General features: G+C 41.9%; 53 protein-coding genes (2 of these 53 running past the window's edge). 38 read left to right on the forward strand and 15 right to left on the reverse strand.

The genetic code is table 11. The features are described from left to right. Positions 1 to 1,484: the 3' portion of a PAS domain-containing protein gene (locus J2X69_RS08430; RefSeq protein ID WP_310101453.1), read on the forward strand. 4 nt of this gene lie to the left of the window's left edge; only the last 1,484 of its 1,488 coding nucleotides appear in the window; the start codon falls outside the window, past its left edge; its stop codon occupies positions 1,482 to 1,484. Between the two features lie 355 nt (positions 1,485 to 1,839). Here J2X69_RS08430 and J2X69_RS08435 read toward each other — a convergent pair whose 3' ends face one another. The 4 genes from J2X69_RS08435 to J2X69_RS08450 all read right to left on the reverse strand — a co-directional run bounded on the left by J2X69_RS08435 (position 1,840) and on the right by J2X69_RS08450 (position 5,506). Then, on the reverse strand, positions 1,840 to 2,580 hold the full coding sequence (locus J2X69_RS08435) for a DUF1080 domain-containing protein (protein ID WP_310101457.1): 741 nt from the start codon (positions 2,578 to 2,580) through the stop codon (positions 1,840 to 1,842). A gap of 214 nt (positions 2,581 to 2,794) precedes the next feature. Further along, positions 2,795 to 3,223 (reverse strand): c-type cytochrome, encoded by a 429-nt coding sequence (locus J2X69_RS08440; RefSeq protein ID WP_310101460.1) that lies wholly within the window; start codon positions 3,221 to 3,223, stop codon positions 2,795 to 2,797. 29 nt (positions 3,224 to 3,252) lie between these two features. Then, positions 3,253 to 4,305, reverse strand: coding sequence for a sugar phosphate isomerase/epimerase (locus J2X69_RS08445; protein WP_310101463.1), 1,053 nt, complete (start codon positions 4,303 to 4,305; stop codon positions 3,253 to 3,255). 31 nt (positions 4,306 to 4,336) lie between these two features. Then, entirely contained in the window at positions 4,337 to 5,506 is a 1,170-nt protein-coding gene (locus J2X69_RS08450; RefSeq protein WP_310101466.1) for a Gfo/Idh/MocA family oxidoreductase, read from the reverse strand. 374 nt (positions 5,507 to 5,880) lie between these two features. Between J2X69_RS08450 and J2X69_RS08455 the strand changes: the two genes are divergently transcribed. Genes J2X69_RS08455 through J2X69_RS08475 form a run of 5 tightly spaced genes read left to right on the forward strand, consistent with a single transcriptional unit; the run spans position 5,881 to position 11,218 of the window. Next, the gene (locus J2X69_RS08455) at positions 5,881 to 7,107 is read left to right on the forward strand and encodes a nucleoside permease (protein ID WP_310101468.1); all 1,227 of its coding nucleotides are present in this window, start codon (positions 5,881 to 5,883) and stop codon (positions 7,105 to 7,107) included. Between the two features lie 9 nt (positions 7,108 to 7,116). Then, positions 7,117 to 7,995, forward strand: a complete 879-nt coding sequence (locus J2X69_RS08460; protein ID WP_310101471.1) for a TIM barrel protein — start codon at positions 7,117 to 7,119, stop codon at positions 7,993 to 7,995. 29 nt (positions 7,996 to 8,024) lie between these two features. Next, positions 8,025 to 9,704, forward strand: a complete 1,680-nt coding sequence (locus J2X69_RS08465) for a GMC family oxidoreductase (protein WP_310101474.1) — start codon at positions 8,025 to 8,027, stop codon at positions 9,702 to 9,704. A 17-nt stretch (positions 9,705 to 9,721) separates the two neighbouring features. Beyond that, positions 9,722 to 10,282 carry a gluconate 2-dehydrogenase subunit 3 family protein gene (locus tag J2X69_RS08470; protein ID WP_310101477.1) on the forward strand — a complete coding sequence of 187 codons (561 nt, stop codon included), beginning with the start codon at positions 9,722 to 9,724 and terminating at the stop codon, positions 10,280 to 10,282. A 54-nt stretch (positions 10,283 to 10,336) separates the two neighbouring features. Then, complete coding sequence (locus J2X69_RS08475; RefSeq protein WP_310101480.1) at positions 10,337 to 11,218, forward strand: sugar phosphate isomerase/epimerase; 882 nt, start codon at positions 10,337 to 10,339, stop codon at positions 11,216 to 11,218. Between the two features lies 1 nt (position 11,219). On the opposite strand, the gene J2X69_RS08480 is transcribed toward J2X69_RS08475, so the two are convergent. Together J2X69_RS08480 and J2X69_RS08485 are read right to left on the reverse strand one after the other, a co-directional pair. Then, positions 11,220 to 11,861 carry an MCP four helix bundle domain-containing protein gene (locus J2X69_RS08480; RefSeq protein WP_310101483.1) on the reverse strand — a complete coding sequence of 214 codons (642 nt, stop codon included), beginning with the start codon at positions 11,859 to 11,861 and terminating at the stop codon, positions 11,220 to 11,222. Positions 11,862 to 11,999: 138 nt separating this feature from the next. After that, positions 12,000 to 12,143 (reverse strand): hypothetical protein, encoded by a 144-nt coding sequence (locus J2X69_RS08485; RefSeq protein ID WP_310101486.1) that lies wholly within the window; start codon positions 12,141 to 12,143, stop codon positions 12,000 to 12,002. Between the two features lie 156 nt (positions 12,144 to 12,299). On the opposite strand from J2X69_RS08485, the gene J2X69_RS08490 reads away from it, so the two are divergent. Further along, entirely contained in the window at positions 12,300 to 12,491 is a 192-nt protein-coding gene (locus J2X69_RS08490; RefSeq protein ID WP_310101489.1) for a CsbD family protein, read from the forward strand. Positions 12,492 to 12,632: 141 nt separating this feature from the next. Next, the gene (locus J2X69_RS08495; protein WP_310101492.1) at positions 12,633 to 13,796 is read left to right on the forward strand and encodes a homogentisate 1,2-dioxygenase; all 1,164 of its coding nucleotides are present in this window, start codon (positions 12,633 to 12,635) and stop codon (positions 13,794 to 13,796) included. A gap of 131 nt (positions 13,797 to 13,927) precedes the next feature. Here J2X69_RS08495 and pafA read toward each other — a convergent pair whose 3' ends face one another. Further along, entirely contained in the window at positions 13,928 to 15,562 is a 1,635-nt protein-coding gene (gene pafA / locus J2X69_RS08500; protein ID WP_310101495.1) for an alkaline phosphatase PafA, read from the reverse strand. 109 nt (positions 15,563 to 15,671) lie between these two features. On the opposite strand from pafA, the gene J2X69_RS08505 reads away from it, so the two are divergent. After that, a complete protein-coding gene (locus tag J2X69_RS08505) occupies positions 15,672 to 17,270 on the forward strand; it encodes an aminopeptidase P N-terminal domain-containing protein (protein WP_310101498.1) in 1,599 nt (532 codons plus the stop codon). A 113-nt stretch (positions 17,271 to 17,383) separates the two neighbouring features. Next, entirely contained in the window at positions 17,384 to 17,761 is a 378-nt protein-coding gene (locus J2X69_RS08510) for a GxxExxY protein (RefSeq protein ID WP_310101501.1), read from the forward strand. A gap of 272 nt (positions 17,762 to 18,033) precedes the next feature. On the opposite strand, the gene J2X69_RS08515 is transcribed toward J2X69_RS08510, so the two are convergent. Continuing rightward, on the reverse strand, positions 18,034 to 18,684 hold the full coding sequence (locus J2X69_RS08515) for a carboxypeptidase-like regulatory domain-containing protein (protein ID WP_409014402.1): 651 nt from the start codon (positions 18,682 to 18,684) through the stop codon (positions 18,034 to 18,036). A gap of 108 nt (positions 18,685 to 18,792) precedes the next feature. Here J2X69_RS08515 and J2X69_RS08520 point away from each other — a divergent pair, with 108 nt between their 5' ends. The 5 genes from J2X69_RS08520 to J2X69_RS08540 all read left to right on the forward strand — a co-directional run bounded on the left by J2X69_RS08520 (position 18,793) and on the right by J2X69_RS08540 (position 23,442). Beyond that, positions 18,793 to 19,176 (forward strand): metalloregulator ArsR/SmtB family transcription factor, encoded by a 384-nt coding sequence (locus J2X69_RS08520; protein WP_310101504.1) that lies wholly within the window; start codon positions 18,793 to 18,795, stop codon positions 19,174 to 19,176. Positions 19,177 to 19,182: 6 nt separating this feature from the next. Next, the gene (locus J2X69_RS08525; RefSeq protein ID WP_310101507.1) at positions 19,183 to 19,878 is read left to right on the forward strand and encodes a YjjG family noncanonical pyrimidine nucleotidase; all 696 of its coding nucleotides are present in this window, start codon (positions 19,183 to 19,185) and stop codon (positions 19,876 to 19,878) included. Positions 19,879 to 20,035: 157 nt separating this feature from the next. Then, entirely contained in the window at positions 20,036 to 21,670 is a 1,635-nt protein-coding gene (gene pruA / locus J2X69_RS08530; RefSeq protein WP_310101509.1) for an L-glutamate gamma-semialdehyde dehydrogenase, read from the forward strand. Between the two features lie 214 nt (positions 21,671 to 21,884). Next, on the forward strand, positions 21,885 to 23,066 hold the full coding sequence (locus J2X69_RS08535; RefSeq protein ID WP_310101512.1) for a hypothetical protein: 1,182 nt from the start codon (positions 21,885 to 21,887) through the stop codon (positions 23,064 to 23,066). 244 nt (positions 23,067 to 23,310) lie between these two features. Then, a complete protein-coding gene (locus J2X69_RS08540; protein ID WP_310101514.1) occupies positions 23,311 to 23,442 on the forward strand; it encodes a hypothetical protein in 132 nt (43 codons plus the stop codon). An 88-nt stretch (positions 23,443 to 23,530) separates the two neighbouring features. Here the strand turns inward: J2X69_RS08540 and fabG are convergent, their stop codons facing one another. Then, positions 23,531 to 24,277, reverse strand: a complete 747-nt coding sequence (gene fabG / locus J2X69_RS08545; protein ID WP_310101518.1) for a 3-oxoacyl-[acyl-carrier-protein] reductase — start codon at positions 24,275 to 24,277, stop codon at positions 23,531 to 23,533. Between the two features lie 297 nt (positions 24,278 to 24,574). Between fabG and lpdA the strand changes: the two genes are divergently transcribed. The 7 genes from lpdA to J2X69_RS08580 all read left to right on the forward strand — a co-directional run bounded on the left by lpdA (position 24,575) and on the right by J2X69_RS08580 (position 31,149). Beyond that, complete coding sequence (gene lpdA, locus J2X69_RS08550) at positions 24,575 to 25,972, forward strand: dihydrolipoyl dehydrogenase (protein WP_310101520.1); 1,398 nt, start codon at positions 24,575 to 24,577, stop codon at positions 25,970 to 25,972. 91 nt (positions 25,973 to 26,063) lie between these two features. Continuing rightward, entirely contained in the window at positions 26,064 to 26,597 is a 534-nt protein-coding gene (locus tag J2X69_RS08555; protein WP_310101523.1) for a sigma-70 family RNA polymerase sigma factor, read from the forward strand. Beyond that, positions 26,597 to 27,421: an anti-sigma factor gene (locus J2X69_RS08560; RefSeq protein WP_310101525.1), complete on the forward strand. Its 825-nt coding sequence runs from the start codon at positions 26,597 to 26,599 to the stop codon at positions 27,419 to 27,421. Before J2X69_RS08555 ends, J2X69_RS08560 begins: the two co-directional genes overlap by 1 nt. A 95-nt stretch (positions 27,422 to 27,516) precedes the next feature. Beyond that, positions 27,517 to 27,975: a DUF2721 domain-containing protein gene (locus J2X69_RS08565; RefSeq protein ID WP_310101528.1), complete on the forward strand. Its 459-nt coding sequence runs from the start codon at positions 27,517 to 27,519 to the stop codon at positions 27,973 to 27,975. Then, a complete protein-coding gene (locus J2X69_RS08570; protein WP_310101531.1) occupies positions 27,965 to 28,924 on the forward strand; it encodes a glycerophosphodiester phosphodiesterase family protein in 960 nt (319 codons plus the stop codon). Before J2X69_RS08565 ends, J2X69_RS08570 begins: the two co-directional genes overlap by 11 nt. After that, positions 28,921 to 29,934, forward strand: coding sequence for a GntG family PLP-dependent aldolase (locus tag J2X69_RS08575; protein WP_310101533.1), 1,014 nt, complete (start codon positions 28,921 to 28,923; stop codon positions 29,932 to 29,934). The genes J2X69_RS08570 and J2X69_RS08575 overlap by 4 nt, the downstream gene beginning before the upstream one ends. 513 nt (positions 29,935 to 30,447) lie before the next feature. Further along, on the forward strand, positions 30,448 to 31,149 hold the full coding sequence (locus J2X69_RS08580; RefSeq protein WP_310101536.1) for a hypothetical protein: 702 nt from the start codon (positions 30,448 to 30,450) through the stop codon (positions 31,147 to 31,149). A gap of 890 nt (positions 31,150 to 32,039) precedes the next feature. On the opposite strand, the gene J2X69_RS08585 is transcribed toward J2X69_RS08580, so the two are convergent. Then, positions 32,040 to 32,414, reverse strand: coding sequence for a VOC family protein (locus J2X69_RS08585; protein ID WP_310101539.1), 375 nt, complete (start codon positions 32,412 to 32,414; stop codon positions 32,040 to 32,042). A gap of 241 nt (positions 32,415 to 32,655) precedes the next feature. Here J2X69_RS08585 and J2X69_RS08590 point away from each other — a divergent pair, with 241 nt between their 5' ends. Continuing rightward, on the forward strand, positions 32,656 to 32,883 hold the full coding sequence (locus J2X69_RS08590; protein ID WP_310101542.1) for a zinc-binding dehydrogenase: 228 nt from the start codon (positions 32,656 to 32,658) through the stop codon (positions 32,881 to 32,883). Further along, positions 32,880 to 33,554: a hypothetical protein gene (locus J2X69_RS08595; protein ID WP_310101545.1), complete on the forward strand. Its 675-nt coding sequence runs from the start codon at positions 32,880 to 32,882 to the stop codon at positions 33,552 to 33,554. Before J2X69_RS08590 ends, J2X69_RS08595 begins: the two co-directional genes overlap by 4 nt. A gap of 96 nt (positions 33,555 to 33,650) precedes the next feature. Here the strand turns inward: J2X69_RS08595 and J2X69_RS08600 are convergent, their stop codons facing one another. Together J2X69_RS08600 and J2X69_RS08605 are read right to left on the reverse strand one after the other, a co-directional pair. Further along, complete coding sequence (locus tag J2X69_RS08600; protein ID WP_310101549.1) at positions 33,651 to 37,895, reverse strand: gliding motility-associated C-terminal domain-containing protein; 4,245 nt, start codon at positions 37,893 to 37,895, stop codon at positions 33,651 to 33,653. A gap of 250 nt (positions 37,896 to 38,145) precedes the next feature. After that, positions 38,146 to 38,721 carry an RNA polymerase sigma-70 factor gene (locus J2X69_RS08605; protein WP_310101552.1) on the reverse strand — a complete coding sequence of 192 codons (576 nt, stop codon included), beginning with the start codon at positions 38,719 to 38,721 and terminating at the stop codon, positions 38,146 to 38,148. 216 nt (positions 38,722 to 38,937) lie between these two features. Here J2X69_RS08605 and J2X69_RS08610 point away from each other — a divergent pair, with 216 nt between their 5' ends. From J2X69_RS08610 to J2X69_RS08665, 12 genes are all read left to right on the forward strand, one after another. Next, positions 38,938 to 39,978: a FecR domain-containing protein gene (locus tag J2X69_RS08610; RefSeq protein ID WP_310101555.1), complete on the forward strand. Its 1,041-nt coding sequence runs from the start codon at positions 38,938 to 38,940 to the stop codon at positions 39,976 to 39,978. 135 nt (positions 39,979 to 40,113) lie between these two features. Beyond that, the gene (locus J2X69_RS08615) at positions 40,114 to 43,626 is read left to right on the forward strand and encodes a SusC/RagA family TonB-linked outer membrane protein (RefSeq protein ID WP_310101559.1); all 3,513 of its coding nucleotides are present in this window, start codon (positions 40,114 to 40,116) and stop codon (positions 43,624 to 43,626) included. A gap of 10 nt (positions 43,627 to 43,636) precedes the next feature. Beyond that, a complete protein-coding gene (locus tag J2X69_RS08620) occupies positions 43,637 to 45,397 on the forward strand; it encodes a RagB/SusD family nutrient uptake outer membrane protein (RefSeq protein ID WP_310101561.1) in 1,761 nt (586 codons plus the stop codon). 380 nt (positions 45,398 to 45,777) lie between these two features. Continuing rightward, positions 45,778 to 47,040, forward strand: coding sequence for a replication-associated recombination protein A (locus J2X69_RS08625; protein ID WP_310101564.1), 1,263 nt, complete (start codon positions 45,778 to 45,780; stop codon positions 47,038 to 47,040). A gap of 213 nt (positions 47,041 to 47,253) precedes the next feature. Beyond that, on the forward strand, positions 47,254 to 47,703 hold the full coding sequence (locus tag J2X69_RS08630) for a MarR family transcriptional regulator (RefSeq protein ID WP_310101567.1): 450 nt from the start codon (positions 47,254 to 47,256) through the stop codon (positions 47,701 to 47,703). 59 nt (positions 47,704 to 47,762) lie between these two features. Further along, positions 47,763 to 48,767, forward strand: coding sequence for an NAD(P)/FAD-dependent oxidoreductase (locus tag J2X69_RS08635; RefSeq protein WP_310101570.1), 1,005 nt, complete (start codon positions 47,763 to 47,765; stop codon positions 48,765 to 48,767). A 15-nt stretch (positions 48,768 to 48,782) separates the two neighbouring features. Then, entirely contained in the window at positions 48,783 to 49,103 is a 321-nt protein-coding gene (locus J2X69_RS08640) for a 2Fe-2S iron-sulfur cluster-binding protein (protein ID WP_310101573.1), read from the forward strand. A gap of 252 nt (positions 49,104 to 49,355) precedes the next feature. Beyond that, entirely contained in the window at positions 49,356 to 50,105 is a 750-nt protein-coding gene (locus J2X69_RS08645; RefSeq protein WP_310101575.1) for a hypothetical protein, read from the forward strand. Between the two features lie 167 nt (positions 50,106 to 50,272). Further along, complete coding sequence (locus J2X69_RS08650) at positions 50,273 to 50,719, forward strand: SgcJ/EcaC family oxidoreductase (RefSeq protein ID WP_310101577.1); 447 nt, start codon at positions 50,273 to 50,275, stop codon at positions 50,717 to 50,719. A gap of 315 nt (positions 50,720 to 51,034) precedes the next feature. Beyond that, the gene (locus tag J2X69_RS08655; protein ID WP_310101580.1) at positions 51,035 to 52,564 is read left to right on the forward strand and encodes a M20/M25/M40 family metallo-hydrolase; all 1,530 of its coding nucleotides are present in this window, start codon (positions 51,035 to 51,037) and stop codon (positions 52,562 to 52,564) included. A 167-nt stretch (positions 52,565 to 52,731) separates the two neighbouring features. After that, positions 52,732 to 53,082: a hypothetical protein gene (locus J2X69_RS08660; protein ID WP_310101583.1), complete on the forward strand. Its 351-nt coding sequence runs from the start codon at positions 52,732 to 52,734 to the stop codon at positions 53,080 to 53,082. Positions 53,083 to 53,234: 152 nt separating this feature from the next. Beyond that, positions 53,235 to 53,981 (forward strand): diphthine--ammonia ligase, encoded by a 747-nt coding sequence (locus J2X69_RS08665; protein ID WP_310101588.1) that lies wholly within the window; start codon positions 53,235 to 53,237, stop codon positions 53,979 to 53,981. A 4-nt stretch (positions 53,982 to 53,985) separates the two neighbouring features. On the opposite strand, the gene J2X69_RS08670 is transcribed toward J2X69_RS08665, so the two are convergent. Together J2X69_RS08670 and J2X69_RS08675 are read right to left on the reverse strand one after the other, a co-directional pair. Further along, positions 53,986 to 54,126, reverse strand: a complete 141-nt coding sequence (locus J2X69_RS08670; RefSeq protein ID WP_310101591.1) for a hypothetical protein — start codon at positions 54,124 to 54,126, stop codon at positions 53,986 to 53,988. Between the two features lie 23 nt (positions 54,127 to 54,149). Continuing rightward, the gene (locus J2X69_RS08675) at positions 54,150 to 55,493 is read right to left on the reverse strand and encodes an AGE family epimerase/isomerase (protein WP_310101596.1); all 1,344 of its coding nucleotides are present in this window, start codon (positions 55,491 to 55,493) and stop codon (positions 54,150 to 54,152) included. 100 nt (positions 55,494 to 55,593) lie between these two features. On the opposite strand from J2X69_RS08675, the gene J2X69_RS08680 reads away from it, so the two are divergent. Together J2X69_RS08680 and J2X69_RS08685 are read left to right on the forward strand one after the other, a co-directional pair. Then, positions 55,594 to 56,022 (forward strand): antitoxin Xre/MbcA/ParS toxin-binding domain-containing protein, encoded by a 429-nt coding sequence (locus tag J2X69_RS08680; RefSeq protein ID WP_310101599.1) that lies wholly within the window; start codon positions 55,594 to 55,596, stop codon positions 56,020 to 56,022. After that, positions 56,019 to 56,483 carry an RES family NAD+ phosphorylase gene (locus tag J2X69_RS08685; RefSeq protein ID WP_310101605.1) on the forward strand — a complete coding sequence of 155 codons (465 nt, stop codon included), beginning with the start codon at positions 56,019 to 56,021 and terminating at the stop codon, positions 56,481 to 56,483. The genes J2X69_RS08680 and J2X69_RS08685 overlap by 4 nt, the downstream gene beginning before the upstream one ends. Positions 56,484 to 56,494: 11 nt before the next feature. Here the strand turns inward: J2X69_RS08685 and scpA are convergent, their stop codons facing one another. After that, a protein-coding gene (scpA, locus tag J2X69_RS08690) for a methylmalonyl-CoA mutase (RefSeq protein ID WP_310101610.1) crosses the window boundary here: on the reverse strand, positions 56,495 to 57,671 show its 3' portion. 944 nt of this gene lie beyond the right edge of the window; 1,177 of the gene's 2,121 nt are visible here — the last part of the coding sequence; the start codon falls outside the window, past its right edge — the gene reads right to left on this strand; the stop codon is at positions 56,495 to 56,497.

The following is a 57,671-nucleotide window of genomic DNA, read 5'->3' on the forward strand; positions in this document are numbered from 1 at the left end:
AAAATAACTCCGAACAATTGCTTTCTTTTCTGAAATCTATGGGAGGAATTGTATGGGAAGCTGATTCAATGATGCGACTATTTAATTTCATCGGAGATCCTAATCAGCATATTTTAGGTTTTCCGCAGGAAACGTGGACAGACACACCTGGTTTTTGGGAGAGTCGCATTCATCCCGATGATATTGGGGTGGTGTCTGAATACCGAAATTTGAATGACAGCCCTGGGAAAATCCATTCTTTTGAATATAGAATGATTAGTGCGGATGACAATATCAAATGGGTTAAGGACACAGTTTCTTTTATCACTGAAAGGGATGTTCAACCTTTTCTTTGTGGAATTAGGACTGAAACCACAGCCTTTAGAAGGCTAATCGCTCTGGAGCAGCTGGAAAAAAATGTGTTTCGGCTGAATATGAATAATTCCCTTCATGAATTGCTTTTATGCTATCTCGCAGGGCTCGAAGAATTGTTTCCTATGATGCAATGTTCAATTCTGAAAATCAAAAATGGTCGCTTGCATGATGGTATATCTCCCTCCTTGCCTGGTGCCTACATGGCTTCCCTTGAGAACGTACAGATCGGTGAGAATGTGGGATCCTGTGGCACTGCTGCAGCTTTAAAACGACAGATCATTGTTACTGATATTTCTACTGATTTTAAGTGGATAGGTTACCGCGAGCTTGCTCTTATGCATGGATTGATGGCATGCTGGTCAAATCCTGTAATCGGTACTGAAGGAGAGGTGATAGCTACGCTGGCAATGTATTACCGTCAACCCAAATCACCAACTGAAGATGAACTAAGAGTGATGGAACGTGCGACAGCATTGCTACAAGTCATACTAGAAAACAGACAAAACACAGAGATCATTATCGAGAAGAATTTGCTGATGCTACAGAGTCAGGAACTCGCACATTTTGGTAACTGGAACTGGGATATCGAGCATAATATTGTCACTTGGTCGCCTGCCTTGTATGCAATCTACGGATTGAATCCAAATGAATTCAAAGCGACCTTTGAAGGATATCTTGAATTGCTGCATCCGGATGATCGGACTAGGGTAAAAGAGATAATTGAAAATGTGTTGAGTACCGGAGAGGATACCGATTTCGAAGAAAGAATTGTCCGTCCAGATGGTGAAGTACGTTATTTAAGGTCTTGGGCTAAGCGCAAATCTGATCCGAACGGAGAAATACTTGGAATGATTGGCGCTTGTCTGGATAACACTGAGAAAGTCAGTAGGATTATGGCTATTGAAGAACAAAACCAGCAATTTCGGGAAATCGCATGGTTACAATCTCACATAATCCGAGCACCACTAGCTCGGATCATGGGACTTATCGATCTGATCAAAAATACATCTGTAGAAGAATTGTCACAAAGCAAACTGCTGGACTATTTATTGACCTCAGCCAACGAATTAGATGACCAGATCAGGATCATAACTCAAAAGACCGAGTTAAAAGATGGGACTGAAATATAAAATGTGCTTAGGCGAAAGTTTATCCAGCATATAGATAATGGGGCAAAAAAAATAGTGTTCCATTTACTTTTAACCCGCATTATGCATTAGCATTTCTATTGCGACCAATAATTGCTTCAAAATCAGTCACTGCGTTGCAGTTTTCGACTTCACCATATCCGCCGCGGCGGACTCAGTCTCCAAACAGCCTGATTTTATTGTAATTAATGGTCTCTTAACGAAACCTAATGCAAAATCCGGGTTTAAGGTTCTAAAACCCAATACCACGGAAGGATTCTTAGTTTTAGTTTCGGTTTAACAAAAAAAGAGTCCTGCATCAGTGCAGGACTCTTTTTTTATTTGTGAGATGAGTAGATTAAAGCTTCTTGATCATCACGTTTTTGAAATAAACAAGGTCACCGTGATCTTGTAGCGCAATTCTGCCTTTCTTGTAGGTGCCGAAGTTAGGCATGTCTTTGAATTTGCTGCCTGCAATCAATGCTTCCCACTCGGGAGTCCAAAGTGTAGTGCTTACCACTGTAGTGCCATTAAGGATGAGATCCAGCTTTCCATTGTCTGCAATGATCTCAGCTGAGTTCCACTCTCCATAAGGCTTCACCGTTTCTTCACTGCTTACGATGAGATCATACAGATCTCCGGCTCTGTGGCTGACGATTTTGGCGTCAGGATGTCCATCGTTATCCAGAACCTGCATTTCCATACCGGTATTCCAAGAATACTTATATTCGGGAGCTTCGTGAGAATAGAAGATTACGCCACTGTTTCCATTTTGGGCGATTTTCCAATCGTATTTTAGGTGGAAATTTTCGTATTCCTCATTTGTGACGATATCTCCACCGTCACCTGTCTGCCAGCCGTCTTTATTTTTAGCGTCAAGGTATGCTTCACCATTTTCGACTTTCCAGGCATTGCCTACCTCTCCTCCACCATACTTGTGCCAGTTGGAGAAATCGTTGTTGGCAAATAGATCTATCCATTCTTCTGCTGGAGCTTCTGCCACAATTACTTCTTCAGTTTCTGTTTCGATAGCTTTTTCCCCGGAACACGAAGCAAGTATACTTGCAAGTGCGGCGACGATGATATAGTGTTTTTTCATCTGTTTATATTTTGTTTTAAGAGGTCAGATAGCCTGTCCCGTCCGCCGCAGCGGATCGGGAGAATCTCGCCAGGCGAATAATCATCCTTCCGTGTGTCGTCTTCGACATGCTCGATTTCATGTGTTTATTTCTTGATTTTTCAAAGGGCAGCTGGAATCTCACATAGTTAACAATCATCCTCCTTGTGGTGCTTGCGCCATGCTCGATTTCATCTTATTTTCTCAAAAGGAGTACATAGCTAATCATGTCTTTGGCATCTTCCATACTCAAGGTAGGATGCGGAGGCATTGGGATCTCCCCCCATACACCTACACCACCATCGATTACTTTTTGTGCCAATAAGTTGACGTTTTCTTCAGTATTCTCATATTTAGCTGCTACATCAGCATAAGACGGGCCTACAATTTTCCTTTCTACCATGTGGCAGGAGGTACAGTCAGAGGTCTTTAGTTTAGCTAGCCCTTTGATGTAAATAGGGTTGTCTTGGTATTTTTCTTCTAGACTGATTTCCTTCTCAGGAGCGGCTGCCGGAGCATCGGCAGCAGGAACTGAAGTGGTTTCGGAGGTTTTATCACCGCCACAAGCAAAGGTAAGTCCTGCCAGAGCTACTATGGCAAGGTTTAAAGGTTTTGTGATTTTCATTAAATTGGATATTAAAATTGATTGAGTAATTAGATCCCTAGTATTTTTTTGTTGAAAGCTTCGTCCGCACCCATTCCGGCAAAATCATCAAATGCTTTTTCCGTAACTCTTATAATGTGCGAATCAATAAATGGTGCGCCTTCCGCAGCCCCTTGCTCAGGATGCTTAATGGCACACTCCCATTCTAAAACGGCCCATCCGTCGTAATCGTACTGCGAAAGTTTGCTAAAAATTCCGCTAAAATCAACTTGACCATCGCCCAGTGATCTGAATCGGCCTGCCCGCTCTACCCATCCTTGGTATCCACCATATACTCCCTGCTTGCCTGTAGGATTGAATTCTGCATCTTTCACATGGAACATTTTGATTCTTTCGTGGTAAAAATCAATGAATTGCAGATAGTCTAAGCATTGAAGCACGAAATGACTAGGGTCATAAAGTATGTTTGCACGTTTGTGGTTATTGACTTTATCTAGAAACATTTCAAATGTCACTCCATCATGTAAATCTTCTCCCGGGTGAAGTTCATAACAAACATCTACACCATATTTGTCAAATTCATCCAGAATAGGAGTCCATCTTTTTGCAAGTTCAGTGAAACCTGTGTCCACAAGTCCCGCCGGTCTCTGAGGCCAAGGATACACTGTCTGCCACATCAATGCTCCTGAAAAGGTAGCATGCGCAGTAAGTCCCATGTTTTGGGAAGCTTTTGCCGCATATTTCAACTGTTGCACTGCCCATTCGGTTTTGCCTTGCAGGTTGCCTTTCAGATTGGCAGGAGCAAAGCCGTCAAATAATTCGTTGTATGCCGGATGAACAGCTACTAATTGTCCCTGCAGGTGCGTGGAAAGTTCGGTGATCTGTAAACCCGCCTCTTTCACTGTGCCGAGGATTTCATCTGCGTACGTTTTGCTCTCGGCAGCCTTTTGCAGATCTATCATTCTGGCATCCCAACTCGGGATTTGTACACCTTTGTAGCCTAGATCGGCCATGTAGTTACAAATGTTCTTCAGGTTGTTGAAGGGTTCTTTGTCGTCAATAAATTGGGCGAGAAAGATCGCCGGGCCTTTGATTGTCTTCATTTTACTGAGGTTAAATTATTAGGTTTAAGAATTATTTTTCTACTTCAAAAGGTGTCCATTTAATGTCAGACTCATTGCTTTTCAATACATGCTCTATGAAAGCCATGCCTCTGATTCCGTCTTCTATTCCGGGGTAATCTTCCCATTCCTGCTTGGGAGTTTCTCCGGCTCGCTCAGCATAGATGCATCTTGCGAAATTTCTGTACAGATTGGCAAACGCTTCCACATATCCTTCGGGGTGACCGGCGGGAGTTCGGATGTTTTCATTAGCCAGTGAGCCCAGATATCCTGTTCCGGCTCTCAAAATCTGATCCGGTGCATCCGGCCAGCGTGCGATTAGGGTGTTGTTCAGTTCCTGTTCCCACTCTAGTCCGCCTTTCTCTCCATAGACACGAACTTTGAGATTGTTTTCCGAACCGGTGTCCGTTTGAGATGCCATAAGTACTCCTGACGCCCCATTTTCGAATCTCATAAGTACCACACCGTCATCATCAATAGGTCTACCCTCAACTTTTATATAAAGATCAGCACAGATATGGGATACTTTCTCCCCGCTAACATATTCAGCCATATGAAATGCATGCGTACCAATATCCCCCATACATCCTGCCAAACCGTTTCTTTTTGGGTCAGTACGCCATTCTGCTTGCTTGTTGTTTTCAGATTCCAGTAGCTTCCAAAGCCATCCCTGAGGATACTCTACGTAGACTTTCCGCACTTTACCTATGTGCCCTTCAGCGATCATTTGCTTGGCTTGCTTGATCATCGGATAGCCGGAGTAGGTATGGGTTAGGAGAAATCTTTTCTTTGAAGCATTGACTATATGATACAGTTCTTTTGCTTCTGCATAATTGAGAGTTAGCGGTTTGTCCAGTGCCACATGAAAGCCATACTTGAGTGCTTTAACAGTGGGGTCAAAATGCACATTGTTTGGGGTCACAATTACGACTACATCCATTCGCTCGGATTCGGGAAGTTCCAGTTCTTTGGCAAACATCTCATCATAATTGGCATAAACTCTTGCCGGATCTAGCATGAGTTCTTCACCCCGTTGTTTTGATTTTTCGGGATTTGAGCTGAATGCTCCGGATACCAGCTCGAACATTCCGTCCATCAGGGCTCCATTTAAATGGATAGCTCCAATGAAAGAACCCGGACCGCCGCCTATGAGTCCTATTTTTAATTTCTGTGAGGATGACATTTGGAAAAAGACGTTATATTCAGGATTAAATGCTTGAAATAATTGATTCCTAATGGAAAAACCTTCGCTCTTCAAGTGAATTGATAGAATAATTGATCGATAGCTCCATCATGGTATGAGTGGCTTTGTCAGTTGCTGAGAAGCCCTTGTTTTGGGAAGTTGTTTGAACGGCCTAAAATACTTCAAATTGGCTAAACTTTAAACTTTGGACCATCCTTTCAAGCAAACACTACCTAATTCTGAGTTTAAATTTATGAAATCGAGCAGTCGAAGACGACACACAGAGGGATGATTATTCGCCGTGCGAGATTCTCCCGATCCGCCGCGGCGGACGGGACAGGCTATCTGACCATTAAAAATCAAAATATAAACAGATGAAAAGCACTACCAAGCTACGATTGTCCATTATGATGTTTCTGGAGTTTTTTATCTGGAGCTCTTGGTTCGTGACGATGGGGACTTTTTTGGGATCAAATCTTCTTGCAAATGATAAGGATATTTCTCTTGCATTTTCCACTCAATCATTCGGAGCGATTATCGCCCCATTTGTGGTTGGATTGATTGCCGACCGTTACTTTCATGCACAGAGGATCCTGGGAGTCATTCATCTACTGGGAGCCGGGTTGATGTACCTGCTTTACAATTCCACGGAATTCTCAGGATTCTTCCCACTACTCCTTATATATATGATTTTATTCATGCCTACCCTCGCATTGGTAAATTCAATTTCTTTTAATCAGATGAAGGATCCCGCAAAAGAATTCTCTAGGATCCGTGTGTGGGGAACGATAGGCTGGATCACAGCCGGTTTATTGATCAGTTTTTTGTCTTGGGATAGTCAGGAAGGATTGAAGGAAGGCTTGTTGAGAAATACATGGCTCATGGCAGCTGCCAGCTCTTTGGCTTTGGGGTTGTTTAGCTTCACGCTTCCGAAGACTCCACCCCAGGCCGGGAATGCCGGGGATTTCAGACTTTCTGAAGTGCTTGGGTTGGATGCATTGGGATTGTTAAAGCATAAGAATTATGCGGTTTTCTTTATTTCTTCGATCCTGATCTGCATCCCTCTGGCATTTTATTATCAAAATACCAGCCCTTTTCTTACAGAGATAGGCTTGGAGAATTCCACAGGAAAAATGGCAATGGGACAAGTGTCAGAAGTGGTGTTTATGCTTGCTCTGCCTATTTTCTTTTTGAGATTTGGGATCAAAAAAACCTTGATGGTAGCCATGATTGCCTGGGCAGTTCGCTATGTTTTTTTTGCTTTTGGAGATGCAGAGGAAGGGGTTTGGATGTTGCTGATAGGCATTGGGTTACACGGGGTTTGTTATGACTTTTTCTTTGTAAGTGGTCAGATCTATACCGATTCGCATGCCGGCTCTAAATACAAGTCTTCAGCGCAGGGGTTAATCACTCTGGCTACCTACGGTGTTGGAATGCTGGTGGGGTTTTGGGCGGCAGGATTAATCTCGGAATTTTATACAAATAAAGACGGAATACATCTTTGGCAATCAATTTGGTTAATTCCTGCTGGTATTTCTGTGTTGGTTTTGCTACTTTTCATGGCTCTTTTCAAGAAAGAACAAATAAATTCACATCAATAAAACCCCCTCATGACCAAACCTATTGACACAGGAAGAAGAGAATCTTTCAAAAAAGTCTTGCTTGGCGGCGCTGCATTCAGCACCCTTTCTTCATTCAAAATGAAAGAAGAAAAACCCTACGAATTGAAAGGGAATATTAACCATGGTGTTTGCCACTGGTGTTTCCGCGATTATAGTCTGGAAGATTTCTGCGTGGAGGCGAAGAAAATAGGCATCAAAGGCATAGATCTGATAGGCCCAAACAATTGGCATATCCTGAAGAAGCACGGGTTGGATTCGTCTATGTGCAACGGCGCTGAAATTGGTCTTGAAGACGGTTTTGGTGAGGTGAAATATCACGAGCAATTAATTAAAAATTATACTGAAATGATTCCTAAAGTAGCCGAGGCAGGTTACAAAAACCTTATTTGTTTCTCTGGAAATAGGAGAGGAATGGATGATGAGACTGGCTTGAAAAACTGCCAGATAGGTTTGGAAAAATTGATTCCTTTGGCTGAAAAGCATGGAGTGATCCTTCAAATGGAGCTTCTTAACAGTCGAATAAATCACAAAGATTACTTGTGTAGCAAGTCTGCTTTTGGCGTTGAGCTATGCAAGCGGTTGGGAAGTGAAAACTTCAAATTGCTTTACGATATTTACCACATGCAGATAGATGAAGGAGATCTTGTCAGAAGTATACAGGACAATCATCAGTATTTTGGGCATTACCACACTGCTGGAAATCCGGGTAGAAACGAACTGGATGATACCCAGGAGATTTACTACCCTGCTGTTATGAAAGCGATAGTGGCTACGGGATTCCAAGGCTATGTCTCTCATGAATTTATTCCAAAGTCTGAGGATAAAATGGCGGCATTGGCTCAGGGAGTTCAGATCTGTGATGTCTAAACAAAAAACGAAAAATAAAATCCATAGGTATGGCAAATGAATCATATGACGCAATCGTAGTTGGGTCTGGAATAAGCGGCGGATGGGCTGCAAAAGAATTAACAGAGCGAGGCTTAAAAGTTTTGCTCCTCGAAAGAGGGCCGAATGTTGAGCATATCAAGGATTATAAGAGTGCAACTCTCCCGCCTTGGGAGATACCGCACAGAGGAAGAGATACGCAAGAACTTATAGAAAAGCATCCAAACCTCAGAAGAGATTATGTGCTGGATGAGTTGAACCTTGATTGGTGGGCACATGAGGATGAATCTCCTTATGTAGAAGAAAAGCCCTTTACTTGGTTTAGAGGGTATCAAGTAGGTGGACGGTCCTTACTCTGGGGTAGGCAATCCTATAGATTTTCTGACTTGGATTTCGAAGGAAATGTAAAAGAAGGAGTGGCGGTAGATTGGCCTATTCGATACAAGGATATTGCTCCCTGGTATTCTTATGTAGAGAAATTCATTGGGGTGTCAGGCTCTAAAGATGGTTTGGACGTACTTCCTGACGGTGAATTTATGCCGCCTATGCCGATGAACTGTGTGGAAAAAGATGGTGCTGCAAAAATTAAAGAGCACTATAAAGGAGCGAGAACATGGACTATTGGCCGTCCGGCTAATATTACTGAGCCGCTACCGGGTAGACCTGGTTGCCAGTACAGAAGTAAGTGTTCATTAGGGTGTCCGTTTGGCGGGTATTTCAGTACTCAAGCTTCCACCTTGCCTGCGGCACAGGCTACAGGAAACCTGACATTGAGGCCTTGGTCGATCGTGAGAAGACTGATTTACGATAAGGACACCAAGAAGGCTACGGGTGTAGAAGTAGTGGACGGGCAGACGAATGAAACTATTGAGTACGATGCGAAAATCGTATTCCTTTGTGCTTCTGCTTTCAACTCTACCGCTATTCTGATGCGTACCGCGACAGATGTTTGGCCGGGTGGCCTGGGAAGTAGCTCAGGAGAACTTGGACATAACGTCATGGATCACCACTTCCGTTTGGGAGCGAGTGGTACTATGGAAGGATACGATGACAAATATTACTTTGGACGACGACCAACCGGGCTTTATATTCCAAGATTTCGAAATGTCAATGGTGATAAGAGGGATTATCTTCGGGGGTTTGGGTATCAGGGTGGAGCTAGCCGTAGTGGGTGGAGCCGTGATGTAGCCGAATTGAATTTTGGTGCACCGATGAAGGAAGCGCTTACGCAACCCGGACCGTGGTCTATGGGAATTACAGCTTTTGGTGAAATTCTTCCTTATCATGAGAACACGATCAAGCTAAGCGATACTGTGAAAGATAAGTGGGGAATGGAAGCATTGGTGATGGATGCTGAGATCAAAGAGAATGAAATAAAAATGCGTAAGGATATGATGGCTGATGCAGCAGAGATGCTGGAAGTGGCCGGATTCAAAAACATCAATCAGTACGATGCAGGATATACCTTCGGGCAGGGGATCCACGAAATGGGCACAGCAAGAATGGGACGTGATCCGAAAACTTCTGTTTTGAATGGGAATAACCAGGTATGGGAAGCTAAAAACGTATTTGTGACTGATGGTGCCTGCATGACATCGGCAGCAGCGGTGAACCCATCACTTACCTACATGGCTTTGACGGCAAGAGCGGCAGCTTTCGCTGTGGATGAACTGAAAAAGCAAAACCTCTAAGCGTAAAAGACAAGACTATGACTATGAATAGAAGAGACGCTTTGAAAAGCGTCATGGTAATGATGGGAGGAACGATGATCGGCGCTACGGCGATCATGACAGGCTGTGCCCCGGAAAACCAAATTGAAGGGCTGGACTTTGATCCCGATGATATTGCTTTCTTGGACGAGTTGGGAGATACCATTATCCCGGAGACCGATACGCCCGGTGCTAAAGCCGTGGGAATTGGATCGTTTATGGTGATGATGGTCAAAGATACCTATGACGGAGATAGCCAAAAAACATTTGTTGACGGGCTGAATAAATTGAGAAAAGACTTCAAATCTGCTAACGGAAAGGACTTTGTAGGCGCGCCGGCAGAGGAAAGACTTACTTATTTGAACGGAATGTATGATGAATTCAAATCCAGCGGAAAGGATAGAAGCCCGCAGGTGATTAATATGCTTCGTGATTTGACTGTTCTCGGCTATTTTACCTCAGAAATTGGGGCTAGTCAAGCACTGAACTTTGTGGAAACACCGGGAAGATTCGATCCATGCATTCCTTATAATAAAGGAGACAAAGCTTTCGCTATTTAATCAATCTAACCTTATATAAATAGCCTGCCCTTACCAAGGGTAGGCCAGCTTATTATGAATAAACCTAGAAGAAAATTCCTCCAGATGGGGGCAATGCTTGGTGCAGGGGCCGTACTTTTCCCCTTTGAATTTGCCTCAGCCAAGAATGGTGTTTTGAATCCTGCAAAAGCCAAACTTTCAAAGTTTGGCCTTCAACTGTACTCAGTGAAGGAAGAGATGGCAAAAGATGCTTCAGGAACCATGCGCCAACTGGCTGGATATGGATACAAGCAATTTGAAGGATTTGATGGTGGCAAAGGGATCCTTTGGGGTATGCAGCCTTCAGAGTGCAAAAGTTTGTTGAATGAGATCGGGGTTGATTTTATTTCCTCTCATGCCAATGTCTTCAAGGATCTGGATGTACAGGCTGAGCAGGCGGCGGAAGTCGGGATGAAATACCTGATTTGCCCATATATCGGAGCACAAAAGACTGTGGACGATTGGAAAAAAATAGCAGATAGATTCAATGATGCCGGTGAAACATTGAAGTCTCACGGAGTGAAATTTGCCTACCATAATCACGATTATACCTTCAAAATGCTTGAGGGTCAGTTGCCACAGGATGTGTTAATTGAAAATACAGACCCTGATTTGGTGGATTTTGAATTGGATATGTACTGGGCATACGTAGCGGGCTATGATCCGTTAGAGTACGTGGCCAAATTCCCCGGCAGATTCAAACTTTGTCATGTGAAGGATGCTGAAGCTGAAGGAGGAAATGCACACGACCGCGGCGTGCTACTAGGCGCCGGAGAGATTCCTTATGCAGAAATAATCAAGAAGTCCAAGAAATACGGAATGGAGTATTTCGTAGTTGAGCAAGAAAGATTTGTAGGGACTACCCCTATGGAGGCAGCAGCCAAGAACGCAGCTTATTTAAGCAAGTTGAAAGTGTAAATTAATTGTTAGCCCGTTTCTTTCTAAACAGTAGAAAATACACTGCGAGTGCTAAAATGATCAACAAAGCCACTTCAAATTGAGACCAGATTTGGGATCGATTGATGATGATGCTGGCTTTGTTGATTAATTTTTCTCCTTCTTCGAGCTGGATTTTACTCAAATTATCAAGGTCTTGTTGGGCTTTGCTTATTTTTTGATCGTAGAGTTGTACCTGTTCCATATTGACACCGGAGGAGTCTGAATAAAGCAGGCTATAATTTTTTATCTGCAGGTCATTTTCTATGATACTTCTGAAATCGGTCAAGTATTGGTTTTCTCTTTCTGTAAGGTTCGTTTTCTCAAAAGCCTCCACTATTGCCATGATATCCTTCTCTCTTTCGGCTATTTCATTTACTACTTTCGAATAATCATAGTTGATGTCACAATGATCGACTAGTTTTTGGATTCGGAATAAATTTTCAGAAATCCTAAATATATATCCTTCCACCACCAGACGGTCATTATAGACTTCCTTGAAGGTACTGCTTATGTCTTTGAAGGCTTGGCGTTCTGTGAGATTTTTACCATAAATCAAAAGCATCAATAAACCAATGACCACAAGGGCCGTGATTTTTCTTTTTTTAAAAGCAGGTTTTTGCATGATTGAATAGTTAGGGTCTGTCGTTTTTTACTGGTTTTAGGAGGCTGTTCGGTTTTTCTATTTTAAACTAAGCATAAAATTATTGAATATAATTTTGTTTACTATTACCATCTAAAATATCATGGATGGGGTCTTTTGTCATAAACCCGCACATATTTCAATTCGGGCATTTTTAAGGTCGTTTTGTGAATAATATTCCAATTCTTCATTTCCCCAGCCATGATCTCCCACATCGTAAGTCCAGTTTTTTTTGATCAGGAAGGCCTTCTTCTGAGAACTCATCTGACCATATTAATCGTGCTTCCTGAGCCTGTGAGGGTAGATTTAAGCAAAATACTAGGAGCAGGGAAGAGAGGAGGGACTTCATTTTGGGCTTTGTTTGGTATGCGCTTTGCAAAATACTAGTTAGTCAAAATAAAAACTTAAACCACTAGTATTATGGCAACCAACTTGAAATTAAAAGGCAATTGGAATATCTTGAAAGGTAAGCTCAAAGAAAAGTACGGGGAATTGACCGACGATGATTTGACTTATGTGGAAGGTAAAGAAGATCAGTTGCTGGGGAAAATCCAAAAGCGGACAGGAGAAGCTGAAGATATAATCAAACGAGAGTTCTTCGAGGAAAATTAACCCAAGAATAGTTAAAAGCGGCGCAAGCCGTTTTTTTTTATGTCCGTTTTTTCAGGTTGCCCGTGAAATCATTTTTCCGTGATAGGCTAAGTCCTTTTGATAGTTTGTTTAAATTTAAGAAAAGAAATAAACCCAAAAGAAATGGCATACTATCATAGATTGGGAACTATCCCACCTAAAAGGCATACTCAATTCCGTCAGCCCGACGGCACTCTTTACAAAGAAGAAGTAGTGAGTTCCAAAGGCTTTTCAGGTATTTACTCTACGCTATACCATATTCATAATCCCAACGAAGTTAAGTCCATTGGCACGCCTGAACCATATTCTTGGAAGCCTGCTACAGCGCATGGGTTGAATCAAACTCACTTGAAGACTTCCGATGTGGACACTACCGGTGAAGATTACTTATCTGCGCGAAGAAATCTCATGATGAATTCTGATGTGATGATGGGGATTTGCTCACCTAGAAATCGGAAAATGGACTATTACTTCAAAAATGCCGATGGAGATGAATTGGTCTATGTGCATGATGGAGAAGGAATCTTATATTCTCAGTTTGGAAAGCTTGAAGTTCACAAAGGAGATTATATCGTAATCCCGCGTACGACGATTTATCGCTTTGAATTTGAAGAAAAGGGGCCTTTGAGATTGCTTATTATAGAATCATCCGGAGCTATAGAAACGGTGAAGCGCTATAGAAACGATGTGGGGCAGCTGCTGGAGCATTCCCCGTATTGTGAGCGGGATATTCGTCCACCACATGAGCTTCATATAGAAAAAGAGAAAGGAGATTACCTCGTACAGATCAAGAAGCAAGGCATGCTTCATCAGTATTCATACGCACGTAGCCCGTTGGATATTGTGGGGTGGGACGGGTATTTGTATCCTTATGCACTTTCAATCTATGATTTCGAACCGATCACGGGAAGAATTCATCAGCCACCGCCTGTTCATCAGACTTTTCAAGCATCGGGATTTGTGATTTGCTCGTTTGTGCCTAGACTTTTTGACTATCATCCTTTATCCATTCCTGCTCCATACAATCATTCCAATATTGATTCTGATGAAGTGTTGTATTATGCTGAGGGGGAATTTATGAGCAGAAAGGGAATAGACAGAGGTTCATTTACACTGCATATGGGAGGTTTGCCACATGGTCCGCATCCCGGCACAGTCGAGAAATCCATAGGAGCAAAAGCCACAGATGAATACGCCGTGATGCTGGATACCTTCAAATCACTTCAGATTACTACCGATGCGCTTGAATTTGTAGATGAAAGTTATCCAATGAGCTGGACCGAGTAACTCAACTTATAATTTTTGATCCTGGGTAAGCGAAAACGAAAAAGCCCCGATCTCCACAGATCGAGGCTTTTGTACTTAGATACGCTGTATATTTAGTTGTTTTTACAGCTGTATAAAGAAAAACTAATCGATTATTTATTGTCTGTGATTTCCAAGATAGGGTAACCTGTAGACCCGTTTGGAAGCTTGATGTTCAGCATCATACACAAGGTAGGTGTGATATCGGTGATCGAGACGTGACGGGAACTTTCCCCTGCGGGCACGTTCCATCCGTAGAACAACATTGGGATATTTGTGTCATAAGTATAACCTGTACCATGTGAGGTGCCTCTGTCTCCACCGGCGAGCCATGCAGGTTCCAGAACCATCAGAATATCACCTGATGCTTTATGGTTATATCCCATTTGCAGACGCATCGCATTACCTGTAGTGAATTCTCTCGTTCTCATGGCAGCACCGGTATACACTTCTTTGATGCCTTCGAATTTCAAAAGGAACTGGGCAATTTCATTTTCGAAATCTTCTTGGTTCAGTTTTTTCTCTCCAATTAATTCATGATTTAGAAAAAGTTGCCCGTTCGAGCTGTTTTTGATCCAGTCGCCTTCTCCGTATTTCGAAGAGATGTAGCTCAGAAGTTCTGCCACCACCTCATTTGTACGAAGATTTCCTGCCGGCACATTTTCACTGATCATGTGCGTGGCTACCTCTGCTACCGCATGGTCAGCAGTTAGGAATACTACATACTGGTCTTTTCCATAGGTTTTGTCCAGATAATTAAGAAGTTTCTCTATTTCTTGATCCAAACGAAGATATGTGTCTTCGATCTCTTTGGATTGGGGGCCGAATCTATGTCCTATGTAATCAGGAGAGGAGAAACTCAATGCCAAGAAATCTGTATCTTCTCCCATGCCCAATTGCTCGCCTTCGAGTGCAGCCAAGGCAAAATCCAAGGTTAGTGTATTGCCGAAAGGCGTGGAAGAAACCAATCCAAATTCTCCGTTGGTCTTTCTTAATTCCTTTAAGTCATACGGAAAAGTAGGAGAGTCTTTCCCTGAGAAAATTCCTTCAAACTTATTATCGTCAGCAATACTTTCTTTGTAGGTGTCTATAGGATAAAGCGTATTCCAAGTTTGGGAGAGATACTTGTCTACTGATTTCTCAGCGTTGAAATTAATCACCCACTCCGGTAATTTATCATAGTAGTAAGACGAAGTCATGAAATCACCTGTCTTGCTGTCAAACCAATAGGCATCACCTAAGTGACCCGCAGGTAGGCTCGCCCCACGGTCTTTGATCGCTACACCGACTACTTTGGAGCGCTTTTGAGTTGCGATTCGAAGTTCGTCAGTTACGGTAGTGGTGAGTAAGTTTCTGGGACTGATAAAGCCATTTTCGGCAGAACCACCGATATTAGTCACCGTAGTGTCTTCTGCACAATAGATCATTTGATCCAAGCTCTTTGCGTACCAGTCATTGCCGATGATTCCGTGAGTAGCGGGAGTGGTTCCTGTATAGATTGATGCATGACCCGGTCCTGTGTACGTTGGGATATAATTATAATGGCCGTTTTTCATCATAAAGCCATCCTTGATTATCCGCTTAAATCCTCCGTCTGAATATCTTTCTGAGAATCTGTACAAGTAGTCTTGTCGCATTTGATCTACAATGATACCGATGACAAGTTTAGGCTTGTCGGCTTGCGACTGGGCAAGCATGGGGCCTGTGGCCAAAATGAAAAGCAAAAATACAATCCCGAATTTTCTCATGTTTTGGTTTTTTTAATAATCAAAGATAAGGATATGCTGCTATCTGTGGATTAAGACTTTGTTAAATGGTCAAAAGAATGGACATTAGATTTCTAACCCCACATGATTTATGAAAAAGACAATCTGGACTCTGCTATTGGCAGTAATCACTACCTGTACTTTTGCTCAATCTTATTTTAATGATGGGCTCTCCCCGGAGTGGCACAGCCAAAGACGGGATGAATTGAGAAAACTTATGCCGGCAAATTCCGTGGCCGTGTTTTTTAATAATCCGGTAAAGAACAGAACCAATGATGTTGATTACATCTATCATCCCAATACAGATTTTTTCTATCTGACGGGATTACGTGAGCCAAATTCAGTTTTGGTAGTTTACAGTGAAGAGCGGCAAGTAAATGGTAAAATGGTCAATGAACAGATTTTTGTGCAGAATAGAGATTCTCGGGCGGAAATGTGGAACGGTAAGCGGTTGGGAGTAGAGGGAATGAAAGAAGTATTGGGCATTCAAGAGGCATTGCTCAATTCTGAATTTGGGGCTAAGTCAGGCGTTAATCTTCAGGATTTTGACAAAATTTTGACTTTTAGTCTTTCAGAAAATATAGAAGAAAGTAGGGCTAACCAGCCGTTGATTGAGATGGTGGAGGGATTTAAGACCGCTGTCGCTTATCCTGAGAAACTCAATGAAGTGAGTGCGCAGATATATAACATGATCAAAAACTCAGACTTGGAGACTTCTGATCTAGTAGTTCAAATGCTGAAGAGATACGGTAATCAATATCCTGACATGATGGAAGATCCATTGATTAACTCTTATATGAATGCAGAATCACCTGAGAAAAGGATGGTGGTGAAGGGGCAAATCCCTGATCAAAAACTGGATATTGCTTTACTTGGAAGCATGATGGATGTACTTCGGGAAGTAAAGACACCTGAGGAAATCACCCTACTCAAGAAAGCTGTAAAAATCTCCGCAGTAGGTCAGATAGAAGTAATGAAGGCAGCGAAAGTAGGGATGACTGAGCGTGAGCTACAGGGAGTGCATGAGTTTATATATAAGCGCTACGGAGCGGAAGAGGTAGGCTACCCATCCATTGTGGGTGGAGGTAATAATGGCTGTATTCTACATTACATAGACAATGATAAGCGTGATTTGAGCGATCGGCTCTTGCTGATGGATCTGGGAGCAGAATGGAGAGGTTATACAGCTGATGTGACTCGTACGATTCCTATCAATGGCAAATTCAATGAGGAAGAAAAAGCCATTTATGAGTTGGTTTACGAAGCACAGGAAGCAGGTATAGCACTTTCCAAGCCCGGGGCTACTTTTCAGGAAATCGATGCTGCAGGCCGTAAAATCATTGACGAGGGGTTGGCAAATCTTGGAATTATCAAAAAAGGTGCGAACCATATGTATTTCCCGCATGGTACCAGTCATCACATTGGCCTTGATGTACATGATAGGGGAACTAGGGATGCGTTGAAAGAAGGTGTTGTTTTTACCATAGAACCCGGGATTTATATTCCGGAGGGCTCTGATTGTGATCCGAAATGGTGGGGAATAGCAGTGCGGATTGAAGATGATATTTTGATCACTGCAGATGGGAATGTAAATCTCTCAGAGGATGCTCCCCGCTCAGTGGCAGCGATAGAGGACATGATGAGATTTCCCAGCGTGCTGGAAGAATGGGTGCTGCCAGAGATAGATTAGGTTTAAATGTATGTTCTCGCAGCGACGCAGCGGCGCGGTAAAAATTATATCTCCCGCTATGGCGCAAAGGCGCAATTTTTTGTAATTTGGTGTGATGTGAAAATTATTTTCAAATGCATGAAAATGAAATTTCTAAGATAATTGTAGATATAGCTTTTTTGATTTACAAAAGGCTAGGTCCAGGATTGCTAGAATCTGTTTATCAAGCTGTGTTTGTGTATGAATTGAAATCCAAAGGTCTTGATGTAAAGACTGAAATTGTAATTCCTGTCCTATGGAATAACATGAAGTTGGACCAAGGATTTCGAGCTGACATTATTGTCAATAACAAGGTTATTATCGAGGTGAAATCTGTAGAAATGCTTCTCCCTGTTCATGCAAAGCAATTATTGACCTACTTGCGCCTTACTAAATTGAAATTAGGCTTATTGTTGAATTTCAACGAAGCCCTGTTAAAAGACGGGATTAAAAGAGTGGCGAACAACTTATAGTTGAGGTCAAGAATAATCGAAATCATTCGCTGTACCGCCGCAAGAGGAAACATTGGACTGGGCTTACCTAGACTGCGTGGGATTCTACAAAGTGCTTACTTCACCGCTCGTGTCACGCACAGCTTAATCCTCCCTCAAACTCTAATTTACCGAGCGGAATTTGCTACACAGTCTTCAAGCCTTTGAGGTTTTCAAAACTACAAGGACATAAAACGCCGCGCCGCCGCGAGAAAACAAAATCAGACGTTACGCCCTTGCGGGAACTTAACCACTTAATCCTTTTTCTTCAGATCGCCCCGTTTGATAGACCGGATAAACTGCCCCCAGGCAAATGGATCAAGAAGCCTGAGTGTTCTCGGACCATAGAGATCCTGGTTTTGGATAGCCTGTCCCTGCTGGAAGTATCTGAAGTTTTCGTTCGCTGAGGCAGGCATGGATTCAGCCCAGCGGAGTAGCATCTCCGGACTCATATTGGCACGGGAGATCGACATAGGATCCACTACATTCAGTGCGATTATTGCTTGCTTGAACTCCTCCTCAGTTGGATAAGGCATTACTTCGATTTCTGCCAAAGCAATTTCATCGACTTGCATGGTAAGGATCAAACTGATTCTATCGCTTTCAACTGTATCAGGTACTTTGAACGTTTGTTTTTTCAACCCGATAAAGCTAAAAACTACGGAGTCACCTGCCAGTACAGGCATAGAAAAATAACCAAAGCGTCCTGAACTGGTACCTCTTCCTTTCTTAGGGACATAAATGTTCACTCCTGCCACAGCATCCGTGCTGTCGGCATTAAGGATAATACCCGAAAGTTGGATTACTTTTTTTTCTTGTTCATCTTGAGCTTTCACTTCATGTGATGAGAAAAATATTCCGATTAGGAAAACAAAGGTGGCGCTAAGGAGTAATGAATTCTTCACAAATTAGAGGACTTTATAGAACGACAGATTGTTATTTCTAATGCGATATTACCCTAATTTCGGGTGATTATTTTATTTTCCCCTCATAAACTCCGTTAAATCTTACAAATGCGGCTAAAAAATATCAGTTTAAACTACGGACTTAGAATATTCAAAGCGCTATCAGAAGAGCCTCGCGTCAGGATTTTTCACCTGCTTATGCTCAACAAAGAGCTTTCGATTTCAGATTTTGAATTGATTTTGGATTTTACGCAGACCAAGACGAGTAGGCATCTCATTTATCTGAAAAACGCGGGGCTTCTTGGAAGCAAACGGATAGATCAGTGGGTTTTTTATTACATACTGGAGGAGTACATGGAAATCATTCAGCAGATTTTTAAGTTCATACAAAAAGACCCGAGTCTCCTTAAGGATCAGGAAACTTTCGAAATCCTAAAATCCAACAGAGAGCTTGCGATCAATAAAATACAGAACAATCAATACCGACGTTAATTTCTCTTGAAAACTTACCAACATCTATTCTTCGACCTTGATCACACACTTTGGGATTACGATCGAAATGTCCAAGAGTCCCTTTCCGAGCTCTTCCTTCATTACAAACTTGAAAAGTTGGGGATTCTGTCTTCTCAATCTTTTATAGAATCCTTTTATGCGGTGAACTTCAAACTTTGGAATGCTTATGATAAAGGAGAAATGCACAAAGAAGAGCTTAGAACAACCCGTTTTCCAAGAATTTTTGAGCATGCGGGAGTTATGGATGCGTTAATTCCGGAAGAATTCGAGGGAGACTTTATGCACAGGACTTCCAGCAAGCCTCACTTATTTCCCCATACGATAGAAATTCTCGAGTACCTCAAGCCTAAGTACAAGCTGAATGTGATCACGAATGGATTTGATGAAAGCCAGGCTAAGAAAATGAATTCTTCAGGCTTGAGTGATTATTTTGAGTTGGTCGTGACATCTGAGACTACAGGATACAAGAAGCCCGATCCGAAAATCTTTCAGTATGCATTGGAGCAAGCCGGTGCAAGGAAGGAAAATAGTCTTATGATAGGAGATAGTCCCGTTTCCGATATTCAAGGTGCGCAAGGAGCAGGTATAGATCAGGTTTTTTTCAATCCGCTCGGAAAGTCTATCCACTTAAAGCCCACCTATACTATTTCACATTTGAAAGAACTGAAAGACATTCTTTAAATGATTGTCGTTGTGGGCGGTTTTCAACATAGGAGACATGAACGTCGGCTTTAGCGAACTAGAAGACTTGCTTTGGGGTTCTTTTATCCCATATTCACCCGCCAATAAAACCTTCTGGTTATCTTTGGCAAATCAGAAAACCATAACCCCAGATATTATGCTCAAAGGTTTTTTTAATGTACCCACTCCGGTAAATGAACCGGTAAAAGCTTACGCTCCCGGAAGTCCCGAGAGAAAGGAATTGCAAGCGGCATTAGAAAGTGCTAGATCACAACAGATTGATGTGCCGATGTATATCGGTTCGGATGAGGTCAGAACAGGCAAAACACATAAAATGTCACCTCCTCATGACCATCAGCATGTGTTGGGTTATTTTCATGAAGGGGATGCTTCCCACGTAGAGCAGGCGATAGATGCTGCACTTGGTGCCAAAGAAGCTTGGGAAAACCTGGCTTGGGAACAAAGGGCAGCCATTTTCTTGAAAGCGGCCGATCTTTTGGCAGGACCATATCGCGCCAAAATCAATGCAGCAACCATGCTTGGTCAATCCAAGAACGCAATGCAGGCAGAGATCGATGCAGCATGTGAATTCATTGATTTCCTGCGCTTCAATGTGCAATACATGACTGAAATCTATGCACAACAGCCTCCTGTTTCAGGAAATGGCGTGTGGAATAGGCTGGAGCAGCGGCCATTGGAAGGGTTTGTGTTTGCGCTGACTCCGTTCAACTTTACCGCTATTGCAGGGAATCTTCCTGCGTCTGCCGCGATGATGGGAAATACCATCGTATGGAAGCCAGCTTACACGCAGATTTACTCTGCAAATGTCCTGATGCAGGTGTTCAAAGAAGCCGGTGTTCCTGCCGGTGTGATCAACTTGATCTACGTGGATGGACCTGTTGTCGGAGATGTTATTTTCAAGCATCCTGATTTTGCTGGGATTCACTTTACCGGTTCTACAGGCGTATTCCAACATATTTGGAAAACCATAGGTACAAACATACAGCAGTATAAATCTTACCCTAGGATTGTCGGCGAGACCGGTGGGAAGGATTTTGTAATTGCCCACAAATCTGCAATTCCCAAGGCTGTGGCAGTAGGTCTTGCCCGCGGGGCTTTTGAGTACCAGGGCCAAAAATGCTCTGCCGCTTCACGTGCTTACATCCCTTCCAATATCTGGGGTGAAGTGAAAGAAGGTTTGTTGGCAGATCTTGCGGATATGAAAATGGGCGGAACGGAAGATTTTACCAACTTCATCAATGCGGTGATTGACGAGAAGTCTTTTGATAAAATTGGCAGGTACATTGACAATGCGAAAGCGAATCCTGCTGTAGAAATCATCTCAGGGGGTAAATATGACAAGTCAAAAGGTTACTTCATCGAACCAACGGTGATCGTGACTCAAGATCCAATGTACACCACGATGTGCGAAGAGATCTTTGGCCCGGTGTTGACTATCTATGTATATGATTCGGAGCGGTTCGAAGAAGCGTTGGAGTTGGTAGATCAGACCTCACCTTATGCCCTGACCGGTGCGATATTCTCTCAGGATCGCTATGCGGTCGAATTGGCAACGACCAAACTTAGAAATGCCGCGGGTAACTTCTACATCAATGACAAGCCAACAGGTGCAGTGGTAGGACAGCAGCCGTTTGGCGGAGCAAGAGCTTCGGGAACCAACGACAAAGCCGGTTCTATGATCAACTTGCTACGGTGGGTTTCTCCACGTACGATTAAGGAAACATTTGTTTCTCCTGAGGATTACCGATACCCTTTTTTGGGGGAAGATTGAGTGATTTTCAATGATCAATAATCAAATTCAATTTTCAAGAGCCTCAGATTTATATCTGGGGCTTTCTGTTTTAACCACTAAGGATGCAGAGGGTTACGCGGAGAGCGCGGCTTAAAGTGCTAGCTTAATTCTATTATTTATTTTTTTTGCGACTTAGTGCCTTAGCGGGAGATTTTATTTATTTTTAGTTACTCTTCTAAAATCTCGTAAGTGAATGAAACTGTTGTTCTTGCTTTGCTTTGTCTTTATCAATTTTTCATGCACTGAAAAAAGTCCGGAAGAAATCTATCAGGGGAAGTTGGAGGAGTTGATTATAGGAGATTTAGTTCTTGAAAAAAATTCGCTTACCAAAGAGTTTACTAACCTTACAGTTGTGGAGGATTCTGAGAATGAGTATTTGGTATACACACGTAGAGCTGGATCAGATAAAGGGACTGCCTATGTTTTCTTAAATCTACTAACTGCAAAAGTAGAGCATGAAGTTGTAATCCCTTCCGAAGGACCTGATGCAATGAAAGGAGGTGCATATTTTTTGCCTATTTCTCTCAATAAATTTGTGGCAGTGAATTCACTTGGCTGGATAGCAACTTATGATTCTACAGGCTCAAAGATCGCTGAAGTAAAATCCAAACTAGATCTTCCTAAAACTTTGGAAACTATGGTGAGGATAGAAGGACGAAAAGGTTTGATGTACTATAAAGATTCGTATGTTCAAATTGGCCAAGACCCCTCACATCTTTCTTCTATTTCAAGAAATTCGGGTCCAGGTGAAATGAGATCTAGTTTTCCGTTAGATTACAAGTCATGGTTGACTAGGATAAATATCGAAACCGGTGAGATTGAGAATAGCGATTTTGGAATACCTGATGGATATGAAATCTTTGGAGGTGATTTGACAGCCACTCAGCTTTTGGGTGCTTATGATAATAAAAGAGGTGTTTTTACTCTTGCTTGGCCGTATTCCGAAGAATTGTTTGTACTAAAGGAGCTTAATCTTCAGGAGAGATTAATCGCCAAATCCTCAGTTGCTTTCAAATTTCTCCCAAGCGAGATTGTCCCATGGGGAACAGAGTGGACAGTTTGGGCCTTGCCGAAAGAAGGCTCGAAAAACATATTCCTGCTATACGATCCAAACCGTGATTTAAATATTAGATGTTCGAAAATCAATGAATCAGGCGCTGGAGAAACCAAATTTGAACGTACTAAGCATTACGTCTTGAGTATCTATTCAGGAGACTGGGAGCTCATGGGGGATTACTTTTTTGATTTTGAAACTGAGTTAGAAGTCGAAAACTGGTTTTTGACTTCAGAAGGACTTTTTATCAACAAACCAGAGCAGAAGTCTGAGGATGCGTATGAGTTTTATAAAATAAATCTGAGTGGGTTTGTGGACTGACCTTTGAGGTGTCATTCCGACGACGAAGGAGGAGGAATCTCCTCGAAGGTCTTTATTACTCAATAAAAATTTTAGGTCTATTACTTGAGAGTTTTCCAAGAAGCTGATGTCTTTTGTTTAAATAAATCTTTGAGGTTAAAAAGAGAACTCAAAGATTAGTTGTATTAATAGCACCTCCAAGGTTACAGTAGCTTCGAAGGTCTTGATTCTAGATATGTGGTAACAATTTCTTAACTTTTTTAGCATGGAAACAGGTCAAGATATTTTTGAGCCGAGTAAAATTTACCACATCTATTCAAGAGGAATGCAGGCATTTCAAAAAATACATCAGGAAATAGAGTCTGATTACTTGCCAGAAGACTTTAAGTCGGAGTAAGGTCTTGATTTAAGGATTTTTGATTATGAAGGAAAGCAGGTGAGGTAAAACCTTCGAGGTCAAAAAAAGACCTCAAAGGTTTGCTAAATTACGTATGCATCGCGCCATTTACCTGTAGCACTTGCCCTGAGATGTAGCTGCTCATGTCAGATCCCAAGAATACACAAGCGTCAGCCACTTCTTCCGGTTTGCCACCCCGCTTCATAGGAATGCCATCTCTCCAGCCCTGTACGGTTTTTTCATCCAGCACTGCGGTCATTTCAGTTTCGATAAATCCTGGGGCAACAGCATTACATCTGATGTTTCTAGAGCCTAATTCCAAAGCCACAGACTTAGTGAAACCTATAATTCCTGCCTTTGAAGCAGCGTAGTTTGCCTGACCGGCATTTCCTTTCACTCCGACTACAGAAGTGATGTTGATGATAGAACCGGATTTAGCTTTCATCATCGTTCTATTCGCTGCTTTTACGGTGTTGAAGCATGATTTTAGGTTGATTCCGATCACTTCATCCCATGCTTCTTCGGTCATTCTCATTAAGAGATTGTCACGGGTAATTCCGGCATTGTTGATCAAAATATCCAGCGTACCGAATTCAGCTACTACATTATTCACCAACTCTTCAGCAGCTTTGAAGTCCGAAGCATCAGACCTGTAGCCCTTGGCTTTGATGCCGAATTCCGCCAATTCTGCTTCTAATTCTTGCCCTTTTTCTACACTTGACAAAAAAGTAAAAGCGACATTCGCCCCCTCTTGCGCATATCTGATAGCTATTGCTCTTCCGATGCCTTTAGATGCACCGGTGATCAATGCCGTTTTTCCTGAAAGTAATCCCATGTAGTTTGAAATTTTGTTTGGCCAAAATTAGAAAAAAAGCTAAAACTTTTGATTCTAAAGTTGATTTCACTTGTTTTTTAGACAATATGATTATTCATTCGTCTGCAAAAATCAAAATATTAAAAATATAATTTGACATATTGTATTGTATGCAGAATATTGGTTTGAATTGAGTTGGCTTTGTGTAGCCAAATCGGTTTTTCAAGCTGAAATAGAGTAGGAAACCAAATTTTTTTCTGAACCCAAAAGGCCTATTTTTGCATAGTTTCAACTCGTTTAAAATAACTCAAAATAGATATGTCTTCGACAAAATTTGATGTGATCGTGGTGGGTAGTGGACCTGGTGGCTATGTGGCCGCTATTCGTGCTTCCCAACTCGGTCTAAAAACTGCCGTAGTGGAAGCTGCGGAATTGGGTGGTATTTGCCTTAATTGGGGTTGTATTCCCACCAAAGCCTTGTTGAAAAGTGCTCAGGTATTTGAGTACATCAATCATGCTGCGGACTACGGTATTAATGTAAAAGACGCCAGTGCTGATTTCACCGGTATCGTCAAAAGAAGCCGAGGCGTAGCAGACGGAATGAGTAAGGGGGTTACCTTCCTGATGAAGAAGAATAAGATAGAGGTAATCAAAGGCTGGGGGAAAATCCAGCCCGGCAAGAAAGTGGAAGTAGAGGACAAGGATGGAAAGAAAACTGTCTATGCTGCTGATAATGTCATTATCGCTACCGGCGCAAGATCACGTGAACTTCCTTCCATGAAGATCGATAAGAAAAAGATTATTGGTTATCGTGAAGCGATGACTTTGGATAAGATGCCTAAGAAAATGGTGGTTGTAGGTTCCGGCGCAATCGGAATTGAATTTGCCTATTTCTATGCGACCATGGGCACTGAAGTGACTATCGTGGAATTTTTGGATAGAATCGTTCCTGTGGAAGATGTGGAAGTATCCAAGACTTTGGAGAAACTATACAAAAAAGCAGGCATGACCATCATGACTTCTTCGGAGGTGACTGCGGTAGATACCAAAGGAACAGGCTGCAAAGTGACAGTAAAAACCGCCAAAGGTGAAGAGACGTTGGATTGCGATATCGTACTTTCTGCCGCAGGAGTTGTTTCAAACCTTGAGAATATTGGACTGGAAGACGTAGGTATTTTGGTGGATAAAGGCAAAATCAAAGTTGACGAGTACTATAAAACAAATATGCCCGGCTACTATGCCATAGGTGATGTGATCCCCGGGCCTGCTTTGGCTCACGTGGCTTCCGCAGAAGGAATCATCTGTGTGGAGAAAATCGCCGGCCAGAATCCTGAACCATTGGATTATGGAAATATCCCAGGCTGTACGTATTGCTCCCCTGAAATAGCTTCTGTGGGCATGACAGAAGCTAAGGCTAAGGAAGCAGGATACGAGTTGAGAATCGGTAAATTTCCTTTCTCTGCCTCCGGCAAAGCTTCTGCGGCGGGTGCGAAAGACGGTTTTGTAAAGCTGGTGTTTGATAAAAAATACGGTGAATTGCTAGGTGCTCACATGATAGGGTATAATGTAACCGAGATGATCGCTGAGATCGTGGCTATCCGCAAACTCGAAACCACCGGTCATGAATTGATTAAAACGGTGCATCCTCACCCTACGATGTCAGAAGCGATAATGGAGGCTGCGGCCGCTGCTTATGACGAAGTGATTCACCTTTGATATAAAAATTTCAAAAATAAAAGACACAAGACCTAAAACAATTGGTCTTGTGTTTTACATTTAGAGAAGAAATTTTTCAAACCACCGATTCTTGCAGGAAGAACAACTCATCGCCGGGCTTAGGGCAAAAGACAGAAAGACTACCGAGTATTTGTACGACAAATACTCCAGAGCTCTTTATGCGGTGATCTCAAGAATTATTTTTGATAAGGATATAGCAGAGGAGGTTTTTCATGATTCCTTTGTGAAAATCACCAGAAAGATAGATCGTTACGACGAGTCAAAAGGGCGTTTATACACTTGGATGGCCAATATTTGCCGAAATTCAGCGATTGATAAACTCCGTTCCAAGGAAATGTCCCAATCAGGTAAGACCAACGCCATAGATGATTTCGTATATGGAATGGAAAGCCAATCAGGCACCCAAGAGCAAATAGATGCGATCGGAGTGAGGGAGTTGATGATCGATCTCAATGATGACCAAAAGTTTATAGTGGAGTATATTTACTTCAAGGGATATACGCATTCGGAGGTTTCGGAGGAATTCGAAATACCTCTAGGCACCGTCAAGTCTAGGGTGAGAGCGGCAATACAAGTGTTGAAAAAAAATATAGCAAGAATCTAGTGGATATTCAATCTTACATATCGTCAGGTAAACTGGAACTTTTCCTTTTGGGAGAGTTGACGGAGCGAGAGCGTGAGGAAGTATTGAACATGGCTAGGACGTATCCGGAGATCCAAAAAGAACTGGATGAATTGGAGGAGACTATGTTTGCCTTTGATAATATGTCCGGTAAGGAACCTTCTCAGGATGTAAAAGATAAGATTTTCTCTACACTGGAAAGCGACTTTATCCTCAAGGAGGCCCCAGAACCAACAGCTGGCCCCGCTGACACTAAAGTGGTGCCGATCAGCAGTCCTTGGAAGCCGTTTGCCATTGCGGCATCTATCGCTGCCATCGTAGCCTCTGGAGCGGCGTTCTATTATGCGGGCAAGTATCAGGAAAGAAATGAGCAGTTTACCGCTTTGCTGCAAGATCAAAGCGTAATGGCGGACAATCTGAATCAGGTGAAGCAGGAATACGAGCAAAAGGATTCTCAGCTCGATAAGATTATTGCGGGTAACTTGAAGCGGGTGGAGATGAGAGGAGAAGGTTTTGAAATGCAGAAAGATGCTAAAGTAGATGTCTTCTGGGATCAAAATGCTCAGGAAGTCTTTGTGGCGGTGAATAACCTGAATGACCTTAGCGATGAGTATGATTACCAGCTTTGGGCTATAGGAGACGATGGACCTGTGGGGATTGGTCTTGTGAACTCGGGCGTGAAACTGACTTTGCAGCAGATGGAAGCGGTGGCTCAGGCAGGAGCTTTTGCCATCACCATTGAGCCAAAAGGAGGATCCGAAGCGCCTACACTGGAAAAACTGGTGGTGCTGGGAGAAGTGGCTTAGAGATTTGAATAAGTTAATATTTGCCTGTTCTGAAAGGAGCAGGCTTTTTTCATTTAAAGGAATTTAAGGCATATTTAACCGGTTAACTTTAGCATATGGAACTCCAACTCTCTACCCCGGCATTGCTTTTTTCAGCCATCACATTGCTAATGCTGGCTTATACCAACCGCTTTTTAGCTATTGCCAATCTTATTCGTGGTTTACACAAGAAGTTTATTGAAGCGCCTGATGAAGGCATTATCGTAGAGCAACTCCATAATCTTCGCAGGAGGCTCACACTTATCAAAAACATGCAGCTCTTTGGAGTTTTTAGTTTTTTATTGTGTGTGATTTGTATGTATTTGCTGTTTCGTGGGGTTACCGATGCAGCCAATTGGGTATTTGTAGGCAGTATGTTATCTCTGCTTATCTCACTGGTTTTATCATTGGTGGAAATACAAATATCGACCAAAGCCTTGAATTTGGAATTAGCTGATATGGAGGAAATATTCAGAAAACGAAGCAGTGGCCTTGATTTTATATTTAGAAAAGATTTGAAAAAAGATGAAGAATAAGTTTTTGTGGATTCCATTCCTGCTTCTGGCTTGTGGTTCATGCAGCCAAAAACCGGTAGAGCAGCAGGTAATTCAACCTGTTGAATCTTCGGTCCAAGTTTCCGAAAATCACATTCAGGTAAACAGTGTAGAAGAAGCGCTTGATTTTTATACTTGGACTTCGGATCGTATTCCAATGGTATCTGCACATCGGGGAGGTCCTTATCCCGGATTTCCGGAGAATGCTATAGAGACTTTTGCCAATGTGGTGAAATACACTCCGACAATTATCGAATTGGATGTGGCTATGACCAAAGACGGAATTTTGGTTCTGATGCACGACGATAAATTGAATAGAACAACTACCGGAAAAGGGCTGGTGAGCGATGCTACCTATGCGGAGATTCAGCAACTTTTCCTTAAGGATGAAGCCGGAAACGTGACCGATTTCAAAGTACCAACGTTGGAAGAAGCCTTGGTTTGGTCGAAGGGAAAAGCTCTTTTGACAGTAGATATCAAGAAATCAGTTCCGTATGAGAAAATTATAGAGATTGTCCGAAAGACTAAATCGGAAGCTCATGCAGCTCTGATTACTTATTCTTTTCCTGCGGCCAAAAAACTCCACTCCATGGCACCGGAGCTGATGCTTTCGGTAACTATCCGAAATGTAGAGGAAATTCAGCATTTTGAAGAAACGGGGATTCCCTGGACTCGGGTGATTGCTTTTACGGGAGTAACAGAACGTCCTCAGGAATTCAACAAAGCCCTACATGAGAAAGGGGTGTTCACCATTTTGGGGGTACTGGGCAATTTGGACAAAAGCGCCATTGCGCGCGGAGATCAGCTTTATGCAAGTTTTGTCCACAAAGGAGCCGATATTTTGGCAACAGATAGGCCCATAGAAGCAGCGGCTGCAATTAAGACTTTGGCCCCATCAGAAAGCTCTAAATCCAAGTATTTCAAGAAATGATTATTGATCTGAGAAGTGATACTGTCACCCAACCTACGGCTGGGATGAAGGATGCCATGTTTGCTGCACCGGTTGGTGATGATGTCTTTGGTGAAGATCCTACCGTGAATGAGCTTGAAGCCAAAGCTGCTAAACTTTTTGGCATGGAAGCGGCTATTTATTGCCCATCCGGTACGATGACCAATCAAATCGCCATCCGTCTTCATACGCGCATTCAGGCAGAAGTGATTTGCCATAAGCATTCCCATGTCTATCTCTATGAGGGTGGGGGTATTATGTCCAATTCCTTGGCATCAGTGAAATTGCTTGATGGGGATTTTGGTAAAATGACGGCTGAGGATATAAAGAACGCAATCAACCCGGATGATGTGCATGCACCTGAGACGAGCTTGGTTTCACTCGAAAACACCATGAATAAGGGCGGAGGGAGCATTTATACACTGGATGAGGTGAAGCCAATTAGAGAGCTATGCTCAGCGACTGGCCTGAAATTGCATTTGGATGGAGCCAGACTTTTTAATGCATTGGTAGAAACAGGTGAAAGTCCGACGGATTGGGGTGCTCAGTTTGATACGATCTCCATTTGCCTGAGTAAGGGGTTAGGCTGTCCTGTCGGATCGCTTCTTTTGGGCTCAAAATCGGATATCAGAAGAGCCCGAAAAATAAGAAAAGTGTGGGGCGGAGGCATGAGGCAAGCCGGTTTTTTGGCAGCAGCAGGAATTTATGCCTTGGATAATCAGGTAAAACGGTTGAGGGAAGATCATATACGAGCTAGGGCATTGGGTGAAATGATGTTGAAATTACAGGTCGTTTCTGAAGTTTTGCCGGTAGCCACGAATATTGTGATTGGCAGATTGGATGGGGTTTCGCCCGAAGAGTTTTTGAAGAAGTTAGCACTTAGGGATATCAAAGCTGTCAAATTCGGAGCAGATTTAATAAGATTTGTGACTCATCTGGATTTTGGGGATGAGCAATTGACGGAACTGGAAAGACGGATGGCGGGATTGTGATTTTATTGGAGAATCTCTGGTTGTGAGATATATGCCCGTATGAAATCGAGCATGTCGAAGACGACACACAACTTGTCCCGAACTTGCTTCGGGAGAGGGATGATTATTCGCCGTGCGAGATTCCATCCCGTTTCCTTCGTCACGGGACAGGTTATGACCATTAAAAATCAAAATATAAACAGATGAAATCGAGCATGACTCAGGAGTTACACGGAGGAATGATTATCTGTGAAGCGAGATTCCATCTGACCTCTTAAAACAAAATATAAACAGATGAAATCTACTGTGCAGATTGGGATAAGGGTTAACAATAAATCAGGGGGTAGTGGATTATGTATGTTTAACTAAATTAATGCCATAGAAGTAGACTTTCTGATAGAATAACACGGAAATAGTGTAGATTCTGGTGGAAGATACACTGTCAACTGCTTGAACGATAACCCCACCTACATGAAAAGGGCGAGAAAGATTTTAATAGTTATGCTGGTAATCTTGTCCATACCATGTCTTTTGATGTTATTAAACTATCTCTATAGCCGCCACAATGATAAAACATATACCGATATAGAGAAAGGTGTCGTATCTGATAATTACACCATAGAAAAGATCCAGGTGCCGGGTAAGAAATTTGAATTCCATTTCAGTTCCTCTAATCCCAACGCAGGAGAACACAATGGGTATATTTATTACGATGCGTTGAATAAAATTGCTTTCCTCCAAACAGAGGAATACATGCCCTCAACGAGTGAAAGTGGAAGTGCAGAGCTCTACAGGCACTATCTTAGCATAGATTCAACGGGAAATGTGGTTTCCTCTCAGGAGAAAGAGGGTGGTTTTTTTGAGAATGCAGTATTGCTGAAAAACGAATTGAAGCCATTTCAAAAATGGTCTGACTCTACGGAGAAAATCTATCTAAAACATTTTGGCAAGAGAAAATTTAACTTTGAATGCTTAAATCCATTTTCTGGAATTGGCAATCCCACAGGCGGCAGCCCATGCTATATCTGGGATGGGGACGGGTATTATACTATAGTGTTCAAAAATGAAATGCTGAAGATTAAAATGCCCTGCGAAAGCGGAGCTCTATTTTTTTCCGCAGATACTGACTATAGGATAGGTCTATATTATTACGAACGGCTGGAGGATGATATTGCTTTTTTAGTTTATGCCAAGAACTATGAACAAGATCAGCTGTACATGATCAAGCGGAAATGATGAGTCCAAGCTTTTGTTATTTACACTTGTACTCTCAGCTTTGATTTGGATGGGATTGGAATAAATAGAATCGCATAGCCCATTTTATTAGATCTGTAGACAGCATGGTGGCTCGGGATATTCCTTATTCACAGAAACTGAATGAAGGAGGTTCTGTTGCGGGCAGTCTGGAAATTTCTTTTCCTCAGTCCGGAGCGGGATTTTATAATTGCGGATGAGCAACAACCTATGCAGGCATTCTATATGGCGTGGTAAAACGTTTAGAAAAAAAAACTCTATCATTTATCTCGATTACAATTTTAAACTCTTTGGTAACAACTGAGCTTTTTTGCCACTTAGGCTTTGTCTGTGAGAAATAAATCAAAAAGCATCAACCTGGTTTCAAACGACAATTAACTGGGTGTTTTTGGTTTAAATTATAATATTCAAATAATTAACAGGATTTTATTGTAATAAATATTTAAAAATTAAATTTTTACATTAGTGTAATAAGTAAGTCATCGATGTAATTATTTATTTGGGGATGTCGAAAACCAATTTTTCAGAGTAGACAAAAAAACAAAAACTCAACTATCATGAATCTTATTTCATCTTTACTCGAAGTTGTTCTTGCGTTATTGTCAGGCCTTCTAGGAGGTATTGGACTTTAATCAAAGCCAAGAAGTCTTTCTTTAGTTAGCGCAATACCATAAATATTGCATTGATAAAGGACATAAGAGCTACTTTCATTGGAAAGTAGCTCTTTACAAGTATTCAAATTTTTTTATGTTTCCATTCCTTCGAAGATATGTAGTCATTTTCTGACTCTAGTAATGTGAGTTATCCAAAACCAAAAAATCATGGTTGCAACGTCCAGCAACTGTATGCTCGATTTCATAAGATTTCAACTATCAGAGTGTGGTATTGCCTTCCGTGTCCACGATAATGTTACAAAAACCATGTTCTCCAATTGGTATTTTATCCTGTAGAATTTGCCCTTCGGAATATGATACTCTGGAAGCTTCTATGGCACAATACTCACAGGTGAAGTAAGCCAATGTCCCTCCACTGGGTTTGTTCTCGGAGGTCTTGCAAAGCGCACCGCTAATGTTTACTGCCTCTTCTGCCCACGGGAAACACCACATTTCCAAATCTCCAAATTCTGATGGGGTCTGCATAGAAAGCATCTTGATTTGAAAAACACTTTCGTAAAATTTCCTAGCCCGATCCATGTCTTCGACATAGATTTCTATCCAAGTAAATGGATTTTTCGATGATGTTGCCATAGTTTGAATCCTTTAGTTTTGTTCCTTTGTTTGAAAAATCAACAGATGTATGTCTTTCTGTAGCTGACTACTTTCAATAGCTAACCAATCTTATTGAAAAATATAAGTTGATTTTCGAAACCTCGAAAATCCGTTTTGGGGACTGTTTATGCGGGAATTATCACTGATATGGGTAGTAAAGCATCAAGGTTCAAATCAGGGGACCATGTATTTGGTATGACAGGCTTTAATTTTGGAACCTATGCAGAATTTATTACTGGAAAAAGGCGGTGTTTATAAGTCTGTTGGAGGGTTGGAATATGCTTCCGAATCTCAGGATCAATTGGAGTATATAAAAGAACTTTATGAGAAAGGGAATTTTAGTGCGATAATTGATAGAACCTTTTCATTGGACAAAGTAGTAGAGGCACACCGGTATGTTGACAAAGGGAGAAAGAAAGGCAACGTAATCTTAAAAATCGGAGAATGAAAAACTTACTTGTTATACCGTCGATTCTAGCATTGATCTCATGTGGAAAGATGGACAATACCACCCAACTACAATCGGATCCGACCCAAATTGAATCACTTGACATTCACGTAAAAGACACCACTGTCCAATTTTTGTGGAGGGATATGAAATATGACTCTGCACTTAATGATAGCTTCAATTCCATTTTTCTGAATCTTGAGTACGTGGATATAATGGAAGATCCGGAGAAAGCTGCTCTTGGATATGTGGCCACATTTATAGGAAATGAGTGCTGGTGGGACGGGGATGCGGAAGAGGATCGAAGCAATTTGGATTGTAAAATAATTACCGCTTTAGGACTTGGCTATCAATGCTCAGACAGGCATCTGGGCTTTTTGAAAGAATGGTTTTCTGATGACCCCCAGGTACTGGCGGAGCTGGAAAGTGCAAATTGCCCCACTACTCCTTATACGGCCACTATTCAGGATACATTTGATGAAATTGAACTCACCGTTAAAGGAGATTCAATAATCGTGAATTATAAAGTCAGCGCAATTAATTTCAGGGAACAGAAAAATTGGGAATGGTCTGTAGCTGATTACTTTGTAGTGAAGGGTGATAAACTTATGCTGATCAACAGGGATAAATCCGAAGTGGGGCAAGGCAGATTTGACTTGACGGGTGGTTGATGATAACCATGACTATCCTGTATTATTTTTTCGATAACCTATTAAAAATGGCAGCAACCTTGTCATGATCAGTAGTTTTTCCTTGTATCGGTCAGATTAATCAAACACCAAAACAGAGGACCTCTGAACTATAGTAAGGTTTTGTTGCCTATTCTTAATACGTACCAGAACAAGATACGAACCATTAGGGGCCGCAGTATTATTAAATGTTCCGTCCCATACGCAAGACGACTTCACCTCATTTTCTAAATTTTTATCCTCGCAATAGTATATAAGTTGTCCCCAGCGGTTGTAGATGGACAGTTCAAGCTCATCTGTCAAGTTGTCGGGATAGACTACAAAGGCTCTTTCTGGATCACCTGGTCGAATGGCGGTAGGGTGGAGTACTTCAGGCTCACATTTGATTTCCACTTCAAAATCAGCAAAAAAGTCACATCCCAGCCAGTCTTTTGCAATTAGGCTATAGGAGCCTACCAGAGTAGGAATAAATACCGGAGAAACACTTACTTCCACTCCATCCAGAATCCAGCTATATTCTGTAAATCTGCTTCCAGGTTCGATAGCAGCTAAGGCATTCTTTTTTGGACAGATTGTGTACAGACTGTTAAGCGTAGGAGGTTGAGTAAAAGATTGTGTGATTTGGATCTCGCCAACACCCAAGGCGCATCCATCTTTATCTGTAAGGGTGACACGATAGGCTCCCTCACCCTGCACAATCAGCATTGTGCTGTTGTCGTACGCATCAAGATGTTCGTCTCCTTCGGAATTAACGCTGAACCATTTTATTTCGTGCTCCGCTGCGTCAGCCTTTAAGAATATGGTGGTGGAAGTATCTTCGCTGCAGAAGGGCATTGCTTCGAGTTCTAACGCTGCAGGGAGGAGGATGTCTGATTGAAAGGTTTTTTCCACAGGGCACAGTACCTGTTGTGGATCAGTTCCTTTAATCTTGTAAGAACCTTTCTGTACAATGGGAAAATAACCGTCCGAATTTTGATTTATAATAGATCCATCAGGCGCAATAAGAGTGAACGCTAACTCTTGTGCAGTCTCTGGGGCAAGTAAATATTCACCACAACCGTCTACTTGAGTTGGAATCCAAAATTCAACCTCGTCTCTTTTTTCGATGCTTATTGTTCTGGTTACTGAGTAGGGCTGTCCAGCCGAATCCCAAATGTCAAGAGTATAATCTCCAGCCGGTACTTGGTGTTGAATCCGGTTTTTGCTCTCAAATTCACCGGAATATTCTTTACTGTCATGAAGGCTTCGAATAGTGTAGGTGCCGCTCTGCTCGTGCTGCCAATAGACACTGATGGATCCAAGCGCTATCCCGTCTGACTGGCAGACTACAGGGGAGGTGGTGATTTCATATTCTACTCCCTGTATTTCTAACAGTTGATCGTCGTAGACAAATTCGCCATACCGGTCAAAACCATTTGCGTTAGCATTAAGTGTGATAGAGCCGGATTGTAAGTCCCATAAGGTTGCATTATAGGAGAAGCTAAAAGTCTGTTCTTCAGAGGGGTTTAAATTAGTGATGTTCCAGTTTCTGTAGGTCAGGTATTCATTGACCACTACATTATCCAGCCTGATCCCACCGGTATTTTTTACCACTAGGATAAAAGTGATAAGTTCTTGCTCCTGGCTATAACGCCCCGGATCTGCGGTGAGGAATAGCTGGATATTAGGTCTGAGACTACAGTCTTCTACTAAAAATTTAACTTCTTTACGAAAGCTTTCGCATTCCCCTTCTTTAAATTGGCTTACCCATATAGATAAATCTTTCGCCGCCGATAGGTCAATAAGAGGAGCCGTAGCCAGTGGTAGTGTCAGAGGATCGTTATCCGCATAATACAACACACTGAAGCCCGGGGATTCATCCACGCTGAACTGAATGGATTTCTGCTCCATACACATAATTATATCTTCGGTAATCGGCTGTGGAGATCTGGCTCTAACAATTAAATCGACCGGTACCCGAATTCCCGTACAGGAGCCGAAGGGCCCCTCAGATACCCACACCGTTTCAGTTCCGGCAAAAGAAGTATTTACATAATAATCCAACAAGGGTGTGCCGCCGATCTCATCTGAAAAGAAAAAGATCTGGTACCCTTCTTTGCTAGGAAGGATGTGTTCGGACAGATTAGCGGGAGTGTCTCCTAGGCAGAATTCAGGGAGATCTATAGAGTTCAGGTTGGTAACTAGCTCGAATCCTAAGCAATGGGTGGCCGCAAATTCGGCTTTCCCTGTGATTGGAACTTCTAAAGGGCCGTAGATTCCGTATCCGGAGCAGTCCCCGTCCATAAACCCTTTAATAAAGGGCGTGTCGGAATATGTCTGTTTGGAGGTGCCTCCAATGCCAGAAATACTACCATTAACGGAGACTCTTGCATCACAATTGTCGTTTGCAAGTACAAAGCAATCTTCTGTCAGTTTCAAGGTGTATTGCAAAGAGGCGATTAGTTCTTCTGGGTTTTCTGTCAAAGGCACAGTGCCGAGTTCCCAGATGATTGCTCCTGACAAACCCTGATTAGGATCGAACGTCACGCTGCCATAGTTTCCCGGTATCACCTCGGCATTCACGAAAGAAGCAGTATATGGGATAGGAATGACAATCCGGGTTTGTTCCGAGGTTTCTGAACCTGCATTTCTGATGTCCACTTGGTAGGCGATTTCCTCACCGGGTCTAGCTGATGGAGAGTCTGTCGGGATTTTTCCGTCTATTGATATGATTTGGTTGTGGGCTTGTATTTCTGGGGAATAAGATAGCACCGAAAAAGCTAATGAGTAGAGCGTATACAGGTCTTGGTTTGTCCCATACTTGAAGCGGGCTGAAGTTTGATTATTTGCAATGATCGAATTTTCGGGATTAGGGATGTCCCATTGTACTATGTCTATTCCGGTATTATTGTTCAGAAAAGGGTTTCTGGGATTCTCCTTTAAGCTTTCGTCTGCCATCCTTACTGGAGTATAAATCGAAGAATTGAAGAAATTGTTGGGAGTGTTGTTGGGATGCTGCAATCGTATCCAGTCTCCTTTTTGATCCAATATTTCCAGAAAATCCCCTGAAGTGGGTTGATCTCCTTCTCCCGCCAGAATTCCTAGCTTAAGACTTACCGGGCCTTCTTTGACGGTCCCAAATCCATTTATCTCAATTTCGCCAACTGTCTCTGCCCCGTTTTTAGCTTCTACAAATGTGTACCCGTCAAATATGGTGACGTCGCGGAAGTTCATTTTGGCGTTTTGGTAAACCACAATTAATCCCCAGTGACCATAAGAGCCGATATTGTCCGAGCTGCCTTCCGTGAGGGCGATATCGGCAACTGTATATTCACCACTGCCATGGTCTCTTACAAGTTGGGTGACATCGGCGTAACCCACATACATTTCACCTAGCTCCCCCTGTGGAAAGAGTATGGCATTACCTGCTGCAGTTACTTCTATGTATTCTGTTGCTCCAGGTGCTTTTAATTTTACCCGCCGCTTATCGAAATGCGCAGTTTGATAGATATAAGGCGTATAGGTGCCTGAGGTTATCAATTTAAAATAAATATCCTTTTCGATAAGACCATCATAGCTTGTAACTGGAGATCTAGTCAGTTCGCCAATGGAAAAAGTGAGGTCTTCAAATGAGAAAGTAATGGGCTTAAAAGTAGCCGTGGATTTTCCATCTGAAGTTACAATTTTAAGATCTTCCACAGGCATAAATTCCCCGTGATAATTGAAACCATATATTACTTCACCGTCATTGGTAAACTGAAAAGTAAGGCTCTCCGATCCGTCAGGTGAAATAAGCTCGTAGATAGGAAAGTACAACCCATTCTCGTCAGAGGAATAAAAAACGTTGAATGTGTAGGGAAAATAATCTATTTCTTCCAAAGGACTGATTTCTTCCTCTTTTTTGTCCAATGTGACGGGAGCTCCAGGTTTGCCTCCTGTTTTCGTATCAAAGGTCAACCCTTTACCAAGTTCAGTCCTTCCTGACCAGTATAGTCCGGCATATAGGATTTCAGAGCAATTTGGATCTGCTCCGTTTTCCTCCGAAAACATGAGGGTAGCTGCAGAAGAGTTAAATGTTTCGGGATCATTGTCAATATCCACAAAACTCATCTCCTCAAGGGCATTCTGGACGTTCTCTCGATATGTCGTCAAGGTGAGGTTAGTATTGCCTATGATGGTAAAGTCTCCTCTGATATGAAAAATATTATTTTCAGGTGCGGGGTATCCTATCCGGTGTCGAAAGGGGACCCTATTGTCATTTTGTCCATTGGCAGGAGTAACCAGAGCAAGCAGACTTATGCAAGTCAATACGAATAATAGGAAGGAGGATTTCCCAAAAAACATGATGAGGTGATTGAAAAGTGTGAAAACTACGTGCTTAAATATGCAAATAAATTTTAAATAGAAAAATAGAGGTTTAATTAAAACTTAGTTTTTCTCTAGAGAAGATGAAATATAAGCCCGTTTGTAACGTTGCCAAAGGAAAAGGTAATTTCAACTAAGGATAATATCCCACAATTCGACATCGGGCCAGGGCCTACAGCAATCCTTAATATTTTTTCTTTATATGTGGAGGTGGTATGAGTGCTAATAGCTAAAAAAGCCCCGTGAAAATGAATAAATAAACAATGGAATTTGCCTCTTGAAAAGCTATGCGGAAATTTTGTAAAGCAAGATTTAGATGGTTTTCAACTGTTTTGGTCGATATTCCTAATTCCAGTGCGATTTCCTTATGTGAAAGTCCTTTTAACCTGGATAATTCAAAAACTTTCCTTCTCCGCTCTGGAAGATGAACGAGCGTCTTGTCCATCAAAGCTTTTAGGTCCATGTAGTCCATTGTCTCTTCTACATCATTGGTGGGTAGGATCAGCGCCATTTGATATTCGTAAACTGCAGTAGTTTTGATTCTTTTTTTGAACTCATCTATGATGATGTTTTTTCCTATTTTGTAGACATAGGAATTGAGTTTTTTTTCCGGGTCTATGGAATTTCTGTTTAACCAAAGCTTGACAAATACCTCTTGGGTAATTTCTTCGGCATCCGTCACACTAAGTCCATAGCTAAGACAGAATAGGTATATTTTTCTGTGAAAATGTGCATATATCTCTTCAAAGGCTTTTTTATCCCCATTTCTTAATCTTGACGCAAGACCTTTAAGTTTCTGATCCATGGGATGAAATGGCTTTGGCGGAGAGTGAATTATGCAAAAGTATTTAATTGAGAATATTTCTTAAATATAGAGATTGTAAGTTAAAAATTTTACTTAATAAGGGTTGGATGAGTGAATAAATTGGGTAAATAAGGCTTGATAAAAATAAAAACATCTTTTTTTCTGAGCTCTTTGGGGGTGAGGAGGGGTTTTTCAGTACTACTTAAAATTGATTCGATGAGCCCGGAACTAATTAAGAAATTCTTCGATGGGAGATGTACTCCTGAAGAAGTGCATCAGGTTCTCCTTTGGATTACTTCAGAAAAAGGGAGAGGTGATCTGGAAAAGCATTTTGAGAATTTCCAAGAGGAAAGCAATCGTCTTGCTGTTGACAGTAAAGCCATGTTTGATAAGATCCATAAAAGGATCGAAGAAGAAAATAAGCCAAGTATATCTAGGGTAGGAGGAGGGGCTTGTGATAGAAGTACTTCTAAAAGCAAGTCATTCATGAGCTGGAAAGCCCGGATTGCCGCTTCGATACTAATCTGTTTGCTGACCTCTGTTGTTTGGCTTTTGTTTCCAGGAAATGAGGAAGAAAAAAAGCAAACAGCCAAATCGGGGCAAATACACTATGAGACAAGGCAGACAATGGCAGGAGAAAAGTTGACTTTAAAATTGAATGATGGAACTATGATTCGGCTAAATGCCAATAGTAAAATCAGGTTTCCTAAATCATTCTCGGAGGCTAAACGGGAGGTTTATCTTCAAGGAGAGGCTTTCTTTGATGTTTATCGAAATGAAGAGAGTCCGTTTATAGTGTATTCTACAGGTCTTAAGACCAGTGTGCTGGGGACTTCATTTGCGGTTTCCGAAGATTCAGCTAAGCAAAGTAGCCAGGTAGCTGTTCTTACAGGCAGTGTAAAGGTGTCGAAATCTGAGAATTCTAGTTCCTCTGAGAATGAAGAGATTCTTCTTCATACTATGGACGCCGCCATTTTTGAAGGAGACGGGGCCTTGCAAAAAATGAAGATTGATTACGACCAAGCCTTTGCTTGGAAGGATAACGTAATCGTATTCCAAAACGCAAATTTCGGAGAAGTACTTGACAGGCTCGAAAATTGGTTCGGCGTTCATTTTAAAGTGAATAGAAAACTAAAAGGATCAAAGGACTATTCAGGCAGGTTTGAGCATCAGACACTTGAGGAAATACTGATTGGACTATCGTTCACATTTGACTTTGAATTTAAGATTGAGGACTCAACTATAATCATCAACTAAAACCAATTGCCTATGCGGAATTTTAAGGTATAAAAACAAGAAGACCATCGATCAAAGCTGGATTTTGCCGTGCAGCGATGACCAATGATCTAATTGATTACAGACAATAGAATATTATCCATAAACAGAACTATTATGAATTCAAAGTTACTGATAAAAATTGTAACCATGGGAAAATACGCCTTTCTCGGAATGGTCCTTCAGTGCTTATTTTTAAGCACATTATTGGCAAGCGAAAGCAGTGGCCAAATCAAGATGGAAGAGGTTTTTATTGCTATTCACCAAAAGCAAATACATGTAGGTGAAGTATTCCAAAAAATCGAACGGGAAACTGACTTTCGTTTTTCTTTAAAAAAGCAGGATATAAGGGAGATTGTATTTACCAACACAAGCATTGGTGAACAAGTATCAATAGAAAACCTCCTGAAGGAAATTTCAAAAGAATCCAATTTAAAATTTAAGCAAGTCAATAACACCATTCATGTTGGGGTTAAAAATACTGCTGCACCATTACCGGATAAAGTAAAAGAGGTGTTAGTGAAGGGTAGTGTAGTAGATGAAAGTCAGTTTCCGATGCCGGGAGTGACTGTAACGGTGATGGGTACTTCCACGGGAACCGTAACAGATGCAGACGGTAATTATTCGATTGATGCGCCGGAAGGGGCTTCACTTGTATTTTCTTTTATTGGTTACGTCAGCCAGACCATAGAAATAGGTAGTCAAAGCATCATAGATGTTACACTTGCAGAAGACACAAGATCTTTGGATGAGATTGTCATAGTAGGATATGGAACTCAGAAAAAAGTAAATCTGACCGGTGCAATTTCAGCCGTAAAAACTGATGATATAAATGAAATTCCGGCTACTAATCTCTCCAACACACTGGCAGGTAGAGCTCCGGGAGTGAATGTGACGGGAACCTCCGGACTGTCCGGGGCATCATCCTCAATTCGGATCAGGGGAAGTTTTGGTGATCCATTGTATGTCATTGACGGGATAGTGCGTGACAAAGAGGCTTTTGATGCACTCAACCCAAATGAAGTAGATAATTTAAGCTTCTTAAAGGATGCTGCATCAGCATCTATCTATGGATCAAGAGCCGGTAACGGTGTAGTTCTGGTCACTACCAAGCAGGGTACTGAGCAGAAAATGACGATTGGGTTTCAAACATCCGTATCCACTTTTAGACCTACCCAAGAACTTCTTTCAGATAAGACTACAGCTACTGATGAACTGATTTATCAGAATAGAGTAGCGGAATTTTTGGGAACCACTTTGCCGAATGGTCCTGAGGAATTTGCCTATTTCAGGGATAGGAATTATAACGTAAACGACTTCATCTGGCAAAATCCAAGTAGCCAAAATTATGTTTTGAGCGTGACTGGCGGCAATGATAAGTTGACATATTATTCCATGCTGAGTTATCTGGGTGAAAAGGGTGCATATAAAAGTGTAGACCACGGGAAGTTTAACCTACGTAGTAACGTGTCTGCAAAAATCACCAACCGGATTACATTGGATTTGAATATTGCCGCCACCCAGCAAAACCATGACAGGTTTTACTGGCCATTTTCTCCAGATGATGATTATGATGTTTCTGATCTCTATCGCGTAAGTTTCAACTGGCCCAAGGTCTACCCTTTCTATACTGAAGCAGATGGCACGCCGGCCGATTATGTAACTGATTTTCCGTTGCAAACTCCTATGGGCAGCTGGCAGGCTTGGAGTGTGATCGACCAGATAGTAGGAGACAGATACATCAAAACCAGAAAACGTCAGGTGAATTCGATTCTCTCTCTCAATATTGACTTGGGCGACATTATAGAAGGGCTGTCTACCCGGGTATCCGGAAATTACCTTGCCACAGATTTTATGCGTAAAAAATATTTGACGTATCAGAAAAATTATACGTTTACCCAGGCAGATCCTGATGGTAATAGGTTTGTCCCTGCGGCACCTGATCCTGATAATTTTAACATATTTAATTTCAGTCAAAATCAGGAGTTTTTAAGTTATGAGCTAGAGACCGGCTGGAGCTATCAGTTTAATTGGTTTATAAACTACAACAGGACTTTTAATAAGCATGGTATCAATGCCATGGCAGTTTATGAGCAGGCGGAGAATGGGTTGTTTGGAGCCTTTTCGAGAGCAGAAGATCCTGTGACTAATTATGATCAGGACTTTGTGTATTCGCAGGATGCTGAGCGTAGATACGGTAGTGGTTGGGAAGAAATAGGGGCTAGACAATCTCTGATAGGTAGAGCCAATTACAATTATGACGAGAAGTATATTGCTGAATTTTCCTTTAGATACGATGGCAATACACTTTTTCCAAGAGGTAACCGATGGGGTTTTTTTCCTTCCGTTTCTGCTGCTTGGAGGATTGCTGCTGAGGAATTTATGTCAGGATCTTCCGGTTGGCTGGATGACCTTAAACTGAGAATGTCTTACGGGACAACGGGTAATGATTTAGATATATATAATGAAAAGATTAACCCTTTTTCATACGTAAATACATATAGCAACGGAGGTGGGTATATTTTCGGAGATGAGCTATATACCAGTATAATACCCGGAGCAACTCCGAACCCCAACTTGACTTGGGCTACTTCTACCACCTATAATGCCGGGTTGGACTTTGAATTGATCGACACCAGATTGGTTGGATCTATAGATATATTCTACAAGCGGGAAGTAAATATTTTGGGTTCAAGACTTGTGACTCTGCCTGATAATTATGGGCAAGCCCTTGCGCCGGAAAATTATGCCGAAAGATCTTGGAGAGGCGGTGAATTGGCTTTGTTGTGGAGAGATCAGGCTGCGGGAGGGAAACTGAAGTATTCGGTATACGGTAACTTGGGCTATGCCCGGGATCAATGGGACAAACTGGATCAGGATCCTATATTCCTGTCTGGTGGAAACCGTGAACTGGAGACGCAAATAGGGCAGCCCAGTGAAAGGATTTTTGGACTGCGTTCATTTGGAATAATCAGGACTCAGGAGCAGCTCAATGAACTTTTGGAATCCGGATTTAAACAGTTTGGCCGAGATCCTTATTTGGGAGGACTGTACTTTGAGGATATTAGAGGAGATGGTTTTACTCCGGGAGCTGACGGCAAAATTGATGGGAACGATATTCAGCTACTTTCCAATAATGCCATTCCAAGGATAAATTACGGTTTTGGGTTTGACTTGGATTGGAATAATTTTTCATTGAATGCCCACTTTCAGGGTGTGGGAGTTTATGACAGAATCATCAGTAATCAGGAAGGTGCCGGCATGAGACAGCATGGAGGTGCCATTAGACCTTATTATCCGATCTGGGCTGATGATGTCTGGACTCCGGACAATCCCAATGCCAAATATCCCCGACCTGTGGGTCAGAACTGGTATGAGTCAGGAACAGGAGCATCGTCTTTCTGGATCAAAAATGGTGCTTACTTACGTTTGAAAAATCTTAATCTGGGGTATAACATTCCCAGAGCGGTGCTTGATAATTTAAATATTATAAACGCAAAAGTTTTCTTCAACGGCACCAATTTATTTGCAATATCTGAAGTGAAGGAGTTTCAGGATCCTGAACAGAAAAACTACGATTCTTTTCCGCTGATGAAATCATTCACGCTTGGCCTTGATATTAAATTTTAAAGAAACTACAATGAAAAGATTACTATATATACTCAGCTTTATTGTGTTATCCTATGGTTGTACTGATATTCTGGATATCGAAGATATTGAGCACTACAGTCCGGAATTGGTATGGAGCGATGAAAACTTGGCCAATGCCTACATGGTGAATTTATATGGAATGTTTGGCAATTGGGATACGGGAGCGGATAGGATAAGCCAGCAGATTGCAGGGATTGCATGGTATGCAGACCGTATCACTATATCAAATGATGATTTTAAAGACTGGAACTATTCCAGAATACGCTTAATCAATCAGGCAATCCAAGACGTAAATAACGGAAGTCTCCCCCAGGAAATAAAAGACAATATCACCGGTCAAGCATTGTTTATGAGAGCATATACTTATTTCAATATGGTGATGTATCACGGTGGTGTGCCTTATGTAAAAGTTCCACAGGATAGGTATGAAGACGATTTATTCGTGTCAAGAAATTCCACTGCAGAATGCTTCGAGTTTTTAATTGAGGACTTGGATCAGGCAATTGATTTACTTCCTGAAAGCATCACATCCTCTTCAAGTGATTTTGGGAAAATTGACGGGAGCTTTGCATTGGCATTCAAAGCCAAAGTGTTGCTTTACAAAGCTTCGCCGCAATTTAATCCTTCCAATCCTTTTGATAATGGTTATTGGGCTGAAGCTCACGCAGCAAATAAGGAAGCTTATGAGGCGCTCACAGCTTTGGGATATGGCTTGGTGAGTGAGTATTCTGATATTGCTTTGGATGAGAGGAATAGAGAGACAGTTTTTTCTGTGATTAACAGTTATCCTAATAAATCTGCCAATTGGGACTATGGTGTAAGGCCCGGATCAGAAAGTAGGGGCCCCGCCTCTGCGTGTCCTACTTGGGAATTCATCAAAGAATATCCCATGCTGGATGGGAAGTTGTATAATGATCCTACAGGAGAATATTACATGACAGATGAAGAATTCCTTCAGAATTATTGGAAAAATCGTGATCCCAGATTTGATCAATCTATTGTATGGAATGGTAAAACCTATGAAGTATCCAGAAAGGCAGACAAAAGACAATATACATCGTTGGGCATAGCCCATGAATTGGATGATTTTGGTATCAACCCCAATGCAGGTGTCAATTCCACCAATCTGGACAGATATACGGGCTTTTTTATTCTCAAAAACAGTATGCTCAGCCTCACCCAGCCTGAAGTTCAGCAATATGATGTGGATTTTGTGCTGATGCGTTTTGCCGAAGTGATGCTGAATTATGCGGAGACGTCCAATGAGACTGGAGATATGAGTACTGCATTGAATATCCTTAGGGAAATTAGACAAAGAGCAGGCATACTTTCAGGAGATGATGGGAAGTATGGTATAGAAGCTGATGATCGGGAATCTATACGCGAAGCTATTTTAGCGGAGCGAAACATTGAGTTTGCCTTTGAGGGGAAAAGATTCTGGGATTTGAGGAGATTGAGAATGCTGGACAGGCTAGATGGTAAAACGAAGCATGGAATAGAAGCTATTGCCATCACTGAAAGTGGACAGGAAATGTCTCTGTCAAGGGGAAGAGAATTGGCAGCAACCTATTCTTTGACAGAAACTGATTTTAAATACCAAGTCCTTCAGGTGCCTAGATCGGGTGTGCAGTCAAGCGTGCTGCCGGAAAACTACTATTTCTTTCCTATTCAAAATACTGTCCTTGATAGAAATAACCAATTGGAGCAAAACGTAGGGTGGGGAGGAACATTTGATCCAACTTTGAACTAAGGGGTTTTATAAAGAGAAAGAGGCTGTCCTGCAAGTGGGCAGCCTCTGTATTATCCGGATAGACAACCTAAGTTAAATTTCATATAGGTGCCTACTGGCTTCGTTTGAGTTGTGAGATAGCCGCTTTCTTGGCTACATCTTATATGGAGAGCAGCAATTGGCCTGAAATCCCTATTAGAGTGAGAGGTAAGGGGGCTTCGCGTAATGGATGGTGAGTCTAACTTGTTACTTGTTCCCTCCTTACTCTATTCTATAAGATGTGGAATAAGAGTTTGACTGGATAATAAAATCATGTATGACATTCTTTGTCAAATTCAGAAAGTCATTCATGAGCCTTTCTCTTTTGTCTAGTATCTTGCAGAAGTAAGTCTAGCCGGCAAATGAATAATACCCCCCTTGCAGAACGAATGCGTCCCACCCGATTGGAAGATTTGATCGGACAAGAGCACCTGTCTTCGCCTACCTCATTTCTTTTCAAAGCAATAAAATCAGGAAATGTGCCATCTCTGATTCTCTGGGGACCTCCGGGAGTAGGGAAGACGACTATTGCCAATATTATAGCCAATGAAATCAAAGCTCCTTTTTACACCCTGAGTGCGATCAGTTCGGGGGTAAAGGATATCAGGGAAGTGATTGAGAAAGCGAAGTTTCAGCAGGGAGTTGTACTTTTTATAGATGAAATCCACAGATTCAATAAATCCCAACAGGATGCACTTCTGGGGGCAGTGGAAAAGGGGGTAATCCGTCTGATCGGAGCCACTACGGAGAATCCATCCTTTGAAGTCAATGCTGCATTGCTTTCCAGATGTCAGGTTTTTACATTGAATTCCTTGGGGAAATCTGAACTGGAAGGCATGATTCATCAGGCTTTGCAAAAAGATATTGAACTGAAAAAGCTTGACGTAAAACTTGAAGAGAGTGATGCACTCCTACGTATTTCAGGTGGAGATGGCCGGAAATTACTGAATTTGCTGGAAATAGTAATCGATGGGATCAATGAGGATCCCTGTGTGATCACTGACGAAAAAGTCATGAAGATTGCGCAGCAGAAAGTAGCGCTTTACGATAAGTCCGGTGAGCAGCACTACGATATTATTTCTGCTTTTATCAAATCCATCCGTGGCTCGGATCCGAATGCTGCGGTATATTGGTTGGCCAGGATGATAGAAGGTGGGGAGGATGTCAAGTTTATAGCGAGACGCTTGGTGATTCTGGCTTCTGAAGATATAGGGAATGCCAATCCCAATGCCTTGCTTTTGGCCACAAATTGTTTTGAAGCGGTGAAGATAATAGGCTATCCGGAATCCAGGATTATACTTTCCCAGTGTGTGACTTATTTGGCGAGTTCTCAGAAAAGCAATGCTGCCTACTTGGCAATTAATCAGGCTCAGGCCTTGGTCAGGGAAAAAGGCGATCTTTCCGTTCCGCTTCATCTCCGCAATGCTCCGACCAAACTGATGAAGGATTTGAACTATGGAAAGGCTTACAAATATTCCCATGATTTTCCGGGAAACTTTGTGAATCAGGAGTTTTTACCGGATGAAATCAAAGGTTTAAAACTCTACGATCCCGGCGAAAATACACGGGAAAATGAGCTGAGGAGATACCTGAGTTCGAAGTGGCAGGGGAAATATGGGTATTGATGGAAAGGGGAAATCAGAATTTTTCAATTTTCAAATCTTCTATTTATCAATGGGTTAATTAAGAATACTGAATGACGAACGCTGAATGCTGAAGTTTGGAATGCTTTTCATATTTTCGTCTTCAATGCCATAAGCCTACAAACCCCATAAAAATAATAGAGAATTGTATTCTTCATTCAGATTTTTTATATATTTGTCACACTAACTATTGGTATGACACAAGAGCAGTATTCCAAGTATTCATTTCTGTTGGACCGGACGGCCCGAAAGGTGAAGCAATATGCTCAGCAGCAGTTCAAGTCAGGTGATTTTGATGTGACTGTTGATCAGTGGTTGGTGCTGAAGAACCTGTCAGAAAATGACCTGTTAAGTCAGACGGAATTGGCAAATTTGGTTTTCAAAGACCATCCTACACTTACACGTATTATTGATTTGCTTTGCAAAAAAGGATACGTAGAGCGTGTGCCCCATCCTCAGGACAGACGTAGTTTTCAGTTGCATCTGACAGAGACGGGAGTGTCCAAAGTCTCTTCTTTGAGACCTGAGATACATCATATCAGGGAGAAAGCATGGGAGAATTTGAGCCCCCATGATTTCGAAGAATTCAAGCGGATTCTCAATACGATCTACCAAAATCTGAATGGAGAGTCGCTCGGCCAATAATTAGTTAATCAAAAAAAAGAAAATTTTTAACCAGGGAAATCCCCAAATTTTCATTCACCATGATCCATACAGACCTTTGTATTATCGGAGCCGGCCCAGTAGGCCTATTTGCAGTGTTCGAAGCTGGTTTGCTGAAAATGCGCTGTCACCTCATTGATGCCTTGCCTCAGGTGGGTGGTCAACTTTCGGAGATTTATCCCCAAAAGCCTATTTATGATATTCCGGGCTACCCGGAAGTAAATGCGCAGGATCTGGTGGACAATCTGATGGAGCAGGCGAAGCCTTTTTCTCCTACGTTCACTTTGGGTGAGCGTGTAGATCACTTGGACAAGCAGGAAGATGGATCGTTTATCGTGACTACCAGTGACAAGACCAAAGTTCATGCGCAGGTGATTGTCATCGCAGGTGGTTTGGGTTGCTTCGAACCTAGAAAGCCGGTTGTGGAGAATTTGGAGATTTTCGAAGGCAAAGGAGTTACCTACATGGTGAAGAATCCGGAGACCTTCCGTGATAAGAACGTTATTCTTGCGGGTGGCGGGGATTCTGCGCTGGATTGGACTATTTTCCTTTCGAAAGTGGCTAAAAGAGTGACCTTGGTTCACAGAAATGAAACTTTCCGTGGAGCACCTGATTCTGCAGCAAAAGTGTTTGATCTGGCCAATAATGGAAAAATTGATCTGATCCTTTCGGCAAACCTAAAAGAACTTGGAGGCAACGGGAAACTGGATTCTGTGACTTTCCTGGACAAATCCAAAATCGAAATAAAACTGGAGGCAGACTATCTGATTCCTTTGTTTGGGCTGAGTCCTAAGTTGGGGCCGATTGCGGATTGGGGATTGAGCATCGATAAAAATGCGATAGAAGTAGATACCCGTGATTACTCCACAGGTGTGGACCGGATCTATGCGATCGGTGATATCAATACGTATCCCGGGAAGTTGAAGCTGATTCTTTGTGGATTCCACGAAGCAGCGATTATGATGCATTCTGCATTCAAATATGTGTATCCGGATCAGAAATTGAGTTTCAAATACACGACCGTAAATGGTGTGAATTCATTTTAATAGTAGTTTTGCAGCATGGTTAATTTCACTGTAGAAGATCAAGAAGGAAACCGTCAAGATTGTGAAGCCCCTGATGATATGGGGTTCAATTTGATGGAAATCCTCAAGGCATATGAATACCCTATTTTGGCTACCTGCGGAGGCATGGCACTTTGTGGCACTTGCCATATAGAGATTTTGGAAGGCAAGGATGAACTGGGCGAAGCCACAGATCCGGAATTGGATCAGCTGGAAAATCTGCCGGAGTACTATCCGACTTCCAGGTTGGCCTGTCAGATACGAATCGGGGATGTACTGGAAGGTGCAGTACTCAAACTTAGAGGAGAAGATCAGTAAGCGATTACTGATTCACAGCTGTCCTGCTTCTCCAGAAGCTGGGCTTTGGAAATCAGTATGCCTATCGTAAATATTCTTAAAGCCACTCAGCAATGGGTGGCTTTATTTTTTTCTAACCACAAGCGCAAAGGCAACACAAAGGGCGCAGTTGCCCTGCTTCTCTAGAAGCTGGGCTTGTTTGAATCAGGAGGGTTACCTTAAAAATCCTTAAAGCTTGTCAGTGCTGAGTAGCTTTTGCTATTTTAGAGCAATATGAAATATCTATTCACTTTCATTTTTCTGCTGGTTGTTTTTTCAAAACTAATTGCCTGCCAGTGCTCTTATCCTAGACTTGGTGACTCTTACAGGTTTGCGACAAGTGTGATTTCTGGAAAAATCATTGGAGTTTCGACCTATGAAAAAGATGAAGCTTTATTGAGGATTACAATGGATGTGTATGAAGAATTTAAAGGCTCGGGTCTAAAAGAATTTTACATTTTCGATCCAGAGAAAGCAGATGGTATGTGTAATGTTTATTTGCACGAGGATCAAGAGATTCTTGTTTACTTAGAGAAATATGAGAATGGCTTGACGATGACGGGTTATTGCTCAAGAATGTTCCCTCTCAAATACATGGATAAGTATCCTCTGGAATTGGAAATACTTCGAAAAATTAAGGAGAATGACCTTAGTTATATTTCTAGGTTTACTGTTGATACTTATCAGAATGATTTTTTCAGTAAGCTATCCAGAATAGAATCAAATGGCTCTATTCCTAAAATTGGAATTTTCGAAGTACAGTTGGACAGATTAAACTATTGGACAGACGTTAATGTGATCGAAGGGTTTCAGGAAGATATTGATCTGAAAATATTAAAATTAATTAAAGAATCTGAGTGGATCTTAGATAACTATTACTCGGAGGGCCCAATTCCTATACTTGCAAAATTCTTCCTTGTAATTGAAAATGATTATTGGCAAATGAGTGGCTCGTATATGTTTTATGAGTATAATTTTCAATAACTTGATAAAAACCATCCAGTTTTTTGTTCACACTGCTGTCCTGCTTCTCCTGAAGCTGGACTTATTTTTGTTTACATGGAAGATAGGGCTAGCCTCGTAAATGTTTCTAGGGAAAAAGTGTAAATTACTGCCACTTGAAAAGTTATTGTGACCAATACCAAATAGCAATGAAAACCCTCCTTCTCCCATTCTTTCTTCTGATCAGCTCAGTGGCATTTTGTCAAAACCCCTTGAATACAAAAGGAGAATCCCAAGAAATTCTTGATTTGATCAGTTCATATTCCAAAGCTAGGGAAACGAAAGACACTGCATTACTGAAGGAGATATTAGTCAAAGATATTGATCAACTGGTTTCCTCCGGCGAGTGGCGCAAAGGATTCGATGAAGCAGTAACAGGAATGATGGAAAGTTCTGCTTCCAATCCCGGCGATAGAACCTTAAAAGTGGAGTCTATCCGATTTCTCAATCCCGATGCAGCTATAGTGGATGCCCATTATGAAATCAAAAGTGCAAGTGGGACTGTTCGCAAAATGTGGAGTAGCTTTGTAGTGGTGACCGAGACAGAGCGGTGGAAAATCTCTGCTATCCGAAATATGCTTCCGGCGGGGGATTAATCTATTATCCATTCACCAAGGTTGTCTTTGTTTACCTCTTCCCATTTAGCATTGAGATAAGCTTTTGCTCAATGAAGCGGGATGCTTCCATTGCTTTCTATTTTTAATAATTAGGGGTTTAGTCTGGTTTGTTTCGAAAATCTCAATATTATCGCAATTGAAGATTCTCTTGAACTCTTTTATCAAAGGGGAAATGTCGGGTAAACACATTTTTACATGAGTAGCAAAAATGAATCTGTTTTTTGGCTTAAATTCAATTCAGGACGAGTCAAACATTCATTTATTCAAATAGTCCCTTTAAAAACCCCAATATTTATGAAGAGAAAATTATTACTCCTACCGGTACTGCTTTTAGCCGGGATGACTCTTGCACAGGAAGTAGAACTTGAGGCAATTGAAAAAATCAAAAAAGAAGGCTTGGAAAATTCCAAAGTAGAAGAAATAGCATTTCAACTGGTGGATAAAGCCGGGCCAAGACTTAGCAATTCAGAAGGCTACGAAAGGGCCACAGCATATGCTGTCAAACAATTGTCAGATTGGGGTTTGGAAAATGCTGTTGCTGAGCCTTGGGGTGAATTTGGGCGTGGCTGGGAAATGGAGAAAAGCTACGTCGCTATGACTAAGCCCTATTATATGCCCTTCATTGCGATCCCAAAAGCTTGGACAGAAAGTACCAAAGGTGAGGTAAGCGGTAAGGTTGTTTTCCTGGAAATTCAAAAGGAGGATGACTTTGCCAAATACAAAGGCAAGCTCAAGGGAGCGATCATTGCGATTAAGCCAACAGGTACACAAGAGCCAACGTTTGAGCCGGATGCTGTTCGCTATACCGCAGAGCAACTGCATGGAATGGAGCAGCCAACTTCCAGAGAAAATAATTATACTCCTGAAATGCTTGCTCAGTACAGAGCAGCCCGTGAATTTGCAACTAAAGTCAATGCTTTCATTGCAGAGGAAGGTGCAGCATTGATTATCAAAGGTGTAAACGGGCGCCATGGTACGCTATTTACCAGCAGTCCAAGGGGTTATTTGAAAGATACTCCTGAAGGCGTTCCTGAATTGGAAACTGCTCCTGAAAACGTGAATCTGATGGCAAGGCTTAGCGAAAATGGAGTGGAAGTAGAGGTAGAGGCAGAAGTCAAAACCCGCTACAGAAATGATGATCTTCAGGGCTACAATGTGATTTCGGAGATTCTTGGCTCTGATCCCACATTGAAGTCAGAAATCGTAATGCTGGGCGGACACTTGGACTCGTGGCATGGAGCAAATGGTGCCACGGATAATGCCGCTGGCTGTATTGTGATGATGGAAGCTGTAAGGATCTTGAAAGCAACAGGGCTTCAGCCAAAGAGAACGGTACGGATTGCGCTTTGGGGAGGTGAGGAACAGGGCTTGCACGGATCAAGAGGATATGTGAAAAACCATTTCGGAGACCGTGAAACGATGGAATTGAAACCTGAGCATGAGAAAATTTCTGCATATTACAATATTGATAATGGCACGGGAAGAGTTCGTGGAATATATCTTCAGGGAAATGCTGCAGTTGAGCCCATTTTCAATGCTTGGTTTGCTCCGCTGGATGATATAGTAGAAGACCGTACCATCACTATAGGCAATACAGGCGGTACGGATCACCTGAGTTTTGATGCATTAAGTATCCCGGGTTTTCAATTTATACAAGATCCAATAGAATACAGCACACGAACTCACCATACCAATATGGATACTTTTGAGCGATTGGAACTGGATGACTTAAAACAGATGGCTGTAGTGATCGCCTCCTTTGTGTACAATACTGCGCAGAGAGACGAGATGCTTCCTAGAAAAGAATTGCCACAAAGAGAGTAAATACTAACGAAGCCTGTAAAAAGGGTATGGTGAGTTCCGTGTTTTATTAGTCATTCCACTATCTGCGGATAAAAAAAGGATAAACTGATCAATTATTTAAGGGATTTTTATTTATATTCTGCTGATTTCATTTACAACTGATTAACACTAACCTAAAACTTAAGATTATGGATTTCAAGAAATTATCTATGCTCTGCGTTGCCCTAATGATAGTAGGTATGACAGCGTATGCGCAAAGCGATATTACCGGAAAATGGAAAGCTACGCTGTCCGGCCCTCAAGGTGAAATGGAATTGACATTCAATTATAAAGTCGATAATGAAACGTTGACAGGGACGATTGCAAGCCAAATGGGTGAAATTCCCTTGGAAAATGGGAAAGTAGAGGCGGGTAAATTCAGCTATGACTTTGCTATTCAAGATATGACTATGTCACACACTGGTGAGCTTATTTCTGAGGATGAGCTTAAAGTAGTCTCACAGCGGGGTGAAATGAAACTTACCCGAGTAAAGGAATAAAAAGCTAATATTTTATCATACCCTATTTTAACAAATTACCTGTTGAGATAGGGTGTTTTTTTGACCAGGCGCAATCAGAAAAGTTCACATAGCCTAAAAAATAACCTTTTAGCCAGTTTTGTCTATTTTTGACATGGTATTCCAATAGTTCAATGATAATTAAAAAAAACAAAGCCATACTCAACTGGAGTGGCGGCAAGGATTCGGCCCTTACTTTGTACAAAGTACAACAATCTCAGGAACTTGAAATCGCATGCCTACTTACAAGCATCAGTCAAAAATATCAGCGGATTTCCATGCATGGTGTTCGGGTGGATTTATTGGAAGCACAAGCTGAACGTATTGGAATTCCTTTAGTGAAAATGGAAGTTCCGGATATGCCTTCGATGGAAGTCTATGAGGAAACTATGCGGAACACGCTTAACAACTTGAAGAAGAATGGTATCACTTGCTCTGTTTTTGGGGATATTTTCTTGGAAGATCTGAGAACCTATCGCGAGAATAAATTAGCAGAATTAGACTTGAAGGGCATTTTTCCACTTTGGAAACAGCCCACCAGTAGACTGATTCGGGAGTTTTTGGACTTGGGATTTAAGACAATTACTACCTGTGTGAATGAGAAGCATTTGGATAAAAGCTTCGTGGGGCGGGTGATTGATGAGGATTTTTTGAGAGAACTTCCATCCAATGTCGATCCCTGTGGAGAGAATGGGGAGTTCCATACGTTTGTGTATGATGGCCCAATTTTTAGCAGGCCTATAAATTTTGAAAAGGGGGAGATTGTCCTCAGAAAGTATGAAGCACCGAAAACGGAGGATGATGCTGATCAGTGTTTTTCTAAGGAAAAGGAAGATCCCACTCAATACGGATTTTGGTACTGCGATTTAATTCCGGTATAGCAGGCTATTTTTCAATATCACCCATTCTTACTCCCAGTGTTAATTCAAGTGCGATTTTCTGGCCTATTTCAGCCTCTATTTCTTTTCTGATTTCCTTGAAGTCCTGCTCTGTTTCCGGATCATATACAAAAGTGATTTTCTTCATTATAATTTTTTTGTACCGGTGGCTTACTCAGCATGCTCACTCATTTCTCTCAATCTATCGATGCAGTGATCCAAAGATCGGTAATGATGATAGATTCCTTTCCATATATTTCCTTTTCCGGCAGTTTTCAGCTCAGGTTGTTTGTCCAGCCCACCTGAATACCAGTCTCCATTTTCATGATCGATTAAGTAAGTGTCCATATAGTTCCAGAGTTTAATGAATTTGCCATAATAGTCATGAGGATCATTGGGATATAATTCTGCCATAAGCAAAAGCGCATTCATCCCTTCTGCCTGTGCCCACCAGTTTTTAGTGTCGTGGGTAATTCGGAAACCGTCTTTAAAGTAATAGCCCTCATCATAAAAACCGCCCACGTGTTTATCCCAGCCATTTTCCAAGGCATGATCAACCATCTTCTTGGCGATTTGATGTGTTGTCGTGTCATTTTTCCAACCTAATGTTTCAGAAGCTTCTATCATGAGAAAGCCTGTCTCCACATCATGTCCGAACGAAACATGATCCAATTGATGATGGGCTAGAATAATTTCCTCAGTAGAATCTGCGAAAGTCACCGGTCTCCAATCCGGGTATAGAAAAAGTGTTAGATAGCCTTTATCGGTCACGATTTGATCTCTGATCAGAATCAACATTTCTTCCAATCGATCTCTTACCAGCGGATCTGGCCATACCTGATACAATTCAGTAAATGCTTCAAGTATGTGAATGGAACTATTTTGATCCTTATAGCCCAGATCCGAACTGGATGGGGTAGAAGTAGGTCTGGAAATAGGAGAGCCATCGGGATTTAAGTGCTGAAAGTATCCCCCGTTTATAGCGTCATACGCATGTTGGTCAAGCCAGTAAAAAGTCTTTTTGGCAAGTTCCAGCGCAGATGTATCAGCTGATGCGTCATAGTAGGCTGCTAGGGCAAAGATTCCAAAAGCATTTCCATAGGCTGTTTTCATTGGGTTGCCAATTTGATGTCCCTGCTTGTCCACTAACCAATAAAACCCGCCATTTTCGGAATCCCACATCTTATCCCTTAGGAATTCATAACCATGTTTTGCTCCTTCTTTGTAGTACTCAATTTCAGGATACTTTAGTGAAGCTTTTGCATTTGTCCATACATGCCGGGATTGGGTTACAATCATCTTCTCCTGCTTTTCTTCAGGTTGGAAATCGTAAGAGAAATTGCTCAGAAATCCACCGTCCACAGTGTCAATAGACAGGGTATACCATCTGTCCAGCACTTCCGTTTTAAGATGATGCTCCATCTTATCTGCTATAATTGTTTTTTCGGTTTTTTCAGATAGGGCACATCCAAAGAATACCGGCACTAATAAAAGATATGAGTATCTGATTGACATTGAGAATTTGTTTCTGTGTGATAAAAATCTGGTTGTTTTGAACTAAACTGGACAATTGTCGTTGTATTTATGACAATTGTATAAATTTAACTGATGTGCCATGACTCAATATGCCATTTTCGATCCGGAAGTAGCCTATAATACTACTGATGACTTGTTTATAAACAACATAATTTCACTGGTTAGGCAAGGTGTTTCATTTGAAGATTTTAACAAATTTGCATCAAAGAGCGCGTTTTCATTGTCAGAATGGTCAAAGTATTTGCACATCTCAGAGCGTACTATGCAACGATACCATAAAGAACAAAAGTCCTTTGATTCTTTACAATCAGAAAAGATAATCGAAATAGCATTACTTCAAAAGAGAGGTGTGGAAGTGTTCGGCAACAAGTCAAAATTTCAGAATTGGCTTGAAACACCATGCTTGGCTTTGGGAGATTTAGAACCAAAATCTTTTTTGGACAGCAGTTTTGGAATTACCCTTTTGAAAGACGAGCTGACTAGAATTGAATATGGTGTTTTGGCATGAGAGTTTTTCGTCTTAGTAAAAAGAAGTTCTCAAACGATTTATCGGGGAAAGGAGCAGAATTAGCAGGGGGGAGATGGAATAGTAAAGGAAAGGCGGTGCTTTACACCAGCCAATCAAGGGCACTGTGCACTGCAGAGATCGCAGTCCACACACCCTTGGGTAATATTCCGAGAGATTATGAAATTGTGGAGATTAATGTTCCTGATAGCATTCTTTCTATAAAGGAAATTGAAATCGCTGAGTTGCCTATAGATTGGAAATCAATTCCCCATTCACATGCCAGTCAAGAGATTGGAGATAAATTTCTTTCTGAGAATAAGTTTTTGGTATTCAAAGTGCCTTCTGTGGTCGTACAGGGAGAGTTCAACTTTTTGATTAACCCTGCTCATCGAAGATTTAATGAGGTAGAAATCACTTCAATTGATCCATTTGAGTTTGATTTCCGTTTGTTTATGAAATAAAGCTATTAAAATCATTCCTCAATCAACTTTTTCAAGATTTGAATTGCAGCTTCAGACAGAACCGTTCCAGGACCGAAAACTGCAAATACACCGGCATCCTTTAGGTATTGATAATCCTTTGCGGGAATTACTCCTCCTGCTACCACCATAATATCAGGTCTTCCCATTGCCTCCAACGCTTCGATCAATTGAGGAACCAGTGTTTTGTGACCGGCTGCCAACGAGGAAGCACCGACGATATGCACGTCGTTTTCTATAGCTTGCTGAGCCACTTCTTCCGGAGTCTGGAAAAGAGGGCCTATATCCACATCAAAACCCATGTCCGCAAAACCGGTTGCAATGATCTTTGCGCCGCGGTCATGACCGTCTTGGCCCATTTTGGCTACCATTATTCTAGGACGACGACCTTCCAGTTCCGCAAATTCGTCAGATAAAGCGATTGCTTTTTTAAATGAGTCCTGATTTTTCACTTCTGCTGCATATACCCCGGTGATAGATTTGGTCTGTGCTTGATGTCGGCCGAATGCCTCTTCCATCGCATCTGAAATTTCTCCCAAAGTAGCTCTTTTTCTAGCTGCATCAATTGCCAATTCAAGTAGATTTCCCTCTCCTGATTTTGCGGCCTCAGAAAGAGCTTCCAGACTTTTATTCACTTCCTCTTGGTTTCTGGATTCTTTCACTTTTTTCAATCGGACAATTTGGGATTCCCGTACAGCTTGATTATCGACATCCCGAACTTCAATTTCAGATTCTTCATCTACCTGATAGCGATTCACTCCCACTATAATATCCCGTCCACTATCAATTCGGGCTTGCTTCTTGGCGGCTGCCTCTTCTATCCTGAGTTTAGGCAGACCTGCTTCTATTGCTTTTGCCATCCCTCCAAGCTCTTCCACTTCACTGATCAAAGTCCAGGCCCGCTGCACCAACTGATCTGTCAAAAACTCCACATAATGTGATCCACCCCAAGGGTCCACGACTTTGGTAATATCAGTTTCTTCCTGTAGAACCAGCTGGGTATTTCTGGCAATTCTTGCCGAGAAGTCTGTAGGTAATGCAATTGCTTCATCTAAAGAGTTTGTATGCAATGATTGGGTATGTCCCATGACGGCGGCCAGCCCTTCCACGGCAGTCCGCGTCACATTATTATATGGATCTTGCTCGGTCAGCGACCAGCCGGAAGTTTGG

Origin of the sequence: Algoriphagus sp. 4150, from assembly GCF_031457395.1 — a bacterium.
Classification (GTDB): domain Bacteria; phylum Bacteroidota; class Bacteroidia; order Cytophagales; family Cyclobacteriaceae; genus Algoriphagus.

What these genes read in the sequence shown, in the direction of transcription:
- J2X69_RS08510 (WP_310101501.1), top strand. Translation starts at nt 17,384, where the DNA reads ATGCATGAAAATGAAATTTCTAAGATAATTGTAGATATAGCTTTTTTG.
- J2X69_RS08615 (WP_310101559.1), top strand. Translation starts at nt 40,114, where the DNA reads ATGAATTCAAAGTTACTGATAAAAATTGTAACCATGGGAAAATACGCC.
- J2X69_RS08590 (WP_310101542.1), top strand. Translation starts at nt 32,656, where the DNA reads ATGCAGAATTTATTACTGGAAAAAGGCGGTGTTTATAAGTCTGTTGGA.
- fabG (WP_310101518.1), bottom strand. Translation starts at nt 24,277, where the DNA reads ATGGGATTACTTTCAGGAAAAACGGCATTGATCACCGGTGCATCTAAA.
- J2X69_RS08460 (WP_310101471.1), top strand. Translation starts at nt 7,117, where the DNA reads ATGACCAAACCTATTGACACAGGAAGAAGAGAATCTTTCAAAAAAGTC.
- J2X69_RS08475 (WP_310101480.1), top strand. Translation starts at nt 10,337, where the DNA reads ATGAATAAACCTAGAAGAAAATTCCTCCAGATGGGGGCAATGCTTGGT.
- J2X69_RS08595 (WP_310101545.1), top strand. Translation starts at nt 32,880, where the DNA reads ATGAAAAACTTACTTGTTATACCGTCGATTCTAGCATTGATCTCATGT.
- J2X69_RS08625 (WP_310101564.1), top strand. Translation starts at nt 45,778, where the DNA reads ATGAATAATACCCCCCTTGCAGAACGAATGCGTCCCACCCGATTGGAA.
- pruA (WP_310101509.1), top strand. Translation starts at nt 20,036, where the DNA reads ATGCTCAAAGGTTTTTTTAATGTACCCACTCCGGTAAATGAACCGGTA.
- J2X69_RS08650 (WP_310101577.1), top strand. Translation starts at nt 50,273, where the DNA reads ATGAAAACCCTCCTTCTCCCATTCTTTCTTCTGATCAGCTCAGTGGCA.
- lpdA (WP_310101520.1), top strand. Translation starts at nt 24,575, where the DNA reads ATGTCTTCGACAAAATTTGATGTGATCGTGGTGGGTAGTGGACCTGGT.
- J2X69_RS08680 (WP_310101599.1), top strand. Translation starts at nt 55,594, where the DNA reads ATGACTCAATATGCCATTTTCGATCCGGAAGTAGCCTATAATACTACT.
- J2X69_RS08605 (WP_310101552.1), bottom strand. Translation starts at nt 38,721, where the DNA reads ATGGATCAGAAACTTAAAGGTCTTGCGTCAAGATTAAGAAATGGGGAT.
- J2X69_RS08645 (WP_310101575.1), top strand. Translation starts at nt 49,356, where the DNA reads ATGAAATATCTATTCACTTTCATTTTTCTGCTGGTTGTTTTTTCAAAA.
- J2X69_RS08445 (WP_310101463.1), bottom strand. Translation starts at nt 4,305, where the DNA reads ATGAAGACAATCAAAGGCCCGGCGATCTTTCTCGCCCAATTTATTGAC.
- J2X69_RS08665 (WP_310101588.1), top strand. Translation starts at nt 53,235, where the DNA reads ATGATAATTAAAAAAAACAAAGCCATACTCAACTGGAGTGGCGGCAAG.
- J2X69_RS08470 (WP_310101477.1), top strand. Translation starts at nt 9,722, where the DNA reads ATGACTATGAATAGAAGAGACGCTTTGAAAAGCGTCATGGTAATGATG.
- J2X69_RS08635 (WP_310101570.1), top strand. Translation starts at nt 47,763, where the DNA reads ATGATCCATACAGACCTTTGTATTATCGGAGCCGGCCCAGTAGGCCTA.
- J2X69_RS08490 (WP_310101489.1), top strand. Translation starts at nt 12,300, where the DNA reads ATGGCAACCAACTTGAAATTAAAAGGCAATTGGAATATCTTGAAAGGT.
- J2X69_RS08465 (WP_310101474.1), top strand. Translation starts at nt 8,025, where the DNA reads ATGGCAAATGAATCATATGACGCAATCGTAGTTGGGTCTGGAATAAGC.
- J2X69_RS08535 (WP_310101512.1), top strand. Translation starts at nt 21,885, where the DNA reads ATGAAACTGTTGTTCTTGCTTTGCTTTGTCTTTATCAATTTTTCATGC.
- J2X69_RS08600 (WP_310101549.1), bottom strand. Translation starts at nt 37,895, where the DNA reads ATGTTTTTTGGGAAATCCTCCTTCCTATTATTCGTATTGACTTGCATA.
- J2X69_RS08540 (WP_310101514.1), top strand. Translation starts at nt 23,311, where the DNA reads ATGGAAACAGGTCAAGATATTTTTGAGCCGAGTAAAATTTACCACATC.
- J2X69_RS08505 (WP_310101498.1), top strand. Translation starts at nt 15,672, where the DNA reads ATGAAAAAGACAATCTGGACTCTGCTATTGGCAGTAATCACTACCTGT.
- J2X69_RS08450 (WP_310101466.1), bottom strand. Translation starts at nt 5,506, where the DNA reads ATGTCATCCTCACAGAAATTAAAAATAGGACTCATAGGCGGCGGTCCG.
- J2X69_RS08575 (WP_310101533.1), top strand. Translation starts at nt 28,921, where the DNA reads ATGATTATTGATCTGAGAAGTGATACTGTCACCCAACCTACGGCTGGG.
- J2X69_RS08565 (WP_310101528.1), top strand. Translation starts at nt 27,517, where the DNA reads ATGGAACTCCAACTCTCTACCCCGGCATTGCTTTTTTCAGCCATCACA.
- J2X69_RS08495 (WP_310101492.1), top strand. Translation starts at nt 12,633, where the DNA reads ATGGCATACTATCATAGATTGGGAACTATCCCACCTAAAAGGCATACT.
- J2X69_RS08670 (WP_310101591.1), bottom strand. Translation starts at nt 54,126, where the DNA reads ATGAAGAAAATCACTTTTGTATATGATCCGGAAACAGAGCAGGACTTC.
- pafA (WP_310101495.1), bottom strand. Translation starts at nt 15,562, where the DNA reads ATGAGAAAATTCGGGATTGTATTTTTGCTTTTCATTTTGGCCACAGGC.
- J2X69_RS08585 (WP_310101539.1), bottom strand. Translation starts at nt 32,414, where the DNA reads ATGGCAACATCATCGAAAAATCCATTTACTTGGATAGAAATCTATGTC.
- J2X69_RS08685 (WP_310101605.1), top strand. Translation starts at nt 56,019, where the DNA reads ATGAGAGTTTTTCGTCTTAGTAAAAAGAAGTTCTCAAACGATTTATCG.
- J2X69_RS08610 (WP_310101555.1), top strand. Translation starts at nt 38,938, where the DNA reads ATGAGCCCGGAACTAATTAAGAAATTCTTCGATGGGAGATGTACTCCT.
- J2X69_RS08675 (WP_310101596.1), bottom strand. Translation starts at nt 55,493, where the DNA reads ATGTCAATCAGATACTCATATCTTTTATTAGTGCCGGTATTCTTTGGA.
- J2X69_RS08630 (WP_310101567.1), top strand. Translation starts at nt 47,254, where the DNA reads ATGACACAAGAGCAGTATTCCAAGTATTCATTTCTGTTGGACCGGACG.
- J2X69_RS08655 (WP_310101580.1), top strand. Translation starts at nt 51,035, where the DNA reads ATGAAGAGAAAATTATTACTCCTACCGGTACTGCTTTTAGCCGGGATG.
- J2X69_RS08440 (WP_310101460.1), bottom strand. Translation starts at nt 3,223, where the DNA reads ATGAAAATCACAAAACCTTTAAACCTTGCCATAGTAGCTCTGGCAGGA.
- J2X69_RS08520 (WP_310101504.1), top strand. Translation starts at nt 18,793, where the DNA reads ATGCGGCTAAAAAATATCAGTTTAAACTACGGACTTAGAATATTCAAA.
- J2X69_RS08485 (WP_310101486.1), bottom strand. Translation starts at nt 12,143, where the DNA reads ATGAGTTCTCAGAAGAAGGCCTTCCTGATCAAAAAAAACTGGACTTAC.
- J2X69_RS08640 (WP_310101573.1), top strand. Translation starts at nt 48,783, where the DNA reads ATGGTTAATTTCACTGTAGAAGATCAAGAAGGAAACCGTCAAGATTGT.
- J2X69_RS08660 (WP_310101583.1), top strand. Translation starts at nt 52,732, where the DNA reads ATGGATTTCAAGAAATTATCTATGCTCTGCGTTGCCCTAATGATAGTA.
- J2X69_RS08580 (WP_310101536.1), top strand. Translation starts at nt 30,448, where the DNA reads ATGTTATTAAACTATCTCTATAGCCGCCACAATGATAAAACATATACC.
- J2X69_RS08435 (WP_310101457.1), bottom strand. Translation starts at nt 2,580, where the DNA reads ATGAAAAAACACTATATCATCGTCGCCGCACTTGCAAGTATACTTGCT.
- J2X69_RS08570 (WP_310101531.1), top strand. Translation starts at nt 27,965, where the DNA reads ATGAAGAATAAGTTTTTGTGGATTCCATTCCTGCTTCTGGCTTGTGGT.
- J2X69_RS08455 (WP_310101468.1), top strand. Translation starts at nt 5,881, where the DNA reads ATGAAAAGCACTACCAAGCTACGATTGTCCATTATGATGTTTCTGGAG.
- J2X69_RS08620 (WP_310101561.1), top strand. Translation starts at nt 43,637, where the DNA reads ATGAAAAGATTACTATATATACTCAGCTTTATTGTGTTATCCTATGGT.
- J2X69_RS08480 (WP_310101483.1), bottom strand. Translation starts at nt 11,861, where the DNA reads ATGCAAAAACCTGCTTTTAAAAAAAGAAAAATCACGGCCCTTGTGGTC.